Origin of the sequence: Glycomyces algeriensis (genome assembly GCF_027622855.1) — a bacterium.
GTDB classification, from domain to species: Bacteria; Actinomycetota; Actinomycetes; order Mycobacteriales; family Micromonosporaceae; genus Glycomyces; species Glycomyces algeriensis.
Genome location: NZ_JAPZVR010000001.1, coordinates 511,115 through 567,396, shown reverse-complemented (window position 1 = coordinate 567,396; position 56,282 = coordinate 511,115). Strand labels below are relative to the sequence as shown.

Genomic DNA, 56,282 nt, shown 5'->3' with positions numbered 1-56,282 from the left:
GACGACCGGCCGCATCGTGTTGAGCTCGAAGTGCCCCTGCGCGCCGGCGGCGGCGACGATCGAGTCCTCGCCGATCACCTGCAGGCACACCATCAGCGTGGCCTCCTGCTGCGTGGGGTTGACCTTGCCCGGCATGATCGAGGAGCCCGGCTCGTTCGCCGGGAGCCGCAGCTCGGCGAACCCGGCGCGCGGGCCGGAGGCGAGCCAGCGCATGTCGTTGGCCACCTTCATGAGTGCGACCGCGACGCCGCGCAGGCCGGCGCTCACGGCGACCATGCCGTCGAGGGACGCCTGCGCCGCGAACTTGTTCGGGGCGGTCACCAGCGGCAGCCCGGTGAGCTCGGCGAGTTTCGCGGCGATGGCCTCGCCGAAGCCTTCGGGGGCGTTGATGCCCGTGCCGACCGCGGTGCCGCCGGCGGCGAGGCCGCAGATGCTCGTCAGCGAGTCTTCAAGGCGCACACGGGCATCGCGCAGCTGAGCGGCCCATCCGGACCATTCCTGGCCCACCGTGAGCGGGGTGGCGTCCTGGAGGTGGGTGCGGCCGATCTTGACGACGTCGACCCACTGCTCGGCTTTGAACCGAATGGCCTCGGTGAGGGCGTCGAGCTGCGGGAGGGTGTGGTCGCGCAGCGCGAGGAGGGTCGCGACGTGCATGGCCGTGGGGAAGCTGTCGTTGGAGGACTGGCTCAGGTTGACGTGGTCGTTGGGGTGGACGGGGGTCTTGGTGCCGAGTTCGCCGCCGAGGAGCTGGTTGGCCCGGTTGGCGATGACCTCGTTGACGTTCATGTTGGTCTGGGTCCCGGATCCGGTCTGCCACACCGAGAGCGGGAACTCCGCGTCGAGGTCGCCGGCGACGACTTCGCCCGACGCGACGACGATGGCCTCGGCGAGCTGCAGGTCGAGCAGGCCTTCGGCGGCGTTCACGAGCGCGGCGGCCTGCTTGACGCGGCCGAAGGCGCGGTAGACGGCGGTGGGCATCCGGTCCTCGCCGATCGCGAAGTGGTGCAGGGAGCGCTGGGTCTGCGCGCCCCAGTAGTGCTCGGCGGGGACCTTGATCGGCCCCATCGAATCGGTCTCGGTCCGGGTTCCGGTCGCGCCGGTGTCCACCGGCAGGCTGCGCAACCGGTACTCCTCGTTCACCATCGTGGGGTCTCCGCTCTCGATGCCGTTTCGCCCCAGGATTCCACGATTCCGCCGGGACCGCTAAGACTCCGCGTTCGGTGGACGCTGCGGCCCGGGGGGACCATGCTTGGCGGGAGGCCTAAGGAGGCAGGACGTGGACGTGACCGATGCGCCGGAACGCAGCCGCTACGAGGTGCACGAGGACGGGGAGCTGCTGGGCTACGCCGAGTACGTGCGCCGCGAGGGGATCGTCACGTTCACCCACACCGTGGTGTTCCCCGAAGCCCAGGGCAAGGGCGCGGCTTCGGTGATGGTGCGGGTCTCGCTGGACGAGGTGCGCTCGCGGGGCGAGCGGGTGCGGCCGCTGTGCCCCTACTACGCGAGCTGGATCGAGCGGCACCCCGACTACCAGGACCTGGTCGTCGAGGGCCGCTCGCTCAAGCACCCTTAGTCGGTGTGCGGGAGGCGCTTCGCGGGGATCACGCCGAGGCGCCCGGCCTGGTAGTCCTCGAAGGCCTGCACCAGTTCGGCGCGGGTGTTCATGACGAACGGCCCGTAGTGCGCCACCGGTTCGCGGATGGGCTGCCCGCCGAGCACGTAGAGGTCGAGCTTGGGCGTGCGCGAGTCCTGGAGCGGCGAGGCCGCCACGCGGATCGCGTCGCCGGGACCGAACACGGCCGTCTGTCCCATCTGGAACGGGCGCCGGTCGGTGCCGACGGTGCCCGCGCCCGAGAGGGCGTAGACGATCGCGTTGTACTCCGGGTGCCACGGCAGGTCCACCTGCGCGCCGGGCTCGACGGTGATGTGCGCCAAGGTGACCGGTGTGTAGGTGGAGCCCGGGCCGCGGTGCCCGGCGATGTCCCCCGCGATGATGCGGATCAGCGATCCGCCGTCGGGCGTGGTGACGAGCGCGGATTCGCGGCCGCGGATGTCCTGGTAGCGCGGGGCGACGAACTTCTGGGCGCGCGGCAGGTTGACCCACAGCTGGGTGGCGTGCACGACGCCGCCGCTCATCACGAAGCTCTCGGGCGGCATCTCGTTGTGGAGGATGCCGGCTCCGGCGGTCATCCACTGGGTGTCGCCGTCGCTGATGCGCCCGCCGCCGCCGTTGGAGTCCTCGTGCTCGATGACGCCGTCCATGACGTAGCTGACGGTCTCGAAGCCGCGGTGCGGGTGCCAGGGCGCGCCGGTGGGCTCGCCCGGGGCGAGGTCGACCTCGCCCATGTGGTCGAAGTGGACGAACGGGTCGAGTTCGTGCATCGGGATGCCCGCGAAGCCGCGGCGGACCTGGAAGCCTTCGCCTTCCATGCCGAGCGGCGCGGTGACCAGGCGCTTGACCTCGCGAAAGCGGGTCTGGGCGGGGTCGGGGAGCGGCAGGCGGGGCAGGACGAGGACGTCTTCGACGGTGACGGCGGGCATGGCGATGCCTCTGCTTTCCTTCACGGCGCACCCGGTGCGGTGGTCCCGCAGCCGTACATGATGCGTCATGTTCTTCATGGCGAACTGTAGCTCGCGATAGATGATGTGTCAAGAACCGGGTAGGATGGTGCCATCATGAACGACGAGACCCAGTGGCTGAGCCCGCGCGAGCAGCACTCCTGGCGCGCCTTCATCCGGTTGAACCAGAAGCTCACCGCCCGCCTGGGCAGTGAGCTCCAGACGCAGTCGAAGCTGTCCGGCCCCGACTTCGCGATCCTCGTGGCCCTGACCGACGACTCGGCCGGGCGCCTGCGCTTCCAGGAGCTCGCCAAGGCCATCGACTTCGAGCAGAGCCGCCTCTCGCACCAGATCGCCCGCATGATCAAGCGCGGCCTCGTCGCCCGCGAGGAGTGCGCCGAGGACGGCCGCGGCGCCTTCGTCACCATCACCGACCAGGGCCGGGAGACGATCGAAGCCGCCGCGCCCAAGCACGTGGCCGCCGTCCGCCGCCTCGTGCTCGACGCGATCCCGCCCGAGGACCTCGACGCCCTCGGCGACATCGCCGCCCGCATCATCAGGCACCTGGACGAGACCGCGCCATAGGCGTCAGGCGGCGGCGAGTTCGAACTTCACGCCGGTCAGCTCCTCGGAGAGCGTCCACAGCCGCGCGGCCGTCTCCCTGTCCTTGGCCTCCGGGATCGTGTCGACCACGACCGGCGCGCCTTTGCGCTCGCGCTTGCCGTCCGGGCCGTAGTACTCCCCGCCCTGCGCCTTCGAGTCGGTGGCCGCGCGCAGCTGCGGCAGCGCCCCCTCCGCCTGCGATTGCGTCACGAACGGCATGATGAGGTTCGTGATCAGCCGGGCCGGCGCGTTCATGCCGTTGTCCACGAGCTTGGTCGCGGAGAACCCCGGGTGCGCGATCAGACTGCGGACCGGGCTCCCGGCCGCCCGCAGCCGCCGGTCGAGCTCGAGGCCGAACACCGCGTTGGCGAACTTCGACTGCGAGTAGAACCCGACCGCGCTGTAGCGCCGCTCGCCGGTCAGGTCCTCGAAGTGGATGCGCCCGCTCCGGTGCGCCAGCGAGGAGACGGTGACCACGCGCGGGTCCCGGCCCGCCTCGAGCAGGCCCAGCAGCCGCCCGGTGAGCGCGAAGTGGCCCAGGTGGTTGGTGGCGAACTGCCGCTCCTGGCCCTGCGGGCTCAGGCTCCGCGGCACCGCCATGACCCCGGCGTTGTTGACGAGGAGGTCGAGGCGGTTCCGGTCGGCGACCAGGCCGTCCGCGAACGCGGCCACCGAGTCAAGGTCTTCGAGGTCGAGCGTGCGCACTTCCAGGTTCGCGCGCGGGTGGTCGGCGCGGATCTCCTCGGCCGCCTTGCGGCCCTTGCCCTCCGAACGCGCGGTCATGATGACGTGGGCGCCGCGCCCGGCCAGGGCGCGGGCGGTCTCGATGCCGAGGCCGCTGTTCGCGCCGGTGACGACGACGGTGCGGCCGGTCTGGTCGGGGATGTCGGCGGCGGTCCACTGCCTGCTGCTCATCGATGTCTCCTGTCGGTTTCGCCTCGAGCATATGCCTGGAGGCGAGATAAGCTGAATTTGCGTTCATCTTCATCATGAACCATGATTCAGGTTATTGCAAGCTTCACGGTGCGCGTCGCGAAATCGCGATGCCATACGATGCGGGTCCGAACGAGAGGAGACGGGATGACCGCGGAACGCCCGCTGCGCGCCGACGCCGCCCGCAACCGCTCCAAGATCCTGGAGGCCGCCGACCGGCAGATCGTCGTCCACGGACCCGAGGTCCGCATGGAGGCCATCGCCGAGGAGGCCGGCGTCGCGGTCGGCACCCTCTACCGCCACTTCCCCACCAAGGACGCCCTGGTCGCGGCCGTCGTGGAATCCCACGTCGAGTGGATCATGACCGAGGTCGAGGCCACGGCCGACCGCATGGAAGCCGGCGCCGACGCCCTCGCGGAGTTCCGGCGGTTCCTCCTCACCACGGTCGAGCTCGCCGCCAGCGACCAGGCCGCGAAGGCCGCCGCGCGCGCCCTCGGCGCGCAGTACGACATCGCCCGGCCGATCGAGCGCGGCACCGCCGCCATGGAACGGATCATCAAGGCGGGCAAGCAATCCGGCCACCTGCGGGCCGACCTCGACATCGAGGACTTCTTCATCCTCTTCGCCACCGCCCCGGTCGACCAGCCGCCCAAGGCCCGTGAGCGCTGGATCGAGCTGTTCCTCGGCGGCGTCGCCGCGGTTCCGGCCCCGAAGCGGAGCGAGACCGGCTGACCGAGGCGCAATGCCTCGTTGTCGATATATATTCTTTCAACACCCGCGATGGCGCGGTGCAGGTCCGGTCCCCCGCTCCCGCGCTAAGGTGACCGCGTGAGCAATCTCGAGGTCCGCCCCGTGGAAGAGCCCTGCCGGCCCTCCGGCCATGCCGGGCCCGAGTCGGTCCTGCTGGAGGCGCGCGACGTGCCGCTCGGCGGCGTCCGCGCCATGCACGTCAGCCGCACCCTGCCGCAGCGCGAGATCCCCACCGTCGGCGCCTGGTGCTTCCTCGACCAGTTCGGGCCCGAACGCACGGACATGGCGGTGCTCCCCCACCCGCACTCCGGGCTCCAGACCGTGACGTGGCCCGTGGCGGGCGAGATCCGGCACCGGGACAGCCTCGGCTCCGACGTGCTGCTGCGCCCCGGGCAGCTCAACCTCATGACCAGCGGCCCGGGCATCGCCCACTCCGAGTTCTCGCTGGGCGAGGCTCCGCTCATCGAAGGCCTGCAACTGTGGGTCGCGCTGCCCGGCGGCGGACACGGGATCACCCCGGGCTTCGAGCGGCACGTCGCGCTCCCGCGATTCGAACTCGAAGGCGCGCAAGGCATCGTGGCCCTCGGCGAACTCGCCGGCGCCGCCTCGCCCGCGACCGTGTACACGCCGATCGTGGGCGCGCAGATAACGATCGAGCCCGGCGCGGCTCCGGTGGTGCCGCTGCGGCCCGACTTCGAGCACGCGGTGCTCGTCATCGCCGGTGCGCTGCAGGTGGACGGCACACGCCTCGAACGCGGCCCGCTGCTCTATCTCGGCACCGGCCGCGACGCGCTGCCGCTCGCCTCGGACGAGGGCGCCACGGTGTTCCTGCTCGGCGGCGAGCCGTTCGCCGAGGAGCTGGTGATGTGGTGGAACTTCGTCGGACGTTCCCACGAGGACATCGTCGCCGCCCGCACCGCTTGGGAGGACCCGGATCAGACCCGGTTCGGCCGCGTGGAGGGGCACGGCGACCAGCGGATCCCCGCGCCCCCGCTGCCGGGCGGGCGGCTGCGCCCGAGAGGGCGGCGCTGAACCGCGGGCACGCAAACGGGCCGGACGAAGTCCGGCCCTGATATGCGCGGTTCGCGCTTTTCACGGCTACCGGAGCGGTCTGGCGTCGAAGCCGACCGCTGCCGGAAGCGTTCGCGAAGGTCCCGGTCTACCGGAACGCGTGCCGCTGCTCGCGCTCGTTCGCGACGAAGTCCGCGACCGCGGCCGCGAACAGCTCGGCGTCATCGGCATCGAACGTCACGGCCTGCCCGGTCGACTCCGATGCGGCCGTGACCGAACCGGCATCCGTGGAGGTCAGGGCGGCGATCACGTCGCAGATGGCGGTGCGTGACCCGGTGAGCGTGTACCCGTTGCGGCGGAAGGCGTCGCGGAACACGCGCGCCCGGCTGGGAACCATGTCGGCGAGGCCGGACCAGAGGATGACGTTCGGTGTCGGTGCGAGCATAAGCAGGTCCCATCGTGTCGTGTTCGCGGATCACCAGCGGCGGAAACACTGATGACAGGCCGTTCAGCCGCGCTGCGCCGGCCGCAGCGTCACCTGCGTCCTCGGCACTTCGGAACGGCCGGTGCCTCCGATGAGGTGCCCGGTGTCGTCCCGCGGACATTCCACCAGTTCACGGCAGCACTGCGGCTCTCCCCAATTGTACCGCTGAGGCGGCGGCGGCGTTCAGGCATGGAGCGGACTCACATGCCATAATCGGATCTTTTGCCCAGATGCACGTCAGCGGCGGCGATCCGTGTCCTCGCAGGACACCTGCTAGCCGCGGCGCAGGAACGGCTTGACGACCTCTCGGACGCCGTGCGCGGCGCCCCCGTCGCGGTCGTCATCGTGGGCGATCACACTGAGGAGCTCCCTGAGGTGCAGGATCGCCAGCCGCTCCTCCCAGCCGTCGTCGAGGCCAGCGATCTCCCGGTACACGGCGAAGAACCGCTCCGAGACCGGCGGGCGGAGCGCGCACCAGAGCATGCTGAGCTCGGACTCGGGCCAGCCGTAGTGCACGGCCGGGTCGATGAGCACCGGCTCGCCCGCAGCGGTGGCGAGGATGTTCTCCTGCCAGAGGTCGCCGTGGTTCAAGCACGGCGGCTGCGGCGGGATGAGCTCCGGGAGGGCGGCGCAGAGCCGCTCGAGGCCTCGCGCTCCTCGCGGTCGAACGCCGCGTCGACCAGCGGCTCCGCGAGCCAGCGCAGGACCCGCCGCTCGGCGAAGAAGACGTGCCCGTCCTGCTCCCAGGTGTTGTCCTGGCGGAGGCGACCGAGCCAGCCGTCGCGGTGCCAGCCGAACCGGTCGCCGGTGGTGGCGTGCAGTGCGGCGACGGTGTGGGCGAGCCGCTCCCAGAACGCGGCGTCGTCGCGGCGCGGCTCCATCTTCTCGAGTACGAGCAGCCGCTGGGTCGCGAGCAGTACCTCTGGGGTGTGCGCGCCGCCGATATCGCGGAGCGCGGTGAGGCCGGCGGATTCGACGTCGAACACGTCGACGGCGTGGTCGGGATGGAGGTCGAGGAGGGTCTTGGCGAAGAGTTGGGTGCCGTCTTCGAGCGTGACCAGACCGGCGACGGCGACCGCGCCGCCGACGGCCCGCTCGACGGTCCGGGCGACGTACCCGGCCTCGCGGAGCCGTTCTGTAAGGATTCTTTCATGTTCCATGTTCTCATCCAAACATGTGTCGGACTCGGGGGCGATCGGCCCTCAGGCGAGGGTCTGGACGAACTCGACGGCGAGCCAGCCCGCGAAGACGAGCAGGATCAGGCCGGAGATCCGGTCGAACCAGACGCGGCGCTCCTTCGTCATCACGCGGCGCAAGGCGTGTGCGGCGGTGGCGAGCACCAGGAACCAGGTCCAGGACGCGAACACCGCACCGACCGCGAACGGCAGACGCGTGGCCGCGGCCTGGGCGGCGATGGCCGCGCCGAGCACGCCCACGGTGTCGAGGATGGCGTGCGGGTTGAGCAGTGAGACGGCCGCGGTGCGGCGCAGCACTTGGCCGCGCGACCAGGTGCCGGTCTCGTCGTCGAACTCGGTCGGCTTGGTGCGCAGGGACTTCACGCCGAGGTAGGTGAGGAAGAGCGCACCGGCGGCGAGCATCGCCGGGCGCAGGCCGGGCACGGAGTCGAGCAGGGCCGAGGTGCCGGCCGCGCCGAGGACGATCAGGATCGTGTCGCACACGGCCGCGGCGACGACCGCCCACAGCGCCCGCGGCATGCCGAGCGAGACGCCCTGGCCGAAGACGAACACGTTCTGCGCGCCGATCGGCACGATCAGGGCCAGTCCGAGGGCGAGCCCGGTGAAGAACGCGGCGGTCACCGCGCCATGGTAGCCGCCGGTCGCACGGCCGAGTCCCGGCGCGATGCGGTGCATTGCGGCGCAATGAGATCCGTGACCCGTATGCGGCGCAATGCGATGCAGGTGCGGGCGCAAGGCGCGCTGCCGTGAGCACCGGGGCGAACAGGACCCCTTCCGCCGCTCCTCGGCGCGCTCAGGTGCGGCGCTGCTCGTTTCGGTCGCGGCCCATCTCGTTGATGCCCCGCGTGGTGAGCCAGCCTCCGGCGATCATCACGGCGATCCCGATCGCAACGCCCAGCGCCGCGTCCTCGTTCTGCTCGCGGCGCCGCGCCTCGGCGAAGTCGGTCTCGTCGGCCACCGGACCGTCGGCGGCGATCGCGCAGACGGTGTTCCCGCCCGGTTCGCAGACTGTGGCGTTCGACCGGATCACGAGCGCGGTGACCATGATGCCGATGCCGAAGAGGACCACCGCGATCCCGACGGCCGTCAGGCTCACGCCCCAGCGCCGCTCCTCGCGCTCCACCGGCGTGGTCGCCGGCGTCTCGCTGAGCTTGACGAGCAGGTCGCCCCGCCGCTCCGGATCCTCTTTGGACGGGTAGCCGTGGCCGCGCAGCCGTACGACCGTGCCCTCGCCGCTGCCGGCCGGGATCTCGAGCTCCCGGTCGTCGTCGAGCGTCTCGACGTTGACGATGCCGCCGGTGGCGAGCACTTTCGCGGGCACGTCGAGCGAGGTCCGCAGGTGCTCGCCGGCCCGCTTGAACACCGGGTGCGGCTGCTCCCGCACGGTGACGGTGAGGGTCCCGAGCCCTTCGGCGTGCAGCTCCAGCACTTCGCCGTCGTCGAGGGCGCCGGGGATCGTGATCGCGGTGCGCCGGCGGTCGGTGATGATCCCGATCCCGTCGCAGAACGAGCAGACCGCGTCCTCGTCGCGGCCGGAGCCCTCGCAGTTGACGCAGTCGATCGGCGCGTCGAACGAGAGGGGCTGCTCGCCGCCGAATGCCATCGCCTCGAGGGCCAGGCTCAGCTCGAAGGCACGGGCGGTGACGTGGATTTCCTCCATGGTCGTCCTCTCGAGCGGGGTGAGGGGCAAGGACCCCAACGGTATTCGAAGCGCGCGGGGAGGGGAAGCGGGCGGCCTGCGGATTCCGGGCGCCTCCTATATGCTCGCCTGACTAGTATTTTCGTGACGGTCGGATGGCGCAGGTCGAGCGCAGTTCGCCGAGTGTCGCCGTTGCACGCGGCTTGGAGGAGATCGTGGACTTCATCGGTTCGCACGAGGAACTGCGCGCGGTCTACAAGACGCCGGACGCGTCGGACGTCGCCGTCCGCAAGGAGCTGGGGCGGCTCGACGGGCACTGCCGGTCCTTCATCGCGCGGAGCCCGTTCGTGCTGATCGGCTCGTCCGACCTGGAGGGCAACGCCGACGTGACGCCGAAGGGCGACCGGCCCGGCTTCGCCGAGGTGCTCGACGACCGCACCATCGCCATCCCCGACCGCCCCGGCAACAACCGCCTCGACACCCTCGAGAACGTCGTGCTGAACCCGGCCGTCGGCCTGCTGTTCGTGATCCCCGGCATGAACGAGACGCTGCGCGTGAGCGGCGACGCCCGGGTCACTGTGGATGCGGAGCTGCGCGAACGCATGGCGGTGGAGGGGAAGCCGGCGATCAGCGTCCTCGTCGTCTCCGTGAAGACCGCGTACATGCACTGCGCCAAGGCCTTCATGCGGTCCAAGCTGTGGAAGCCAGAGGCCTGGCCGGACCGCGCCTCACTGCCGACGCTCGGGCAGATCTTCCGTGACCAGCTCGCGGTCGACGGCACCGCGGAGCAGACCGACCGGCGGCTCGACCAGGCGTACAAGGAGACCCTCTGGTAGGAGCCGCGGCCCGAGGACTTATGCGGCGCCTTTGAGCGCCGCGGCGGTGTCGAACCGGTCGGGCTGGCCCGCGAGGCGCTGCACGGTGTCGAGCCAGATCGCGCCGTGGACGCGGAGCCGCCAGGCCAGCGCTTCGTCCTTGCCGACTTCGAGGCGGGCCGCCGCGAGGTCGAGGACCGAGGCGATGAGGTCGAGGCGCAGGGACTGGTCGAGGCCGAAGCTGTCGAGGTCGGCGGCGAAGAGGTACTGGAAGTGCCGGGGTTCGCTGCGCGGCGGGGCTCTGGCGCAGCGGCGCGCCGCGGGTTCCGCTCGCGTTGTACGCCGCCGCCACGTTCCCGATCGGGCTGCGCGCGCTCGTCCCCGAGATGGCGCTCCAGCTCGCGCTCGTGGTCCTCGCCGCGGCCGTCGTCTGGCTCTCGGCGACCCTGTGGCGGCGGGCGGTCGAACCCGCGACCGCCTGATCGCAGGCAGGCGTGCCCTCCGAACCGGAGGGCACGCCTTTTCGCTAGCGCGCCAACAGCTCCCGCAGCGTCTTGGCGACCATAACCGGGTCCTCCTCGGCCATGAAGTGGCCCGAGTCGGTGAGCCGGTGGTCGAGGTCGGGCGCCCAGGCCCGCCACAAGGCCGCGGCGTCGTAGCCGAGGGCCGCGCCCCAGTCCTGCTGGACCACGGTCACCGGCATCCGCAGGAGGTCGCCGTTCGCGCGGGAGGCCCGGTCGTGCTCGATGTCGACGCCCGCCGAGGCGCGGTAGTCGGCCACGATCGAGGTCACGGCCTCGCGGGAGGCCCGCAGGTATGCCGCGCGCACCGCGACCGGGATCGCCTCGGGGTCCTTGGTCCAGGCGTCGAGGAAGAACCCGAAGAACTCGTCGGCGCTCGCGGCGATCATCCGCTCGGGCAGGCCGGGCGGCTGGGCCATCAGGTAGAGGTGGAACGCGACCGCCGCGTTCGCGCCGTGCAGGACCTCCCACATGTCCAGGGTCGGGAGCACGTCGAGGATCGCCAGGTGCGAGACCGCCTCGGGGTGGTCGAGCCCGGCGCGGACCGCGACGAGCGCGCCCCGGTCGTGCCCGGCCAGCGCGAACCGCCGGTGGCCGAGCCGTTCGGCGAGGTTCACGATGTCGGCGGCCATCGTGCGCTTCGCGTACGTGTCGGGGCCGTCCTCGGCGGGCTTGTCGCTCGCACCGTAGCCGCGCAGGTCCGGGACGATGACGGTGTGGTCGGCCGCGAGGTCGGCGGCGACGTGCCGCCACATGAGGTGGGTCTGCGGGAAGCCGTGGAGCAGGACGACGGGGCTGCCCTCGCCGCCTACGGCCGCATCGAGGGAGACGCCTTGGTCGACGGGGATGCGGTGGTGTGCGAAGCCCGGTATGGAAAGGCTCATGGTCGCTCCTTCTGGTTCGGTGGGTCTCCCGAGTCTGCGAGTCGCCGATGAGCGTTCGATGAGCGCGATAGTTTGGCGGCGGACGGAGGTGCCCTTGCTCGTGCGAATCGGTGTTCTCGGCCCGGTCCTGGCCTGGGACGAGGCCGGGTCCGAGCTGGATCTGCGGGGTCCTCGGCACCGGGCGGTGCTGGCGCGGCTGGTGGCCGCGCACGGCCGGGTGGTGCCGGTGGACCGGCTCGTGGACGACCTCTGGAGCGAGCCGCCCGCGGGTGCGGTGGGCGCGGTGCGGACGTTCGTGGCGGCGCTGCGGCGCGCGCTGGAGCCGGACCGGCGCCCGCGTACGCCGGCGCGACTGCTGGTGACCGAGGGGCCGGGGTACGCGTTGCGGGCGGAGCCTGAGGCCGTGGACGCCTGGCGGTTCGAGGCGGCCGTCGCGGAGGCGCTCGATGCGCCGCCGCATCGGGCGCTCGCGCTGCTCGATGGGGCCCTTGGGGATTGGCGCGGTCCGGCGTACGCGGACTTCGACGAGGCTTGGGCCGGGACCGAGCGGGCCCGGCTCGAGCAGCTGCGGTTGGCGGCGGTCGAGCGGCGGGCCGGGGTGCTGCTGGAGCTGGGGCGGCCGGGCGAGGCGGTGCCGGAGCTGGACGCGCTGGTAGCCGAGCACCCGTGGCGCGAGGAGGCCTGGCGGCTGCTGGCGCTCGCGCTGTACCGCGCTGGGCGGCAGGCGGATGCGCTCGCGGTGCTGCGGCGGGCCAGGTCGCTGCTCGATGAGCGGCACGGTGTGGAGCCGAACGTGCGTCTGCGGCGGCTGGAGACCGACCTCCTGCGCCAAACCGATCCCGGTGGCGAAGGAGCCGAACAGGTCTGGGCCGCAACGGCTGCGGCGTACGACCAGACGGTGGGGCCGCAGTCGCCGGCACGACTGGAGTCCACTGTGGGTCTGCTGCGGAGCCTCGCCCTGACGGGCGGTGCGGGGCTCGGGACGGCGCAGGAGCAGCGGGCCGCGACGGTCGCGGCGGCCGAGCGGTTGGACGACCCGGAGCTGGCGGCGCGGGTGATCGGCGGGTACGACGTGCCCGCGATCTGGACGCGTTCGGACGACCCTGCCCGGTCCGCCCGGATCGTGGCCGCTGCCGAACATGCCTTGGCGCGGTTGGGGTCCGACGCGCACGAGGTCGACCGGGCCCGCCTGCTCTCGGTCATCGCGGTCGAGTCCCGGGGCGTGCCGGGGCCGCGCCCGGCCGAGGCCGCGAGCGAAGCCGAGCGGCTGGCCCGGGAGCTGGGCGACCCCGCGCTGCTGGCGTTCGCGCTCAACGGCGTGTTCATGCAGACCTTCCACCGCACCGGGCTGGCCCCGGAACGGGACCGGATCGGGGCCGAACTGGTCGCACTCGCAACCCGGCATCGGCTGCCCGCGTACGCGATCCTCGGGCATCTGATCCGCCTCCAGGCACTGAGCGCCTTGGCGGACTTCGACGGCGCGGACGAGCACGCCGCTGCGGTGGACGCCCTCGCCGAGCGCCACGAGCGCCCTGGTGCGGAAGTCTTCACCGAATGGTATCGGGCCATGCGGCTCGCGGCCGGGGATGCCCCGTTCGAGGCGGCCGAGGCCGCCTATCGGGCGGCGGCGGTGCGGCTCGACGGTGCGGGCATGCCGGGGGTGCAGCGGGGTCTGCTGCCGCTCGCGCTGCTGGGGCTGCGGTTGCGGCACGGGAGGCCGCTGGAGTTCGGGGACGACATTGATTGGGGCCCTTACGAACCCTGGGTGCGGCCGCTGCTGCTGATTGAGGCGGGACTGCGGGACGAGGCGGCGGCGGCGTTGCGGCGAACGCCGGTGCCGCCGGGAGACCTGCTCATGGAAGCGATGTGGGCCCTCACCGGACACGCAGCGATCGCCTTGGGCGACAAAGCGATGAAAGAGAGGGCGGCTGCCGCGCTCACCCCGGCGGCGGCCGAACTGGCCGGAGCCGGAAGCGGCATGCTGATGATCGGACCGGTTTCAGAGCTGCTCGACGCCCTCCGCTGACCGTCCTTCGCGGGTCGGCAATGGCGGCGCGGTCCTCGACGCGGACATAGGCCGCACCGCGCGAGCGGCGCTCCTTGGTCGTGAGGGCCGGCCGCAATGCGCCGCCGCACGGCCGGACAGTTTGCGGCGTTTAGGACCGGCCAAGGGCGGAAAGCCACGGAGACCGCGCCCTTTTCAGCAAACCGGACGATCGGAGACGGACATGGACACCGCACGGGCCGCGCAAACCGGCCCCTCGGCTCCGGACCGGAGCGTCCGGCACCACCGCCTCGATCTCGACGGCATCGAGATCTTCTATCGGGAGGCCGGACCGGCGTTCGGGCCGGTCGTGCTGCTGCCGCACGGCTATCCGTGCTCCTCGTACCAGTTCCGGAACCTCATGCCCGCCCTCGCCGACCAGTGGCGCACGATCGCACCCGACTTCCCCGGCTTCGGCCACAGCGGCACCCCGAAGCCCGACCAGTTCTCCTGCACCTTCGACGGCTACGCCGAGTTCCTGCGGCGGTTCACCGACCGGCTCGGCCTCGACCGGTACGCGCTCTACCTGCACGACTACGGGTCCCAGATCGGGCTGCGCCACGCCATCGCCGAGCCGCGGCGGATCGCCGCGCTCATCATCCAGAACGGCGACATCTACGAAGACGAGCTCGGCCCCAAATACAAAGGCCTGCAGGAATACTGGGCGAATCCCACACCGGAGGGCCGCGCCGCGCTCGAGGCGGCGGTGAGCAAGGAGGGCTTCCGGGAGGAGTTCCTGAACGACGTGCGCGAGGACCTCGCCGAGCTGATCCCGCCGGACCTCTGGACCCTGGCCTGGGCGCAACTGCGCACTTCCGAGCGCCGGGAGATCATGACCGGCCTCATGGAAGGGCTGCGCGAGAACCTCGAATGGTTCCCGCGCTACCAGGCCTACCTGCGCGAATACCAGCCGCCGACGCTGATCGCCTGGGGGCCCCAGGACGGCTACATGCCCGAGGTGTCCGCCCGCGCGTACCTGCGCGACCTCCCGGGAGCGGAACTGCACCTCCTCGACGGCGGGCACTGGGCACTGGAGACCAACCTGGACGAGGTCGCGGCGCTGGTCCGCGACTTCCTCACCCGTGTGCACCCCTAGTAGTCGAGCCCACTTCGCCACGTCGCATTGGTCCTCCTGGTTCAGTGGTCGCTCAGCGGCGCTCGAGGACGAGCCCCACGACGGGGTCGTAGGCCGGGTGCGGCTGCCACTCCTCGCCTCGCGACTTCGCCACCTCGAGGTCGGTGATCATGCGGAACAGCAAGGCGCGCAACAGCGTCTGCGACCATTGCGCGAGGTGGCCCCAGCGGTCGACCAGATCGTCGCCGGCGCCGTTCCAGCACATTGCGTCGACCACCGCCACCGCCGCGGCCCATGAGGTCGGACGCCAGTAGGGCGACCAGTCGATGATCGCCGGCGGCAGGCCCGGCTCGTAGAGGACGTTGCCGAGCAGGTCGCCTTGGACCATCTGCTCCACCATCGACACCGGCTCCCGGGCCTCCATCAGCCGCCGCAGGACCGGAGCCTCCGCGACCGTCCCCAGGTTCCACGAGGCCCGGTCGGCGCGGCTCCACCAGTTGTCCCGGTCGTCGAGGAAGTCCGGGCGGGGCACTGCAGCGAGCAGTTCATGGAACGCCGCACCGGCCTCAATCGCCGCGTCCCAGCGCTTCGCGTCCGTGCGGCCGGCGACGTGGTACGCGGCCTCCCAGCCCTCGTGCAGCCAGTCGCCGGAGGCCGCGCGCACCGGCCGGGCGATCCGCACTCGTTCGGTATCCGGGAGCGCGTCGAGAACCGAAGCCCGCCAACGGGACTCGGCCTCCAGGCCCACCGGCTTCAGCACCACGGCACCGACCTGCCAGGTCTCGCCCTGCCCGCCTGCGAGCAGGCGCGGTTCACCGGTGACGGCAAAGGCTTCGAGCACGCTCTGAGGCGGAACCGTTCGCATCCGCCGAACCCTGCCACGGCCCCGCCGGGTCGTCAATCGCATTCCGGCGCTTCACGGCAGACGGGAGGCGCATCGGCAGCAGGTCAGCCGCCGAGCGGTCCCATGAAGCGACGATCAGCGGCTCTCTGCGAGGGTCTCGGGGTCGGCGATGCGGATGAGCTGCTTGCCGAGGTTGCGGCCTTCGAAGAGGCCGCGGAGCACCGCGGGGGCCTGCTCGAGGCCTTCGCTGATGTCCTCGGCGTAGACGAGTCCGCCGCTGCCGAGCCACTGCCCGAGCCGGCCGAACGCCTCGGGGAACCGCTCGAGGTAGTCGAGGAAGATGAACCCCTCCATGCGGGCGCGCTTGATGCCCAGTTGCAGGTAGTTCCGCGGCCCCGGCGGCGGTTCGCCCGGGCCGTAGCCCGAGGAGATGCCGCCGACCACGACCACCCGGGCGCGTTCGGCCAGGTTCGCCAGCGCGGCGTCCAGGACTGCGCCGCCCACACCGTCGAACACGACGTCGAGACCGTCCGGGGCGAGCTCGCGCAGCCGGGACTCGACGTCTTCGGAGCGGTAGTCGACGCACGCGTCGAACCCGGCGGTCTCGACGGCCCACTTGCACTTCTCCGGCCCGCCCGCCGAGCCGATCACGCGGCACCCGAGGAGCCGGGCGATCTGGCCCGCAATCGATCCGGTCGCTCCGGCGGCGCCCGAGACGAACACGGTGTCGCCTTCCTTGGCCTGCCCGATGTCGACCATCCCGAAGTACGCGGTGAGCCCGGTCGAGCCGAAGATGCCGAGCATGGCCTTGGGATCGATGCCGTCCGGGACGCGGTTGAGGCCGAACAGGCCTCCCGCCTCCGCGATCACGTAGTCCTGCCAGCCGACCATGCCGGCCACCCAGTCCCCCACGGCCAGTTGGGCATGGTTCGACGCGACGACCTGGCCGACGCCGCCCGAGCGCATGACTTCGCCGAGGCCGACCGGGTTCATGTAGTTGGGCCCGTCGTTGAGCCAGCCGCGCTGCGTGGGTTCGGCGGCGAGCCACACGACTCGGACGAGCGCTTCGCCCGGCCCGGGTTCGGGCACGGGCGAGGTGCGCAGTTCGAAGCAGGTCTCGTCTACCAGGCCCTCGGGTCTGGCGGTCAAGATCCACTGCCGGTTGACCTGCTGGTCGGGGTCGGTCATGACTTCTCCGTCTTCTTCGCGGTGGCGGTCCAGGTGTCGATGAGCAGTTCGAAGGCGTCGACCACGACTTCGTCGCCGATGCCTTCGGCGGTGCGGCCTGAGGTGGCGTTGCCTGTGGAGGCAGGGCCGGGGGTGGCGTCGCCCTCGGTAGCGCCTTCATGCGAGACGCCTTGGGGCGCAGCACTTTCAGGGTCAATGCCCTCGGGGGCGATGAGGCGCTGGATGAGCAGGCCGTCTTCGAGGGCGTGGACGATCAGGCCGAGGAAGGCCGGGTCGGCCGGCGGCGCGACCCCGTACCGGGACAGGATCTCGGCGATGCCCCCGGCCATGGCGCGACGCGCGAGGTACTCGCGCCGGGCGAGCAGGGGGCGCGCCTCAGGGTTGCGCAGGGCGTAGAGGAGCAGCTCGATGCGCAGCGCGTACCACTGCTCGAGGTGCTCGGCGCGGCGCCGGTTGAACTCGCGCAGGCTTTCGATGACCTCGGCGAACGACGCGGCGTTCTCGCCGAGCGCCGCGACCTCGCGGAGTTCGCGCTCAGTGCGGCGCTCCAGGAGCGCCAGCACTAGTTCGTGCCTGCCATCGAAGTTGCTGTAGAACGCGCCGCGGCTGAATCCCGCGAGTTCGGCGATCTGCTCAACGGAGGTGCCGTTCACCCCGCGCGAGACGAACAGCTCCTCGGCCGCGTCGAGCAGACGTTCCTTGGTCTGCGCGCGGCTCTCCTCACGGCTCAACCGCTTCGCCACCGGGCCTCCTTCGAGTTCAGATACAGTTTCGTATCTGGATACAGAACTGTATCACGAGCTAGAGCATCGCCAGTCCTCCCGCGAAACCGGTGCTCGTCGGCTCGGACCGCGACCTTTGTCGACACCGCCTCGCGCACCGATCGATCACGCATTCGATTGCGATCCGCGCCCTCCGGGTAAACGAAGCCCGTGAAAAAGAACTCCAGCACCGCCCTGAAGATCGCGGGCCTCCTCGCAGACCTCGCCCGTCTGATCGTTCTCATCGGCACCATCGCCGCCGCGATCACCGGCAGCATCGCCGTCGCCGGTCTCTTCGCGCTGGTGTTCGCCCTCCTGATACTCCCCCGGATCGCGCGCATCCCCAGCCCCTTCGACCTGGCGGTCTGCATACTCCTGCCGCTCGCCACCCTCGCCACGACCGCCTACTGGTACCAGCGGTTCGCCTGGACCGACTGGGTGATGCACTGCCTGGCGACCGGAGCCATCGCGGCCGCCACGTATTTGATGATCGCCGGTACCAGGCTCCTGCCCCCGATAAGCGACGACCGCCGCACCACGACGGTCCTGCTCACCGCGATGATCGGACTCACCCTCGGCGTGGTCTGGGAGTTCTTCGAATGGTTCTTCCTGGTGGTCCTGAACGTTCGGGTGGGCGTCGGCTACGGCGACACGATCGCCGACCTGGCGATGGACATCCTCGGCTCGCTCATCGCCGGCACCGTGCTCGTGGCGTGGACCGCCCAGGTGGCCACCAGGCGGAACCGAGAACCCGCTCTGGCCCCGGGCATCGTGAAAGCGGGCAGTTGACGACCCGTCCCACCAGCGCGCCGATTCAGACTCGGCGCACCCGGGTATCCAAAGGCGACCAAGACGGAAGAAAGGAAGGGACGCGATGAACGACATCCCGACCACCCTCACCCGGCTCGGCGACAGCGAACTGACCGTCGCCAACGAAGCCGAGGACGTACGCGGCCGCAAGGTGATCGACAAGCACGGCGACGAGACCGGCTCGGTCGACGCCCTCCTCATCGACGAACCCGAACGCAAGGTCCGATTCCTCGAAGTCGGCTCCGGCGGCTTCCTCGGCATCGGGAAGAAGCAGGTGCTCGTTCCGGTCGACGCGGTCACGCGCATCGACGACGACCACGTGTACATCGACCGCGGCCGCGAAGAGGTCGCCGCAGGCCCCGTCTACGACCCCGAACTCACGCCCGAACCGGACCGCCCCTACTACGAGGGCGTGTACGTCCACTACGGCTACCTGCCCTACTGGGGAGCCGGATACCGGTACCCGGGTTACCCGCACTTCTAGCGGTAGTGGAGGCGGTGGGGAGCTCGCTCCGAGCTTCGAGCTTTGAGAACCGCTGACATCCAGGCATCCTGAAACACCCCCGCATCGAGACGGGCCGGCCGATCCCCCATCAAGATCGACCGGCCCTTGGTGTGTCCTCGACTGCGACCCTGGGGCTACCTAAGTAAGGCCTGCGGCAACCCCGATGCGAACCATGGCAAGCATCCTCAGTTGTGATTATTCGAGATGTCGTTCATCGATTGGACGACGGTGTTGACGTCATTACCACCCTCGACATCCTTGAGGAACTCGGAACCGAGAGCCCCGAAGGCGAACACGGAACTGAAGATGGCGGCTGCCACGGCAACAGGCACCATATCGCCCGAACCGAGGGACGAGACGTATGCGGCGATCAGCGAGATTCCGGCCAGGACCGCGAGACTCAGTCCAATCCAGCCGGCGACGCCCATCCGGTCCTCCACGCGCGCCTTCATACGCTCGATCACGACGAGGATCGCCACGAAGGCCAAGACCGCGATTCCGGCGGGCCCGGTGATCCATAGCGCCGCTTCGCCGAACTCCATCAGACCCAGACCGGCCGCGACCGCGAGTCCTGCGACGGCCACGGAGCCGCAGACTGCGGCCGCCCGAACGAGCGGCCTGCGCTGTTCGCGTTCGCGCTGCCGGGCCTCTTCCCTCCTGCGCTGCTTCTCACCTTGTTCGGAGTTCGGCCGTTCGTCGCCTTCTGGAACGGCATCTTCGTTCAGGGCCTTTGACATATCGGCAGGTTAGCAAAGACAGGTATCGCGACATCCCCGCAATCGGTCTCAGCGGTGACGGGCGAACAGGTCGTGGGCGTCCCGGCCGCCGTGCGGATCGGGGTGGACGGCGGCTCGGGTCAGGCGAGGGCGTCGCGTCGACGGTCAGGTCTGTCTCGACGTTTAGCTCATTCCCGATCCACCTGAGCCGCAACCGGATCGCATGAAACTCACTCAGCGCACCGATCACCTTGCAGAGAAAGCTCACTGAAACTCCCACGTCGAAACGGGCCGGCCGATCCCCCATCAAGATCGACCGGCCCTTCGCGTGTCCTCGGCTGCGACCCTGGGGGCTACCGCGCCAAGGACACCGGGAGGAAAGTCAGAGGAAGTTCAGAGGAAGGTCAGGTGTTCTCGGGGCTGGCCACGAGGGCGAGCGCCCGGTTGAGGATCCACTCGCACCACTCGTCGTTCCTCCAGGCGCCGAACCACTCCGGGACCATCTCCGGTTCATCCACGAACCGGCAGATCACGCGCGGACCCGCCCCGTCATTGCAGGTGATCCGGTACTCGTCCGGGATCAGCGGGTGCCGATCCGACATCTCCCGGAAGACGCTGAACACCGCTGGGCCCCTGTGGAAGTCGCCGAGCCAGCCTCCGTCGTCGGGTGCATCGAGTGTCGTCTCAGCCTTCACAGAAACACCCACGAGACCGGGGCCGAGCTGATCGGCTGGCGCTGGCTGTAGAAGACGCGGAACGCCGACTCCTCCACCCAGATCTTCCAGTTGGGTTTGAAGGACCGCCAGAACGGGCCCCACGTCGCTTTCAGCTCGCCGGAGTTCAGGCCCGACACGATCAGCACGATGTCGTCGCCCTTCCCCGTCAGCACCTGGAACGAGTCGGGCGCATCAGCGCTTGATGCGCGGACCCGATAGGTGCGGTAGTCATCGCTGAACGCACCTCGTTCAAGCAACACGTCATCCGGCATTCCGGGTTGGTTCGGAATAGTCATCGGCACTTCTCCCTTTCAGACCGTCGGGTATCCGACAGATGCAAGCCCGGGGACCACATCGGAACTTTGTGAGGCAATGGCCCCGGGCTCCCCCACCGCACCGAGAGCGGTTCGACCATCTCCCGGCACTCATGAATTTAGGCGATGTTTCCGCAGGTCACAAGAAGAGACTTGTCCACTGCGAGTCGAACGCCGAGAACTCGGACCAGGAGAAAATAGGCCGAAAAATTCAGGGTTGGCTACTCCCCCAACGACACTCCGGGCCTTCCAAAGCAGCATGGCTGTGCGATAGTGGATGACTCAAATCAACAGCAGGCACAAACCTGGGGGCAGGTATGGTGATCGAGGATTCCGCGTGGTGGTTCCTGAAGACCATGGGCAGGACTCATCGGATCAGATCGCATAGGACACAGAAGGAAGTCGGCGACGCAATCCCGCGATCAGAAGACACCGTTCGAGCCTGGGAGCTCGGCCGAGCCGACATCCCCGTCGCCCTCGCAGACCTGTACGGCAAGGCCTGCGGCATGGACGACGAGAGCGCCGGGTACATGCGGATGGTTGCGGCCGCCCGGAAGAGGGGCGAGCCGATTCAGGCCGATACAAGATTCAACGCACTGTTCATTTCCCTGGCTGAGCAGTACAGCGGCTTCATCTTTAAGTTCGACGCGTTGGTCATCCCTGGACCCCTGCAACTCCACGGGTACCACTACGACGTGGTTCGACTTGCCGAACCGTTTGCAACATCCGCGTGGCTCGACAACGGCTGGAAGTTCAAGGAGACGAGGCAGCGCGCTCTGAAGGAGCGCGTCGACAGGCCGACCATCCAGTTCCTGATCGGCGAATCGGCATTGCTCCAGCTCCGGCAGGTCTCCGAAGAGCTTTATCAGGGCCAGATGGCCCACCTACGCAATTGGGCCAAGAGACCCGGGGTATCGATCCGCATTCTGCGTGGCCCGGTGCTCGCCAAAAGAAGCAACTTCGAGATCTACGAGCCGGGTGACAACGACCTCGCTTGCCCGCCGTTCGTCTACACGGAGAGCGTCGACTCGAGCTGGTGCATCGATGATCCCTCCCGCATCCCGAGTTACGATGACCTCCGCAAGAAACTGTGGAAAATGGCGATCCGGATCGAGGTCTACCACGATGACGACAGGCGTGACCGTTTGGCGTAAGAGCACCCGCAGCGGTGGCGGCAACGACTCCAGCTGCGTCGAGGTTCGCCGGGCTTGGCGGAAGAGCAGCCTCAGTGGCGGGGGCAATAACACCGACTGTGTCGAGGTCGCCTTCTGCACCGAAGACGCTGGCTTCCACCTGCGGGACTCGAAGCTCGACAGCGACTCCCCGGTGTTCGACCTGTCCCCCAAGGACTTCGGCGCCCTGATGAGCGCCACGGGCTGACAACAAAACCGACAAGGGAGGGGTACCGCTGCGCGGCACCCCTCCCTTGCTGTTCGCCGGCTGGCTTAGGCGACGGGCAGTCCTGACAGTCCGGCGACCAGCCCGAGCGCGGCGCAGACTCCGAGAACCCGCAGGACCGACCATCGCAGGGCGAACACCAGCACCAGGGCGATCACGGTGATGGCCAAGGCCACAGGCCGAATCGAGGCGAGCTCCGGCAGAGTGAAATGGAACGGCCCGGCGTCCACCGCCCGGCTCTCAGCGAAGAGGGTGTTCACCGCAAAGTAAAGAGCAAGGTTGGCGATGACGCCGACGACCGCAGCGGTGATCCCGGTGAGGGCGGCCGAGAGCCGTTGGTTGTTCCGCAGTCGTTCGATGTAGGGCGCGCCGAGGAAGATGAACAGGAAGCAGGGCACGAAGGTCACCCAGGTGGTGAGCAGTGCGCCGAGAACACCTGCGGCCCAAGGGTTCATGTCGCCGGGGTTGTTGTAGGCGCCGAGGAAGGCCACGAACTGGACCACCATGATCAGCGGTCCGGGAGTGGTCTCGGCGAGCGCGAGGCCCTTGACCATGTCGCCCGCCGAGAGCCAGGCGTAATGCTCAACGGCCCGTTGGGCGACGTAGGCGAGCACCGCATAGGCGCCGCCGAAGGTGACCACCGCAGTGCCGGAGAAGAAGAGTCCCTGGGCGGTGAAGACCGAGTCGGTGCCGGTCAGCAGGATCACGGCGAGAACTGGTGCGGCCCAGAGGATCAGGCCGATCGTGATGATGCGGAAGGCGCGTTTCGCGCTCGGGGGCTCGTGGTGGAGGGCGTCGTCGGCGATGAGTGGGGCGGGGCCGTCGTCGGCCTTGCCGTGGCCGCCGTTCTTCAGGATGCCGGGCCTCCAATGCCCGATGGCCCAACCGGCGAGCGCCGCGATGGCGATGACGATCGGGAAGGCGATCCCGAACAGCGCCAGCGCGATGAAGGCCGCGACGGCGAGGCCGATGAGGAGCGGGTGCGAGAGGGCGCGTTTGCCTACCCGGTGGACCGCTTGGGCGACGATGGCGACGACGGCCGGGGCGAGTCCGGCGAACAGGGCGGTCACGACCGTGGTGTCGCCGAAGGCGACGTAGACGATCGAGAGCACGAGCAGGGCGACCATGCCGGGGATGACGAACAGGATGCCGGCGGCGAGGCCGCCTCTGACGCCGTTGAGCAGCCAGCCGACGTAGATCGCGAGCTGCTGGGCTTCGGGTCCGGGCAGGAGCATGCAGTAGTTGAGGGCGTGGAGGAAGCGCTGCTGTCCGATCCAGCGGCGTTCGTCGACGAGCGTGCGCTGCATGACCGCGATCTGTCCGGCGGGGCCGCCGAATGTCTGGAGCGAGATGATGAACCAGGCTTTCAGGGCGGTGCGGAAGGGCACCACGTCACTGCGGGCGCTGTGGATCTCGGCAGTCGAGGAGTCGGGCGATTGGCTCACTGCTCATTCCTTCTACGTATTGGAGCGTTGGGAGCGTTGGTGGCATTGGGCGCGTTAGGCGTTGGAGGCGTTGGAGGCGTTGGTGGCATTGGGCGCGTTAGGCGTTGGGGGCGTTGGAGGTTCAGGCGGGTTCGCGGCCGAGGAGGATGGGGCGGCGGTAGGCGGCGGTAGTACTCGTAGAGGCCGTCGAACAGCGGCTTGGCCTGGCCGATGGTCTGCTCGTCGCCGCGGGTCGCGGGTCGCGGGTCGCGGGTCGCGGGTCGCAAACCATGGGTCGCAGCCCGTGGGTCGCAAGCCGAAGGTCGCAAACCATGGGTCGAAGGCGATGGAGCGTGGGCGCATGGCGTTGTCGGTGCCGTGGGTTTCGGGCACGTCGAAGCGCTGGTCGTCCAGGTCGGCCTCGTGGGCGACCGGGCGTGTACGCCTCGTGAACGGTCTCTCGGACGGTCTCGTGGACGGTCGCGGTGAGGTGCCGGTGCACCGGGTCTGCGGTGTCGGAGCGGCGCGGGATCGTCTCGCGGGTGAGTCGGCACTCGGCATCCGGTTGGGCGGGAGCACCCGCTCGCCTGCTCACCTGCTCGCCTGCACCCGACGCCCTGATGCCGTTCACCGAGACATCGTCACATGAAACCGCGGATGCACCAAGCCTGAGAGCCCGCATTCGGCGGCTGTTTGCAGGTTACTTTGCTCCTGATCGGTTGGGGCACAATAAATCCCAAATTCCCATAGGAATTTAGGAAAATATCGGGCCGCAGCGGCGCGGCCCGACGGGAAAGGCCCGCAATTCGGGCGTTCAGGTCAGTCGGGGCGGGTTCCAGTCGTAGATGTCGGCGATCGTCTTCATGGCGATCGAGGGCGGCACGACCGAGGCGGACGCGTCCCGGATGCCGCTGGCGATCCGGCTCGGATTCATGAGCATGCGACCGATCCGGCCTGATTCGCGGGCGAGCGCCGCCGCGCGGGGGCGGCGGGCCGCGTCGTAGGCGCGCAGTGCTGCGGGCACCTCGGCCGCTGAAAGCTCTGCGGCGAGCACGACCGCATCCTCGATCGCCAGGCACGCGCCTTGGCCGATGTCGGGGGTGACGGCGTGCGCGGCGTCGCCGAGCAGCGCCACGATTCCGGCCGTGAACGATTCGAGCGGTTCGGCCAGGTAGTAGACGTCGTTGCGGAGCAGCGCCTCGGTGGGCGTGGCCGCGATCAGGGCCGGGACCGGGTGGTGCCAGTCGGCGAACCTCGAGACGAGGTCCGCGACGCGGTGTTCATGGGCCGCACCGGGTTCGGCGTTCTCGAAGGCGTACCAGTAGGCGCGGCCGTCGCCGATCGGGGCGCTGCCGAACCGGGAGCCCCTCCCCCAGGTCTCCGAGAGGCGCGTCGGGACGCCGATCCGGTCGGCCGCCTCAGCGGGAACCAGGCCGCGCCAGACGGTGTACCCGGCGTATGCCGGTCCGGGGTAGTGCGGGAAGAGCTGGGCGCGCAGCTTGCTGCGGACGCCGTCGGCGACCACGACCAGGTCGGCGTCGACCGTGACCTGGCCGTTCGGTCCGTCGAAGACGACCGAGGCGCCGGTCCCGTTCGCGGCGGCCCCTGAAGCGGTGTGTCGGGTGCGAGTTGCGGCGCCGCTGGTTTCGCCGGTTTCGCTTGAGGCGACGCCCGCAGCGGCTCCCGTGGCGGCGCGATCGGTGTGGATTGCGGAAGCGCCGGTCTCGCCCGAGGCGACTCCCCCGGTGATACCTGTTGCGGCGTGGCCGGTGTGAATCGCGGAGTCGCCAGTCTCGCCGGAGGCGACGCCCGCGGTGAGTTCCGTTGTGGCGTGACCGGTGTGAATCGCGCAGCCGTCGGCCTCGCGCGGACCGACCCCCTCGGTAACTCCTGTTGCGGTGTGGCCGGTGTGGACCGCAAAGTCGCCGGCCTCGCCCGAGGCGACCCCCTCGACAACTCCCGTAGCGGCGTGGCCGGTGTGAATCGCTGTGTCGCCCAATGCATCTCGCAGGATCTTATAGAGCGCGGCGCGGTGCACGTTGTAGAGGCCGGCGCTGTACCGGTCCTTGAGCAGGGCGGATTCCACACCGGTGATGCGCCTGCCGCCCCGGGTGCGGGATTCGAGGCCGTCGAGGGCGCAGGCCGCCGCGAGCAGGTCGGGTTCGAGGCCGAGTTCGCGGAGCGCTTTGACGGCGTTCGGCGCGATGCTGACCGCCGCGCCCACTTCGCCGAGCTCCGCGGCGCGCTCGTAGACCTCGACCTGCCAGCCGGTGCGCCGCAGCGCGACGGCTGCGGCCAACCCCCCGATTCCGGCTCCGACGACGACCGCCTTGCCGCGAGCTGCAGGAACAAATGCATTGACCATGGAAAAACTCCTCGAGTTACTGCCTCTCACTCTTGTTAGAGACTGTAACTGAATTTACATGGTCTATCCTTGGACGGTCAACAGCGGGAGGCAGCAGTGGAGCAGACGGCCATCGACCGGCGGCAACGCCAGCGCGAGGCGACGCAGGCGGAGATCCGGCAGACGGCCCGGCAGCTGCTCGTCGAGTCCGGTCCGGAGGCGATGAGCGTCAGTGCTATCGCGCGGCGCATGGGGTTGAGCGGGCCGGCGATCTACCGCTACTACGGCAGCCATGAAGCGCTGATCGGCGCCGTCATCGCCGACCTGTTCAAGGAGGTGACCGAGGCGATCGAGCGGGCTCGCGACGCGGCCGAGCCGGACTCGCCGGGCGAACGGCTGCTGGCGATGTCGAGGGGCCTGCGTACTTGGGCGACAAGCCAGACCGTCGAGTTCCGGCTCCTGTTCGCGGCGCCGATCCCCGAGGCGAACCGCCGCGCCGATTCCGAGCGGCAGCAGGCGGGCGAGGAGTTCGACCAGGTCTTCCTGCGCGAGATCGAGCGGCTCTGGGCCGAGCGGCCGTTCCCGGTGCCGGATCTTGACGGGCTCGATCCCGCGCTCCGGTCCCAGGTGCTGGCGTACACCCAGCGGAAGCGGACAACGCTGCCTCCTGAAGCGGTGCAGGTGTTCTTGACCTGCTGGACGCGGCTGTACGGGCTGCTGGTCATGGAGGCCCTCGACCAGCTCTCGTTCGCGTACAGCGACACCGAGCCCGTGTTCGAGGCCTGCCTCGCCGACATCAGCGGCCTGCTCGGCATAGATGGACGGCGGCAGCCCGGGCAGTAGGTGGAGTGGGCCCACGAAGCGAGCGTCCCGAGTCGGGGCGGTAAGCAGGCGGGCGCACCGCGAGTCGGGGCGGTGAGCAGGCGGGCGCACCGCGAGTCGGGGCGGTGAGCAGGCGGGGCGGTCAGCGGGCGGGCGCGCCGCGAGCTCGGGGCAGTGAGCAGACGGGCGCGCCGCGAGCTCGAGAAGTGGGCGAGGCGGGCCCCGAGGTCAGCGCCGCGAGCCCCAGCAGCGAGCGGGGCGGACCCCCGAAGCGCACACCGCGACCCCGGGCAGTGGGCGAGGCACGCCGCGAGACCTGGCAGTCCGCGGGACGGCAGGCCCCCGATGCGTGCGCTGCGAGCCCGGGCAGTGGGCGATGCGGACCCTGAAGCGCGCGCCGCGAGCGCGGCCAGCGAGCGGGACCGAAGCGTGCGCTGCGAGCCCGAGCAGCGAGCGGGACGAAAGGCCGCGGCCCTGCGGGGTCGCAGGGCCGCGGCTCGGTTCAGTTCGGTTCGATCGTTCCGTTTCGTCTCGATCCGACCCGATCTGGGGCTACTGGGTGAGGACACTCACGCCGATCGCCTCGTTCATATCGTCCACTCTGGAGAACACGTTCTGCCAGGAGCAGTCGCCCACGTGCGAGCCGTAGGCGCGGTTGTTCCAGGACCAGCCGCCGCCGGAGTCGCCGCCGATGGTGACGTCGCCGTCCATGCGGACCAGGCTCTCCGTGAGGAAGCCGTCGAGTGTGCAGGACCACCAGGGGTTCTGGACGTCGAGGCCGCACTCGCGGCTGTTGGTCGAGCGGCCGAACATGCAGATCGACTCGCCGACGGTGAAGCCCCACCAGGGCTCGACCGAAAGGGTGTCACGCCGGGTGTTGGGGTGGGCGTAGAACTCGGCCTCGTCGACATGGCCGGGCGTGGTGTGCCATTCCATGTCGCCCCAGTAGCCGCGGTGCTGCTGCTGCCAGGTGAGGGAGATGAACCCGTGGCCGGGCTGCCAGGCCTGGTTGATGCCGGTGCAGTGGCCTGCGGTACTCACGCCGGTGGTGCCGCTGGGGCTGACGACGGTCCAGCCGGTGGTGCAGTTGAAGGTGCCGCCGACGTAAGCGGCGAGGCCGCCGTAGCCGTGCTCGGCGGTGTTGCCGAGCTTGTCGGAGACGGTGAGCTGGACGCCCTCCTGGAACTCCTCGGGGAGCTTCTTGAGGATCTCCTCGGGGTCCGAGGGCAGCCCACGGGTGGCGCCCACTTCGACGGTGATCGTGCCTTCGGCGGTGATGTCGAAGCCGCTGGAGAGGTTGCGGAATCCGGCCTCGGTGAGCGCGCCGTTGAGTCGCGTGTTGCGTTCCTGGAGTTCGAGGAAGGAGTAGGGCTGGTTGTCGGCGATGTTCACGTCGAGGCCGCTCTCCTTGACGACCTCGTGCACGAAGGCGTCGGCCTCACCCTTGATGTAGAGGGTCGGGGCGCCGCCGGGCTTCTCGGAGAGGGCGGTGCCGACGAACACCTCCAGGCGCTCGGGGGCGATCTTGGCGGCGATCTCACCGATGGCCTCGGTGACCCGGTACTGGGCTTCAGCTTCTTCGAAGCTCCAGCCGTGGGTCTTGGCGGTGTTGCTGAGTTCGTCCTTGAGGCTTTCCTCGGGGCTCTGGTAGCCGTCGGTGGGTTCGGGGTCCTTCTCTTGGGCGGTGGCGGCGGCCGGCGGGGCCAGCAGCACGATGGGCGCCACGAGCGCGATGAGCACGCGCCTCGTGATGGGGTTCTTCATGGGGAAAATCCGATCTGCACTTCATCGAGAAGATGGGGATTGGGAGATTCGGGCCCGATGCCAGGTGTGGTGGCCTGACAAGAAGTCACGCTACCAACACGCACAGGTCCGGTGGGTCCCTTGTAGGACGATACGGTCGGATCAGACCAGCATCAGGTGGACGTTTTCCGAGGTGGCGGGTACATTTACGGTTCAACCTGTGTCGACAATGGTCGGTTAAGCGACACAAGGCGTTCTGGTCTAGCGGCGGTTCAGCGCCCTGATCCGGTCAGCCGCCCCCTCTTGCCCACGCACTCGGGCCTTCCCATGCCTCGCAGGTGTATTGATCAGATCTTTATTTGTTTATTTATCTGTTCAAACATTGACATGCATACATGAGCCATAGCAAGATGTCCGTATATGAACCAGGAAATACTCCTGGCCCGTTCCGACACGATCTGCGCACCGGCAGCGCAGGAAGGGAAACATCAGATGACCCTTGTCAAACGCAGGTCGGCCGCCCTCGGCCGGCTCGTCCTGGCGGTCCTCGTGATCGCCGGGTTCGTGAGCTTCGCGTCTCCGGCGCAGGCCCAGGCCTACCACTCGTGCGACCGGTGGGGCTCGTACCAACAGAGCGACTGGACGGTCTACAACAACATCTGGGGCGAGAACTTCGGCACCCAGTGTCTGACCGTCAACAGCGCCACCTCGTGGTACGTCGACGCCAACCACAACGGCGGCGGCATCAAGTCCTACCCGAACACCTCGGTCAGCCCCCAGACGCCCTTGTCGCAGATGGCGAACGCGGGGTTCACGTACAACACGTCGTCGGCCCCCGCCGGCAGCGGCGACTGGTGGAACTGGACGGCGGACCTCTGGTCCACCGGCAACGTCGACGAGATCATGATCTTCACCAGCTGGGAGACGGACGGCTCGCCCGCCGGCGGCTGGGGCACCCAGATCGCGTCCAACGTGACCGTTGGCGGCATCCTCTACTCGGCGGTCTGGCAGGCCGACCCGGGCTGGAACGTCCTGCAGTTCATCCCCGCCCAGCAGAGCAACGAGGGCCATGTCGACGCCCTCGCGACCTGGAAGTGGGCCGCAGACCAGGGTCTCCTGCGCAACACCGACTTCAGCACGATGCAGTTCGGCCTCGAGATCACCTCGACCAGCAACGAGTCGAAGCGGTACTCGCTGAACGAGTACCACGCCTGGTGGACCAACACCTCAGGCGGCGGCTCGGGCATCTGACCGCAAGCCGCGCAACACGAGTGAGGGCCGGGGACCGCAATGGTCCCCGGCCCTCGGCGCCTTCTCGTTTCGGCCCGTCTCGTTTCGGCCCGTCTCGTATCTAGACCGCTCGTTCCGGGACTTGTCGTTCCCGGCCCGCTCGTTCCGGTCAGCTCTCGGGACGCCACGCCGGGTCGCGGCCGATGAACGCGGCCAGCTTGTCCTGCGAGGACGCGTCGTCGGCAACGGGCACGGCAGGGCCGAACTGGCCGCTGTCGCGCAGGAGCTGCTCGATCGGCCGCATGCCCTCCAGCGCGGCGCGGCAGCGCTCCTCCCCCAACTCGGGCTCGCGGCCGAGCGCCTTGGCGAGGTCCCAGGAGTGCGCCCAGATGTCGGCCGTGTAGAACTGGTCGATCGCCTCGTCCACGGGCTTGTCGCCGGTGTTCGGGTTGCTGAGGACCCGTCCGGCGGGCTCGTCGAGGATGGCCTGCACCTCGGCGACGTGGCGCTTCCAGGCGGCGGCCGGGTCGGCGTCGACGTCCAAGGGCTCCAGTTCGATGCCGGCTCCTTTGAGGAAGTCGCGCGGCCATTCGATCAGGTGCTTCACCACGTCCAAGGCCGTCCAGGCCGGGACGGGGCTCGGGCGGGACCAGTCGTCGGCACTGGCCGCCTCGACGAGCGCGGTGAAGTAGGCGGCGTCGTAGGCGTGCCGCCCGGAGGGGTCGGCGGGCGGCTCGTGCGTTTCGTTGTGCGGCACGGTTCTACGCCTCTTCCTGTGCGGCGAGCATTTCGTCGAGCTTCTCGTAGCCCTCGTTGACGCCGACGTCCATGCCGCTGGCGAGCATGCCGTCGCGGGTCTCGAAGTCCCCGGTCACGCTCAGCACCCGCAGGCGGGTGCGGCCGCCCTCGAGCGGTTCGAAGGTCAGCGTCTCGAGGAAGACCTTGTCGGGCTCGCCCTCGTAGGTGAAGGTCCAGACGATCCGCTCGTTCTCGCGGACCTCGTGGTAGCTGCCGAAGAAGGCGTAGGTCCCGCCCCCGTCCGGCCCTTCGCCGGTGAAGGCCCACTCGCCGCCCGTGCGGACGTCCCAGCGGGTGATCTTCGTGTTCGACGCGCGGGGCCCGATCCACTCGGCGTAGAGCTCCGGGTCGACGTGAGCGTGGAACACGCGCTCGGGCGTCGCGTCGAATTCCCTGGTGATCTCGATCGTGGGGACCATGGGGTCCGCGACGATCTCGGCTTGCTTGGTCATGATGCCTGCTCCTTTTCGGTTCGCCGGTCCTCGTCGTCCTGGGCCGTGCGGGCCAGGAGGGCGTCGAGCCGGCGGTAGCGTTCCTCCGCCTCGCGGCGGTATCGCTCGATCCACTGCGTCATCAGGTCGAAGGCCTCCCTGTTCAGGTGGACGGGTCGGCGCTGGGCGTCTCTGCTGCGGGTCACCAGGCCGGCCTCTTCGAGCACTTTGACGTGCTTGGAGACGGCCTGGAAGCTCATTTCGTACGGCTCGGCCAGCTCGCCCACCGTGGCGTCGGAGACGGAGAGCCGGGCGACGAGGTCGCGCCGGGTCGGATCGGCGAGTGCCGCGAAGGCCCGGTCGAGCAGCTGCGTACTGTCACCCACGATTCGTCCTCAACTAGTTGGTTGAATACAACGATAGACCTCGGCGCCGTTGTTGTCAACTGATTGGTTGAATACGTTGCTGACCTGGAGGGATGCGCGGAGGTTCAGGCCAGCGCGCGGTCGAAGACCTCGCGGTGCGCGGCGACGAAGGCGTGCTCGCGGCGGCTCCACTCGATGCGGTCGGCCAACTGCTCCGGCGTGGTCGGGGCGGTCGCCGGCCCTGCCTTGAACTCGGCCCAGAAGCGCACATTGCGGGCCTGTCGTTCGAGGATGCAGTCGACCAGCACCTGCCGCTCCGCGACCTCCAGGCCGTACGCATCGGCGATGATGCGCACCTGGTCCGCTTGGCGCGCAAGGGAGAGGACCTGCTTCGAAGCGACGGACCAGGTCCAGGCCAGGTAGGCCACGTCCTCGAGCCGGCCGCCGGGGGCGGCCTCGGCGAAGTCGATGAACGCGACCGGGACACCGCCCTGGAAGACCGCGTTGTTCGGGCCGGGGTCGTGGTGGCACACCACGTCGCACCGTCCGGCCAAGTCGCTCCCGCGGGTCGCGTCGTGCATCTGGCGCAGCAGCGCCGCCGCGGCCTGGACCTGGGTGTCCGACCAGACCCCGAACCGGGCCGGGACCTCGCCGGGGAGGAACGAGAGGACGTCCGCGCCGCCGGTCCTGCCGAGGTGCCTCGGCGCGCCTTCGAAGCCCTGCCGTTCGAGCAGCCCGAGCAGCGCGGCCATGAAGTCGGAGGAGCCGGAGAGCGGGCGGTGCACCGTGTCGCCGACGCGGACGACCCCGGCGGCCATGCGCCCGCCCTCGAGCGGCACGGCGTCCGGTGAGGATTCGGGCAAGGTCAGGAGCCCTGCCTCGGAGCGGCGGTGCTCTCGCGCCGGACCAGTGCCGGGCGCTCGCTGGAGTAGCGGCGGGCGGCCGTGCCGTCGATCGCCAGCTTCAGGAGCTGGAAGCCCCGGGTGCCCAGGCCTGCGAAGTCCTGGTCCACTGTGGTCAACGGGGGGCTCCAGAGCTCGGCGAGCGGGTGGTCGTCGAAGCCCGCGACCGAGATGTCCTCGGGGACGCGGCGGCCCGCCTCGGTGATGCCGCGCATGACGCCCATCGCGATCTCGTCGTTGCCGCAGAAGACGGCCGTCACCTCGGGGTCCGCGGCGAGTTCGCGGCCGACCGCTATGCCGCTCTTGGGGTCCCAGGTCGCGTCGCGCACCGCGGGGACCGCGGCGCCCGCCTTCGTCAGGGCCCGCTTCCAGCCGCTCGTGCGGCCGTCGACCCGGCGCGAGGGCGGGACCCGCACGTGGTGCACGGTGCGGTGGCCCAGGCCCAGCAGGTACTCGGTGAGTTCCTCCGCCGCGGCGGCCTCGTCCAGGACCGCTTGCGGCACACCGGCTTCCCGCGTTCCGGAGAGGGCCACGACCGGCAGGTCCTCACCGAGCTTGTGCAGCGCGGCGACGCCCGGCGGATCGAACTTGAGGACCACGACCCCGGCGAGGGTCTGCATCCGGACCGCCGCCACCGCGCGGTCCACCTCCTCGGCGTCTGCGCTCTCCACGACGGTGATCATGACCGTGTAGCCCTCGGCGCGGGCCGCGATCTCGATGCCGCGGATCGTCTCCGCGTAGCCGTACCGGGAGGTGTTGCCCGCGATGACGGCGATGGTCTGCGACCTGCGCGAGACGAGGACGCGGGCGGCGGCGCTGGGCCGGAAGTCGAGCTCCGCGATGGCGGCCTCGACCAGCTCGCGCTTGGCCGGGCTCACCTTCGCGGCCCCGGTGAGCACCCGGGAGACCGTCGGGACCGAGACGCCCGCCAGTTCGGCGACGTCCGAGATCGTCGGGTTCCTGCCCGTCCTGCCCACAGCTCTCCTCACTTCCCCGCACCGCCGGCGCTCATTTCACCGCACCACTGGTACTCGGGTTCATTTCACCGCTCCGCTTGTGATCCCGGAGATGATCCTGCGCTGGGCGACCACGAAGGTGATCAGGAGCGGCAGGCTCATCAGGATGATATAGGCGAAGATGAGGTGCCAGTTCTGGAGATACAGGCCCGCGCTCGCCACCTGGTAGAGATTCAGAGGCAGCGTGTCGAGCCGGCCGCCGACCACGAACAGCGCGTAGAACACGTCGTTCCAGATGTAGAGGCAGATCAGGATGGTCGCGGTGGCCAGCACCGGCCGCAGCAGCGGCAGGATCACCCGGATGAAGGTACGAACCGGCCCGGCCCCGTCCACGCGGGCCGCCTCCTCCAGCTCGTGCGGGATGGTGCGCACGAAGCCGGTGACGAAGAAGATCACTGTGGACAGGTACATGCCCATGTAGACGCCGATCATGCCGAGCGCGGTGCCGGCCAGGCCGAGCTGGCGCAGCAGGAGCACGATCGTCACCACCGCAGGCGGCAGCACGATCCCCGAGATGCCCAGCGCGTAGATCGCGGCCGTGAGCTTTCCGCCGCGGCGGCCGAGGATCCAGGCGGCCATCGAGCCGAGGATGAGCACGCCGATCACCGCCGGGACCATCACGAGAAGGCTTCCGAAGAAGCCCGCGACCATGCGGCCGTCCGCGAACACTTGGGCGAAGTTGTCGAACAGCCGCCATTCGCTCGGCGGCGACAGGTCCGGGTTCAGCGCTTGGGCCTGGTCCTTCGCGGCGGTCGCGATGACCAGCCAGAAGGGGACGCCGAGCACGAGGACCGCGACGAGGATCGCGACGACCGGCTGGACGGGGAAGCGGCGCTTCGGCCCCCGGCGGGCGGGTGCGGTGCGGGCGGCCGTCTCCGGCCGTTCGGCGGTGAGGGTCACAGCACGTCCTCTCGCTTGCGCAGGTACCGGATCACGGGGAAGGCGAGGATCGCGACCAGGAGGAACAGGATCAGGCTCATGGTCGTGGCCTGGGCGAACAGGCCCTGCCCGAAGGTCCGGAAGATGTAGATGTTCAGCAGTTCGGTGGTGCCGCCGGGGCCGCCCTCGGTGGTGGCCTGGACGATGTCGAACCCGTTCATGGAGCCCAGGAGAGCGGTCGCGACGTTGAACGTGACGGCGGGGGCGAGCAGCGGGAACCGGATGGCGCTGAACATGGTCCAGCGCTTCGCCCCGTCGAGGCGGCCCGCTTCGAGCACGTCCTCGCTGATGGTCTTGAGCCCGGCCAGGTAGATGAGCATCGAGAGGCCCATCCACTTCCAGGCGTGGACGATTGCGACGACCACGATGGTCCAGGTGGTGCTGCCCAGCCACGGGATCGACACGTCCGAGCCGGTGAACCAGCCGATGATGCCGTTCAGGGCGCCGTCCGGCTTGAGCAGCGCCTGGAAGATGTAGCCGACCGCGAGCGCGGACATGATGACCGGGACGAAGAACGCGACGCGTACGGCGCGGTTGACGCGGGTGTCCTTTTCGAGCAGGAGGGCGAGGCCGAGGCCGAAGGCGTTCTGGAAGATCGCGACGAGGACGGCGTAGAGGAGGGTGACTTTGAGGGAGTTGAGGAGGGTGCCGTTGGTGAAGAGGGAGGTGAAGTTGTCGAACCCGGCGAAGTTGATGGCGCTCTTGAAGCTCGACCAGTCGGTGAAGGCGTAGACGAAGTTGAAGACGGTGGGGACGAGGAAGAACACGACCAGGACCGCGAGCGCGGGGATGAGGAACCATAGTGGATGGTCTTGGTGGCGGGGTCCTGCCTTGCCCTTGGCGAGCATGGTGGTCACGGGTTGGGCCTTCCTGCTTGCGTGTCGCTGGAGATGTGGGCGCCGGGTCGTGGTCCCGGCCCGGCGCCCGTCGGTGTGGCTAGAAGCCTTCGGCGCCTTGGGCCTTGGCGAGTTCGGCGAACTGGGCCTGGGTGGCCTCGGCGACCTCGGCGGGCGTCTTGGTCCCTTGGATCATGTCCGCGAGGTAGATGTACAGGTCCGGGTTGGCGATGGCCTGGGCCTGCATCGAGCCGACCGACGTGCCGACCGAGTCGCTGACACTGAGCAGGGCCTCCGGGACATCGGCGGGGGTCTCGACGCCGGCCTGGAGCGAGACGGTGGACTGGGCGTTCACGAAGTCCTGGTAGCCGTCGCCCATCCAGTAGGAGAGGAGCTGGCGGGCGGCGGCCTCGCGCTGCTCGTCGCCGGTCTTGAAGGCCACGAGGGCGTTCGACTGGTCGGGGATGAAGGTGCCGGTGTTGCCGGACGGCGAGATCGGGAAGAAGCCGATCTTCTGGTTCAGCTCCTCGGTGTCGGCGAGCGACTGGAGCTGGCCGAAGTAGGAGTTGACCTGCATGACCATCGCGGCGTCGCCCGCGAGGAGGGCGGCGCCCTGGTCCTCGAAGGTGGCGGTCTTGATGTCCTCGTTGAACAGGCCTTCGTCGATGAGCGCCTGGTAGGACTCGATGGCGCCCAGGATGGTCGGGTCGGTGAACTGCTCCTCGTTCGCGTTCACGCGGTCCCAGAGGCCGTCCGCGGCGGCGTCCGCGAGCAGCACGTGGACCCACCACTGGGTGCTCCACTTGTCCGCGGCCATCTCGTGGAAGGGGGTGACGCCGGCGGCCTTGAGGTCGCGGGCGGTCTGCACGAAGGAGTCCCAGTCGGTGGGGGTCGCGGTGATGCCGTTGGCCGCGAACACCTCTTTGTTGTAGTAGACGCCCTCGACCGCGGGGGTCGTGATGAGCGCGGCGTAGCGGGTGTCGTCGAGGATGCCGGTGATGTCGCGCAGCTCGGGCTTGTAGGCGTCGAGCCAGGGGGCGTCGTCGAGCGGCTGGAGGTTCTGGGAGGCGTTGAGGGCCGTCAGCTGGGAGCCCGTGGGCTGCCAGAACGCGAGGTCGGGCTTGTCGCCGGTGGCGACCTTGGTCTGGACGCCCTGCTCGTACGGGTCGGGGATGGTGACGACCTCGACCTCGGCGCCGGTGAGCTCCTCGAAGCCCGCGATGACGCTGTCGGGCACGGTGTTCGAGTTCTGGGCGGCCCAGATGGTGAGGGTGGTGCCGGTGAGGTCGGCGTCCTGCGCGGGCCAGGAGACCGGGCCGTCCGACCCGGTGTCGGCGCCGGGGTCGGAGCACCCGGCGAGGGTGATCGCGCCTGCGGCGGCGAGCGCCAGCGCGTTGCGGAACCTGTTCTTCATTGAATCGCTCCTTACGGTGAGGGACTAGTAGTGGAGTCGCAGGGTGCGGGCGGCGATGTCGGCGTCCCCTCCCTGCACGGTCAAGGTGCCGGCGTCGCGGTCCCAGTCGGTCTTCCACTCGGGGAGGTCGAGGGGGAACACGGTGGCGACGCGGAGGTCGCGGCCGGCGAGGTGCGGCAGGTGGAGCACGGTCGTCGCGTCGCCGCCGCGGCGCCAGACGGAGACGAGGTCTTCGCCGTCGCCGCGGAGGCCGAGGGCGACCCAGGGCGCGGTCCAGTCGGGGAGCCCGGCGGGCCAGTAGGCGTGGCCGGCGGCGATGGACTCGCGGAGTTGCTTTGCGGTCGCGACGGCGGTGGCGACGGTGGCGCGCTGCGCCTCGGTCATGCGGTTGAGGTGGCCGGAGACGTAGAAGCGGCCGAGGAGCCCGGTGACGAGGCAGAACGCGACCTCCTCGTCGTTCATCTCGGGCTGCGGGTAGGCCCAGCTGGCGGCCTGCTCGGGCAGGAGCGAGATCGGCGCGGCAGCGGCGATCGGCGGGTACTTCGTGAACTCCTGCTGGTCCGAAGTGGACTGCATGGCGAGGCGGGAGAGGACGGCGAAGTCCATGCGCATCGCCCCGGAGGAGCAGTTCTCGATGACCAGGCCGGGGTGGCGGTCCAGGACGCCGTCGAGCCAGGCGAGGTGGGCGCGGTTGTGGCCGAGGAGGCCGTCGCCCACGCTGTCCGCGTTCAGGTCCGTGCCGGGACCGGGGTTGATGTTGTAGTCGAACTTGAAGAAGCCGATGCCGAACTCGGCGACGAGGCGGTCGACGACGCCGTCGAGGTGCGTGACGGCCGCCGGGTGGCGAAGGTCCAGGTGGTAGCGGTGGTGCTCGATGAGGCGCTGGCCGTGGCGCTGGAGGAACGCCTCATCGGGGAGCCGCTGCGCCATGGGGCTGCGGACGCCGATGACCTCGGGTTCGAGCCAGAGGCCGGGGACCATGCCGGCGGCGCGGATCGCGTCGATGACCTCGCCGAGGCCGCCGGGGAAGCGGGTGGTGGAGGGCCGCCACTCCCCCACGCTGGGCCACCAGTCGCCGCCGTCGTCGTACCAGCCGGCGTCGATGCAGAAGATCTCGGCGCCCACTTCGGCGGCGGTCGTGATGAGCGGGAGCAGCTTCTCGGTGGTGGGGTCGCCGAGGAGGGTGTTCATGTAGTCGTTGAAGACCACGGGCATCGCGGCGTTGTCGGGGTGGGGGCGGCGGGCGGCGCGGCGGAAGTCGGTAAGGGCCGCAACGGCTTCGGTGAAGTCGTCTCCGGCGGTGACGGTGGCCGGGACGGTCGTGAAGGACTCGCCGGGGCGCACGACGCGGGTCCAGGCCGAGTCGGCGTCGGTGGGGCCGGAGAGGGTGAAGTAGCCGCCTTGGAGGTCTTCGCCGAGCTCCCAGCGCCAGGCGCCGTTGTGCTCGATCTGCCAGGCGAAGGCGAGGCCGGGGGTCTCCACGCCCGCGACCGGGAGGTGGCGGCCGGTGGACCAGGTGCCGTCGGAGGTGACGGAGTGGTGGCCGCGCGGGTCGTGCGTGCTGTGCGCGTATTCGGTGGAGAGGCGCGGGAAGTCGTTGCCGCGCAGCGGAGTGCGGGTCCAGCGGCCTTCGCCGAACCAGTCGCTCACACCCTGGACGCGGTGCCAGCCGGCGAGGTTGTCCTCCCCCGCGGCGCCGGGCCGGGTGAAACCGGAGGACCAGGAGGCGACGGAGCGGAGCACGAGGACCTGGTCCCCGGTCGCGCGGATCTCGACGCGGGAGCGCACGGCGGCCGGGGCGGCGTCGAAGACCTCGAGGGTGACGACGGCTTCGAACCCGGGTGCGGTCTGGCGCAGGACCAGCCTGCGGACCCCGTCAGTGTGCTCCTCGGCGTGCGAGGCGTAGCGCAGGGCCAGGCCGAGCTCGGTGTGGGAGATCCGGTCGGCGGCGGGGGTGTTGCCGGTATGAGCGGTCGTGACCTCGACGAGGGGGACGGCGTGCAACGGGACGGCGGCCCCGTCGCGGACGAGGCCCGCCAGGCGCACCGGCGAATCGTCGCCCCAGGCGAATCCGAACTCGAGACGTCCACTGCCCCAAGAGAACTGATCGGTCACGATACTCCTTTGCCCTAACGTCGGGAACGCGGTCGGGAGCCCGCCGCGATGCGTTGACAGCCCGAACCCTAACCCAAATCTGAAATCGATTTCAAGTCACGTCTTGAAATCGTTATCAAAAATCGGTACGGTCTACCTGCGATCCGACGGTCGCGATCCCCGGTTTTTCAACAGGGGTGTTCGAGCAGTCCCGGCGAGTCGGTATCCGAGTCCATTCGTTCGCTCGGAAGGCGGAGGGGCCTTTGCATACCGGGGTTGTATGCGAAGGCCCCGACAACGCGGCGAGCGGGCGAATGGGCCGGATAGCGGCCGGCGGGGCTGCTCGAACACCCCTTAGTCCCGGCTCAATGAAGAGAGGACCACCCTGATGTTGAGGAGACTCATGAGCACCGGTCTGGCCGCGGCAGTCGCCGCGACCGCCCTGACCGGTCTCACCTCCCCGGCCGCCGCCGCCGAGCCCCAAGTGCTCGCGGTGGACTTCGCCGAACGCACCGGCGACTTCCGCGGCGGCGCCTCCGGCACGCTCTACGGCTTCGGCGACGAAGGCGCCCCCACGCAGGCGCTCGTCAACGGCGCCCACATCACCAACACCTCGCAGAAGGCGCCCTACGGCACCCAGCACCCCTCCGGCGACGCCGTCAAGGTCGAAGACGGGTTCTTCGCCGAACACGGCGAGGACATGTACATCTACATGCAGGACTACTACCCCGAATGGCCGTACAACGGCGGCAGGCGCCCCGGCGACGACCGCACCTACAACCTGCAGGACGGCACCTACACCCTGGGCGGCAACGGCGTCTGGGACTTCCTCGAGGTCATCGAGTTCGTGACCGAGGCCGTCGCCACCGACTCCGCACGACCCCAGGACTACGTGCTCCTCCCCTTCAACGAGCCCGACGGCGGCAACTGGTACCCCGACTGGGCTGGCCAGAAGGACCAGTTCCTCGGTGACTGGCAGGCCGTCTACGAGAAGATCCAGGAGGTCTGGGCACGCCACGACCTCGGCCACGCCCGCATCGCCGGCCCCGGCGACACCCGCTGGCAGCCCGAGCGCAGCCGCGACATCCTCGAGTTCGCCAAGGCCAACGACTCGCTGCCCGACATCTTCGTCTGGCACGAACTCGGCATCGACAACCTCGCCACCTACCGCGGGCACTTCGCCGACTACCGCGCACTCGAAGCCGAGCTGGGCATCGACCCGCTCCCGATCAACATCACCGAGTACGGGATGCTCCGCGACATGAGCGTCCCCGGGCAGCTCATCCAGTGGTTCTCCATGTTCGAGGACACCAAGGTGGACGCCCAGACCGCGTACTGGAACTACGCGGGCAACCTCTCCGACAACACCGCCCGGCCCAACGGCGCGAACGCCGGCTGGTGGATGTTCAAGTGGTACGGCGACCTCGACGGCGGCGAGACGGTGGCCGTGACGCCCCCGACGCCGAACGGCGTCGACACCCTCCAGGGCATCGGCGCGGTCGACGAGGCGAACCGCCGCGCCACCGTCCTCTGGGGAGGCACCGACAGCGATGTGTCCCTTGACCTCTCCGGGCTCGACATGGCGATCTTCGGCAGCAGGGTCGACGTGGAGATCCGCGAGAACGCCGTCACCGGCGCCGAAGGCCTCGCCGACACCCCGCCCGTGATCGCCGCCTACGACGGCCTCGATGTGGTCAACGGCGAACTGCGGCTCGACGTGCCCACGTACGACCGGTACGCGGGCTACCAGCTCATCATCACCCCGAGCCAGAGCCGGGACGTCGAGGCCGACGCCGCCGCGCAACCGTGGCGCGACGCGATCGAGGCCGAGGACATGGCCCTCACCGGCGCCACCGTGTACACGCAGGACCCGCAGGCGAACGGCGGCTGGCAGTTCCTCGCCTCCGGCGGCCAGGACGTGGGCTCCTTCAACCAGGTCGGCTCCCGCGCCGAATGGACCGTTGACGTCCCGCGCGACGGGACCTACCGGCTCCAGGTGATCGGCGGCGCCCCGGGCGTCCCCGGCCGGCACGCCCTGTTCGTGGACGACGAATCGTCCGGCACGATCCAGTACGCGGCCGACCTGGCCCTCAACGACAACAGCCGGTGGAAGTACCGCGGCAGCGCCGAACTGCTCGTGGACCTCACCGCGGGCAGCCACACCCTCTCGATCCGCTCCAGCGCCGACGGGACCACCAGGCTCCCGAACTCGGACATCACCCTCGACAAGGTCGCACTGACCGCAGTGGAGGAAGGCGAGCCGACGCTGTACCCGGCCTCGGGCTTCCGCCTGGAGGACGGCGCGTCCCTGAAGTGGACCGGGAGCGCCAGGGGCGGCGCTGCGCTGCGCGGTGACGACCGGGCGGACCTGTACGCCACCGCGATCGAGACCGGCTACTACGACGTGCAGGTCGACTGGGCCTCCACCAAGGCCTCCTCGGTCGAGGTCGCGGTGAACGGCGCACCGGTCGCCGAAGTGACCGCGAACGGCGCCGGGAAGTGGCGCTCCACCGCCACCGTCCACCTCAACGAGGGCATCAACGAGATCGAGCTCCGCTCCACTGACGGGGCGGTCGTCCAGTCGCTCACCACGATCCGCGACCGCGCCGCCGACAGCGCGGCCGTCTCGGTCGAGGCCGAGGACATGACACTGCACGGCCAGGCATCGGTCACGCAGCTCGCGGACAGCACCGGCACCAACGCCTCCGGGAACGCCTTCGCCGGCTGGATCGGCAACGGCGCGGGCAACGCGGTCGAGATCGACCGTGACGGCTTCGCCGCCGCCGGGGACTACGACCTCACCGTCTACTACGCCAACGCCGAGACCTCCGGCCAGCACGACTACAACCCGCAGGTCGTGGACCGGCTGCTGGAGGTCCAGGAGGGCACCGAGCAGGTGGGTCACGCGTACTTCCGCTACACGTACTCGTGGAACAGCTTCTCGCAGCGCACGATCCCGGTGACACTGTCCACTGCGGATGAAGCGCTGCGCTTGGGCAACGCGAACGCCTGGGCGCCGAACATCGACCGGGTCGTCATCGCCCCGCGCCTGATCGGCGCGCCGACGACGGCCGCCCGCTAGCCGGAACAGCCCGAAGGCCCTGTGCGCGAACCGCACAGGGCCTTCGTCATTGGTGCCGTGAGGCCTAGACCCAGGACTCGTACCAGCCGCTGTGCTGCCAGCCGTTCGCCGTGTTCCAGCCGAGCTGCCACTGGATCTTGCTGCCGTCCTCGAAGTTCTTGTTGCACGCGCCCCAGCCCTTGGCCTGGCCGAGCGTGTTCAGGCAGGTGCCCGAGCGGGTGCTGCCGGTGTCGCGCCACGAGAGCGAGACCGCGTAGCCGTCCGCGGAGTTGTCCTTGATCCACAGCACGTCGCCGTAGCCCTGCACGCAGCCGTCGACCTTCGCGAAGTCGAGGCAGTCCTTGACGTACCGGTCCGACCAGTCGACGTCGACCGCGCGGTCGGACTCCGAGGCCGCGGCGGGTGAGGCGATCATCAAGGCGATGCCGACCGACGCGATGAGCGCCGACAGGATCGCTGCAATGCGATTGCGCATGCCGAGTTCCCTTCAAGGTCAGTGCCCGCCGAATGGCGGGCAGCTTCGATCAGCGGCTCACCCGTTGTGCCCCAAGGCATCCGGGTGTCCGATGTTCTCTGTTAAGGACCGCGACACGGGGTGCGGCGGTTGCTTGAACGCAGCAGGAATTTCAACCGCTTCCCGGCTTGGGGCCGAATCCGGACGGCCGCAGGGCCCGCAGAGCTGAAAGGGCGGTGGACCGGAGGACTGACCCCGGCTCCCGGCCCACCGCCCGGTCGTGCAGCGGCGCCCTGACGAGACGAGTGGCAGGGCACCGGAAATCCGTTACTTCAGGCCCGAAGTCGAGAAGCCCTGCACGAAGAACCGCTGGAAGAACAGGAACATCAGCAGGACCGGCAGGATGAACAGGGTGCTGCCCGCGGCCAGCAGGTTCTGCACCGGGAAGCCCTTCTCGTTCACGTACCCGGCGGTCATCGCGACCGCGAGCGTCGTGCGGTCGGAGCTCAGCAGCAGGCTCGGGGCGATGTAGTCGCCCCAGGCGGCGGTGAAGGTGAGCACCATGCACGCGGCCAGGACCGGCCAGGACTGCGGGATGAAGATCCGCCAGAAGATGCGCACATGGCCGCAGCCGTCGAGGATCGCGGCCTCCTCGAGCTCCTTCGGCATGCCGGAGAAGAACTGCCGGAACAGGAAGATCATGTACGCCGCGCCCGAGAGCCCCCACAGGATCCACGGCACGTACGTGTCGACCAGGCCCATCTTCGCGAACATCAGATAGGTCGGGATGAGCGTGATGATGCCGGGCATCATCATCGTCGAGATCAGCAGCCCGAACCAGAACTTCTTGCCCGGGGCCGAGAGCCGCGCGAAGCCGTACGCCATCCACGCCGAGGAGATCGTGGTCAGCACCGCCGAGAGCGTGGCGAGGATGAGGGAGTTGCGGGCGTAGCCGAGGAAGTCGATGAACGTGATCGCGTCGATGTAGTTGTGCCACTGGGGCGTCGACGGGAGCAGCTGGATCGGGAAGACCGACAGCTCGTTCGGGGCCTTCAACGAGGTGAGGATGAGCCAGCCGAGCGGCCCGGAGAAGATCACCGCGAGGACGATCAGGCAGATGTACAGGGCCGTGACGCGGGCCCGGCGCGCGATGGTCTCGGTCATTGGTCAGTCCTTGCGTTCCGAAGGGTCGACGCCGCCGTAGAAGACCGCCCTATTGCCGATCTTGAAGACCACGCCGGTGATGAGCAGCACGAACAGGAACAGCACCCACAGCAGGGCCGAGGCGTATCCGAAGTGGCTCTTGGCGAAGTACTCGGCGTAGACGTGCACCATGAAGAAGTAGTTGCCCTCGGGCACGGCCGTGACGGCGGCCGCGCCGTTGACGGGCGCGAGCAGCAGCGAGGGCACGAACACCTGGAGCGAGCCGATCACGCCGGTGACCACTTGGAAGAAGATGATCGGGCTGAGCAGCGGCAGGGTGATCCTGAAGAACGAGTAGACCGGGCCCGCACCGTCCACTTTGGCGGCCTCGAGGAGTTCCCGGGGCACGTCCTGCAGCGCGGCGAGCGAAACGATCATCGATCCGCCCACGCCCCACAGGATCATGAAGATCAGCACCATGCGCACGTAGGGGTCGGCGAGCCAGGAGATCGGCTCGCCGCCCGTGGCGCCAATCGCGGCGTTGGCGAAGCCCGCGTTCTTGTCGAAGATGATCTTGAACGTCAGGGCCGCGGCCACGCCGGGCACGACGGCCGGCAGGTAGAACAGGGCCCGGAACAGCGCGCGGCCGCGGAAGTCGCGGTTGAGCAGGACCGCCATCGCGAGCCCGGCGGCGACGCCGGTCGGCACGGTGGCGAGCATGAAGACCATGGTGCGACCCAGGGACGCGATGGTCTGCTGGTCCTGGAACACCCTGACGTAGTTGTCGAGGCCCACATAGGACCAGTTCGGGGAGAGTCCGTCGGTGTTGGTGAGGCTCATCCAGAACGCGTAGGCGAGCGGGAAGATCGTCAGCAGGACGAACCCCGCGATCCAGGGCCCCACGAACAGGTAGAACGTGCGGATGCCTTGGCCCGCCCGGCCGCGCTTCCCACTGCGCGGCCGGGCGGTTCCGGGGGGAGTGTCCCGCAGCGCTTCGAGCGTCGCGGTCACTTGACCAGCTCCTTGCCTTCGTCGATGAGGGCGTTCATGTCGTTGTTCAACGTGTCGGCGAGCGCGGCGGCGCTGGTGCCGTCGTTGATCGCGTCGGGCAGGTACTGGTTGAGCACCGCGTCGAGCGCTTCGACCTTGACGTACGGGGTGAAGGTCAGGACCTTGAAGTAGTCGGCCTCGGCGTCCTGGACGGTGAGCGCCTGGGCCTGGGCCGGGGTGCCGGTGGGCAGGTCGGCGCGGAGCGACAGGAGGCTCGGCAGGCCCCAGCCGCCGGCGGCGCGGTCCTTGGCGGGCTGGCCGCCCATGAACCACTCGAAGAGCTTCCAGGCGTCGTCGTGGTTCTTGGAGGCCTTGGGAATCCAGTAGCCGGTCGCGCCGAAGCAGGGGCTGATGCGCTCGGCGCCCATGACCGGGGCCGGGGCGAAGCGGGAGGTCTCGGCGAGCGCGGGCTCGGCCGCGATCGAGCCGCCGAACCAGTAGCCGGACCAGCTCATCGCGAGGCGGCCGGTCTGGTACGGGGGCCAGTCCCAGCCGTCGGGGTTGGGCTCGACGGGGCTGAAGCCGACCCTGGCGCGGGCGTAGTCGAGGTACCAGGAGAGGGCCTGCTGCCCTTCGGGCGAGGAGAAGTCGAGGGAGCCGAGGTCGGCGGCGAAGAGGCTGCCGCCGGCGGAGGCGGTCATGTTGACCATGGTGATGAAGAGGCCGAGGCCGCCCGCGGAGAGGCCGTAGACGGAAGTCGTGTCGCCGTCCTTCTGGGTGAGCTGCTTGCCGAGGTCGAGCCACTGGTCGTAGGTGACCGGCTCGGTGTCGGAGAGGTAGTCGACGCCGGCGGCGTCGAACAGTGCGGTGTTGTACCAGATCATGGCGTCCTGGGAGTAGTCCTTCGCCAGGCCGTAGCGCGGGCCCTTGCCCTGGGCGGAGCCGTCGTAGCGCCACACGTCGTTGATCGGGTCGATGTCGTCCTCTTTGAGCAGTTCGCTCTTCGCGAAGTAGTCGTCGAGGGGCAGGGCGAGGTCGCGGGCCACGATGTACGGCGTCTCGACGGCGCCGAGGCCGCGGACGAGGTCAGGTGCGGTGCCGCTGGCGAGCATCGCGGTGAGCTTGGTGGTGTCGACCTCGACGCGCTTGATCTTGAGGCCCAGGGCCGCTTCGGCGGCCTTGATGTCGATCTCGTTCTCCGGGGCCATGACCGTGAGGGTCGTCTTGCCGCCGTCCGAGCCGCCTGCCGAAGGGGCGCAGGCGGAGAGGGCTCCGGCGCCGGCCGCGGCGGCCGCGCCGAGGGCGGTACCGCGCATCAGCGCACGACGGGACAGCTCCGTCTTGGACAGTGCCGCCTGGGACGCCGTCGTCCCGAGGGATCCACGCATGGGTTTTCGCCTTTCAGGGAAGGGGTACGAAAGTCTGTGGACGAAGGCTAGCTCCGCTCACATAAGTACGTCAATAGTCTTGACACAGATTTATGAGCGGGTTGTATGATCGGCGCATGCCCCGGACGAAGAGCGGATCACTCCAGTCACTGCGCCGGGCGAACCAGGAACGACTGCTGACCCTCTTGCTGCGCAAGGGGCCCACGCACCGCGCCGAACTCGCCCGCCGCGCCGACCTCTCCCGTACCACCGTGTCGACGATCGTCACCGACCTGATGTCGCGCGGCCTGGTGATCGAGCGGGACGGCGACCCCGACGGGGACGGCCGCGCCAAAGAGACGCTCGCGATCAATCCGGGCGCGGCCGTCGCGCTCGGCCTCGACTTCACCTTCGACCACGTCTGGGTGCACCTCTCCGACTTGGCGCACAACGAGATCGCGGGCGCCGGGCGGGCCGTGGACCCCGATCTGGGCTGGGCGGAGCGGATCGACGTCGCCGCAGACCTCCTCGACGCCCTCATCGCCGAGCACGCGCTCGACCGGGGACGGATCGTGGGCGCCGGCATCGGCCTGCCCGGGCCCATCGAGAAGGCGACCGGGATCGTCTCCACGTCCCTCCCCGACCAGCCGTGGTCCCATGTGCACGCCGCGGACGAGTTCCAGCGGCGCCTGCGCCTGCCGGTCGCCATCGAGAACAACACCCGGCTCGAGGCCGTGGCCGAGGCCTACAGCGGCGCGGGCCGCGGGGTCCGCGACCTCATGTACGTGGGCCTGTCCAGCGGCATCGCGGCCGGGCTCATCCTCGACGGGCGGGTCTTCCGCGGCTCGGTGGGCGCCGCCGGGGAGCTCGGACACACGTCGGTCAATGTCGACGGACCGGCGTGCCCGTGCGGCAACCGCGGCTGCCTCGTCCTCCACGCCGGCATCCCGGCCGTGCTCGCCGCGCTGCGGCCCCACTTGGGCGCCAAGGCGACCGTGGAGGACGTGCTCGCCGCCGCCGCGGCGGGCGACCGCGCCTGCGAGGGCGTGCTCGCGGACGTCGGCCAGATGACCGGCCGCGTGCTCGCCAGCCTCTGCAACCTGCTCAACCCCGAGCGCATCGTCGTCGGCGGCGAGCTCTCCCGCGCAGGCGAAGTGCTCCTCGACCCGCTGCGCACTGCCATCCGCCGCTACGCGCTCACCCTCGTGCGCGAGGTCGACGTCGTCCCCGCCGCCCTCGACCTCGGCGCCCGCGCCGGAGCGGTCGGGGGCGCGGCCCTCATCCTCCGCGAACGCCCCGGCCTCGCCTCGGCCCTCGTCGACCTCACCGAATCGCAGGCGGGCAAGCCGCCCGGCGACGGGCGATAAGGTCGCCGCATGAATCGATTCGAGGGCAAAGTCGCTGTCGTCACCGGGGGCGCGAAAGGCATCGGGGCCGCCACCGCGCGGCGCCTCGCGAGCGAGGGCGCGGTCGTGTACGTCGCCGACGTCGACCGCGAGCACGGCGAGAAGACCGCGGCCGATATCGGCGGCAACGTCCACTTCGTCCACTGCGACGTCGGCAGCAGTGCCGATTGGGCGGCCCTCGCCACCGAGATCGAAGGCGGCCAGGGCAAGGTCGACGTGTTCGTCTCCAACGCCTACGCGATCCGCTTCGGCCCCGCGCACCTGCTCGATGAGGACGACTGGGACCGCACCCTCGAGGTCACCCTGAAAGCGCTCTACCTGGGCATCAAGGCCCTCACACCGCTCGCCCCCGCGACCGGCGCGGCCGTCGTCGCCGTCTCTTCCGTGCACGCCCACGCGTCGTTCCCCGGGTTCGCCGCGTACGCCGCCGCGAAGGGCGGCGTCAGCGCGCTCGCACGGCAGCTCGCCATCGAGTACGCCCCCGGTGTGCGCGTCAACACCGTCGTCCCCGGCCCCATCCTCACGCCCCAATGGGACGGCGTCCCGGCCGAGAGCATCGCCGACGAATCGGGACGCACCCTCTTGGGGCGCATGGGCGGCGCCGAAGAAGTCGCCGCCGCCGTCGCCTTCCTCGCCTCCGACGAGGCCGGTTTCATCACCGGAGCCGAACTCCCCGTCGACGGCGGCTGGCTCATCCGGCACCGCTGACCCCGCAGCTCCACAAGAGATAGAGGTTCCCTTGAACATCGCCAGAATCGAGACCTTCTTCGTCCGGCCCCGCTGGCTCTTCGTACGCGTCGAAACCGACGACGGCCTCGTCGGCTGGGGCGAGCCGATCGTCGAGGGGCGCGCCGAAGCCGTCGCCAGCGTCGTCGAAGCCCTCGCCGACCGCCTCATCGGCGCGGACGCCACCCGCATCGAGGACCACTGGCAGGTCATGACCAAGGGCGGCTTCTACCGGGGCGGACCGGTGCTCTCCAGCGCCGTCGCCGGCATCGACCAGGCCCTGTGGGACCTCAAGGGCAAGGCCCTCGGCGTGCCCGTCTACGAGCTGCTCGGCGGCGCCGTGCGCGACACCGCCCGCGTCTACACCTGGATCGGCGGCGACTCCGCCCAGGCCCTCGCCGAGGACGCCTTGCGCGCCAAGGAGAACGGCTTCGACGCCGTCAAGTGCAACGCCTCCGCGCAGATCGGGCACATCGAGACCGCCGCGCAGGTGCACCGCGTCGTCGACCAGTTCACGGAGCTCCGCGCCGCTGTGGGCGACGACTTCGACTTCGCGATCGATTTCCACGGCCGCTTCTCGACCGCCATGGCGCGCCGCGTCCTCCCCCTCCTCGAACCGCTGTTCCCGCTGTTCGTCGAGGAGGCGGTCCTCCCCGAGTTCTCCCGCGACCTGGGAGCGGTCACCGCGGGCACCTCGATCCCGCTCGCCACCGGCGAGCGGCTCTACTCGCGCTGGGACTACCGGGACGTGCTCTCCACCGGCATCGCGGTCGCGCAGCCGGACCTCTCGCACGCGGGCGGCATCTCCGAGGTGCGGCGCATCGCGGCCATGGCCGAGGCGTACGACGTCGCGCTGGCCCCGCACTGCCCGCTCGGGCCGATCGCGCTCGCCGCGAGCCTGCAGGTGGACTTCGCGTCGCCGAACTTCCTCATCCAGGAGCAGAGCCTCGGCATCCACTACAACCGGGACAACGACCTGCTCGACTACCTCGTAGACCCGGCGGTGTTCGCGTTCACGGACGGGTACGTCGAGCGGCCCACCGGGCCGGGCCTGGGCATCGAGATCGACGAGGCGGCGGTGCGCAAGGCCGCCGAAGACCCGCACCGGTGGCGCAACGAGATCTGGCGCCTGAAGGACGGCTCGTTCGCCGAGTGGTGAGGTGCAAAGAGAAGGGCTCCCGCCGCGATGCGACGGGAGCCCTTGCCGTTCAACCGGCCTGAAGCCTTTGCGGTCAGGAGTCCAGGAGGCTGCGGATCTCGTCCAGGGTCGGGATCGAGGGGCCGGCGCCCTTGCGCTGCACCGCGATCGCCGAGGCGGCGGTCGCGAACTCGGTGGCCGCCACGAGCGAGCGCTCGTCGGCCGTGCGGTCCAGGGAGGCCGCGAAGGCGCCCACGAACACGTCGCCCGCGCCCGTGGTGTCCTTGACCTCGACCGGGAACGCGGCCACCTTGACCGGCTCGGTGCCGTGGCCTCCGACGAACGCGCCGTCAGAGCCGAGGGTGATCACCACGTCGCAGCCGTGCGCGGTGAGCACGGACATGAGCGACCGCTCGCCCGTCCCGGCCGGCTCGCCCGCGAGTTCGGCGGCCTCGTGCTCGTTCACGATGAGGATGTCGACCTCGCCCAGCAGCTCCTCGGGGAAGGCCCCGCTCGGGGCGGCGTTGAGGACCACGACCGTGTCCGCGGCCCGCGCGGCGCGGATCGCGGCGGTCACGGTCTCCAGCGGCGTCTCCAACTGCACGACCATGACGTCGGCGGCGGCGATCTCGGCCAGCTCGGCCTCGGTCAGGTCCACGAGCGTGGCGTTCGCGCCCGAGTCGACCACGATCGAGTTCTCGCCCTTGCGGTCCACGAAGATCACGGCCGTGCCGGTCGGGGCGTCCACACGGCGGTCGAGCAGGATGATCCCCGCGTCCCGGGCCTGCGCGGCCAGCGCGTCGGCCGCCGCGTCGCGGCCCAGCGCGACGATGAAGCGCGTCTCGGCCCCCGCGCGGGCGGCGGCGATGGCCTGGTTGTTGCCCTTGCCGCCGGGGAAGGAGGCGAGGCCGCGCGAGAGCACCGTCTCGCCCGGCGTGGGGATGCGCTCGACCTCGTAGACGAGGTCGAGGTTCGCGCTTCCGATGACGACCACGCTCATGTTGCCTGCCTCCACAGTCCGGATCACGGGGCGGCGTTCCCCCATACGCGAAGCCTGACACAGCGGTCGCGGGCCGGTCCGCGAGTCGGCCGATCCAGTGATCCGGGACCGTCCGTCTCAACTGCTGAGCGGCATCACCCGGGCGATCCGGATCGTGTCGCCGTCTCCGGCGGCGGGGTAGGCGGCGCTGCCGTCGTCGTAGGCCTTGAACGCCTGGTAGTCGTGGTCGGGCACGTCGATGGCGAAGGACTCGCCCACGGTGTCGCCGGTTCCAGAGCCCAGGACCTGCGCCCGCATGGCGTCGCCGTCCTCCCAGGCGAGCAGCATGTGCGTCTCGCCGTAGGAGACGAGGTGCGGGTGGGACGCGTCGATCCCGGTGTCGACGCTCGCATTACTGGGTGAGAATCGCTCCAGGCGCACCTCGCCGCTCTGGCTCCACGCGGTCCAGTAGCGGGGTCCGTCGCTCGACAGGACGAGGTCGCCGCCGAACAGGGTGCCGTCGCAGACGCCCCAGGCGACGGTCTCGTAAGGGTCGGGCCGGGCGATCCGGCATTCGTTGTCGGTGGCGCAGACCATCGCGAACTCGTCGGCGCCGGGGTCCCAGACGATCCGCGTGGTCCAGCTGTGGCTGCAGCCGGTCGCGAAGGCGTCGGGGTGGTCGACGAGGTCGCCGTCCGCGTCGACGACCTGCATGCGGTCGCCCTGGTGGACGTCGACGCAGTCGCCGTTGGCGACGGTGATGGCGACGCCGAAGTAGGCCGCGAAATGCTCGCCGTCGGTCGCGAGCCGGCCGTGGTGCTGGTACCACCAGACGAACCGCGCGCCGTCGTCGTAGCCGTCGAGGCCATCGCCGAGGTTGGTGACCTCGCGCTCCCAGACCTGGTCGCCCTCGTTGTCGAAGCGCACCATGTGCATCGTGTTGCAGGGGCTGGACTCGCCGCCGCAGAGCGGGCCGTCGCCGCATGCGCCTTCGCGGGTCACCAGGACGACGACGCCGTCCTCGTCGGCGATCACGTCCTGGAGGTCGATGCCCTCGAAGGCGATCGGCTCGCCTTCGAGGCGGTCGTCGCAGTCGAGCTTGCCGAGGTGGATCCGGTCGTCCGTGCCGATCCAGGCGAGCCAGGACCCGCCGGGCCTGGCCGCGATGGCCATGGGCAGGGGTTCGGTGTCGCCTTCCTGCCCGTATCCGATGACGCCGCCCGTGTCGACCTCGGTGATGGTGACTTCCGGTGTGCTGCTGGGGGTCCGGCCGCAATCGCCGACCGTTTCAGGTCCGGCGAGTGCGGCTGCGTCGGGCGGCGGCTCAGTGGTCGGGGAGGGTTCAGTGGCGCTGCTCGCCGACTCGACGACCGCGGGCGAGGCGGCCGGGTCGGAGGGCGCGGTCGCCATGGCCGTGGCCATGGTCGTCGCCGCGAACAGGGCCGCCGCAGCGGCGACCACAATGGAGATGCGCTTCCAGTTCGCCTTGCGGGGCTGCCGCTCCTCCTCGGAGGGCGCGGGTTGCGAAGGTCTACTCATGCCGGTTTCGTCCTTCGATATGCCCACTGGCGGTCGAAGCCGCCGGTGGAATGTGGATCTTGCAGACCGAGACTACCGACGCTGCGGGAACCGCTTGCACGACGGCGAGCAGGGGCTGGGAAACCAGTTGCCTCCGTGCTGCCACTGGGGCGAGACTGGCTCGCGATGATGCCATTGAATGCGATCGACCGTCTGAAGCAGACCGTCACCGAATCCTGGACCAGCCCCGTCGCCGACGAGGTCGCCGCCGCATGGGGGTACGAGCCCGGTACGGCCCGCTGGTGGCGCTCCAGCGCCTCCCACGTGTTCGTGCTGCCCGATCCGCGCGGGAAGCGGTACCTGCGGTTCGTACCCGAGAGCCTGGTGGGCGCCGAGGCGGTGGCGGCCGTCGCGACGCTCATGGACCGCCTCGCCGACGCGGGCACACCGGTCGTCAGGCCGGTCAAGGCCGGTTCCGGGCGGCTCACCGTCACCGTGCCGACCGCGCACGGACTGATGCACGCGATGGTGGTGGAGGCCGCCGCCGGTGAGGAGGCGGACGCCGACGAGCTCACTGCCGAGCGGGCCCAGGCGTGGGGCCGCGCGCTCGCGGAGGTGCACCGCGACGCCGCGAACTTCGATGCGGTGCTGCCGCAGGCGTTCGGCGAGCTCGGCGAAGCGGCCGAGCGGTTCCCCGACGACGCCGAACTGGTGAAAGCCGTAGCGCGCCTTGGTGACCGGGTCGCCGCGCTGCCTCGCGACCGGGCCGGGTTCGGGGTCGTGCACGGCGATTTCGAGTTGGACAACCTCGCCTGGGAGGGCGACCGGGCGACAGCCTTCGACTTCGACGAGGCCGCGCGCTCCTGGTACGCCGCCGATGTCGCCTATGCCCTCCGCGACCTCACGGGCCCGGACGGCGGCGTCGCCGAGGAGCGGCGGGCGCTGGTCGACGCGTTCATCGCCGGGTACCGGAGCGTTCGCGCGTTCGAGGACGACGAGGTCGAGCGCCTGCCGTTGTTCGCGGGCGTGCACGCCGTCTGCTCGCTGGTCAGGATCGCGCGGGCGCTCGGCACGCCGGAGGCCGACGAGCCCGAATGGCTGGCCGGGCTCCGGTCGGATCTGGAGGACATGGCGAAAGCGCACCGGGAGCTGGCGATCACCGTCGCGGCGGCGGAGTAAGCGGGTGAGTCAGCGGACGGCGGCGTTCGACAAGCGCTCCGCGCACCGGGCCGCCGCCCGCTAGGAAACGGCACGGTGTCCGGCTCCCGGTCACCGCACCGCACCGCACCGCACCGCACCGCACCGCACCGCACCGCACCGCACCGCACCGCACCGCACCGCACCGCACCGCACCGCACCGCACCGCACCGCACCGCACCGCACCGCACCGCACCGCACCGACGATGCTCGCACCTCCGAACCGGGCGGCGCATGCCTATCGGCTTGCGCCCCTTAGCAGTTGTCCTCGGCGAATTCGAGGTACGTGAGCGTGATCGGGGTGTCGTAGTCGACCGGGGAGCCCGGGCCGGGGTCCTGGTAGAGGACGCTGCACTCGGTCTGGCCGTTGTCGGGGTCGGTCGACTCGGTGGCGAAGGAGACGTTGGTCCAGCCCTCCGACGCCAGGTGGTCGCGGGCCTCGGTGAACCACTCGCCCCGGACGTCGGGCAGGTTCGCCGGGCTGCCGTCGATCAGGCCACCTTCGTCCTCAGTGGATTCTTCGGTGGCCTCGTCGCCCCCACCCCCGCCTCCTCCGCCGCTGCTGCCGGTCGTCGCCTCTGCACCGGCTTCGCCCGTCTCGACGGTCTCGCGGTCGGTCGCGTCGGCGGCGGCACTGGGAGTGTCCGATGCGGAGGGTCCGGGTGCGCTGGCCCCCGTGCCCGCCGGCGCTTCCGCGGTGGTCGCCGATGACTCCTGCGCGGCGAAGGTGCCCTCCGCCCCTCCCCCGCCGCCTCCGGCTTCGCTGAGCCAGGGCGAGAGCATCAGGGCCGCGACGGCGGCCACGATGGCGACCGCGGCCGCGGGGAGGATGACCATGAGCCGCTTGCGCATCGAGGGGCGGCGGCGCGGCAGGACCGGAGCCGGGAAGGGAATCGGACTCGTTGGCGACTCCGGCCTCGGAGCCGGGGCGAAGAGCGCGGGGTCGGCATGCGGCGCTTCCGGGTTCGCGGCGGCGTGCAGGCTCGCTTCGGCGAAGGCCGCCGCGGTGGGCCAGCGGTTCTCGGCGCCCTTCGCGAGGGCCTGGAAGACCGCGGCGGCGGGTGCGGGCGGCACGGTCTCGGGGAACTGCGGCGGGGGCTGGTGCAGGTGCCCGTTGATGATCGTCCCGGCCGTCTCGCCGGTGAACGGCGGCGTCCCGGCGAGGCATTCGTACGCGACCGCGCCGAGCGAGTAGACGTCGGTGGCCGAGGTGAGCTCGTGGCCTTCGAGCTGCTCCGGAGAGGCGTAGTAGAGGGTGCCCAGGAGCAGCCCGGTCTCGGTGATGGCCGTGCGCCCGGCGGAGAGGGCGATGCCGAAGTCCACCAGGACCGCGCGGCCGCGACCGTCGATGATGATGTTGGCGGGCTTCACGTCACGGTGGATGATCCCGGCGTCGTGGGCCGATTGCAGGGCCTCGGCGACCTGCGCGCACAGGCGCATGGCCTCGGCCGGGTCCATCGGGCCGTCCAGGAGCGCCTCGGTCAGCGAGCGCCCTTCGATCAGCTCCATCACGAGGTAGGAGAGGATCGCGCCCTGCTCGCCGGTCGTCTCGCCGTAGTCGTGGAGGGCGGCGATGCCGTTGTGGCGCAAGGAGGCCACCGCGTGCGCCTCGTGCTCGAAGCGGATGCGGGCGTTCTCGTCGCGCTCGAAGCCGGACTTGAGGATCTTGACGGCCACGGCCCGCTTGAGGCGGGTGTCGAACCCGCGCCACACCGTGCCCATCCCACCGGAGGCGATCGCGGCGTCGAGTCGGTAGCGGTCGGCGATCAGCGATCCGGGTTCCACGGCTGCACCTCGGGGTCAGGTGTGGACAGAGGTCAATGCCCAACAATCCTAAGGGATCTCGGCTCCGCAGGCGGGGGCCGAGGGCGTCCGCGTCCGTCCCGGACAGCACGCGCCCCGGGCCCCGGCCCGGACCGGTCAAGCGGCACGGTCGGAGCGCCGCACCCGTTGACATCGACGAATCGCTATGGATATCCTGTGGTCGGCTTAACCGATTCAGTATTCGAAACCCCAGGTCATGGCCATATTCCGGATCCAACCCCTCCCGCGAGGGCCTTACGTTCCAAAGGAGACGCAAGTGCCTATCTCCGCATTCCGCGCGCCCCGGCGCGCCGTGATCACCCTCGGCGCCGCCGCAATCGCGGCCGCCGGCATGCCGTCGGCCGCCAGCGCCGCGCCGAGCCGGCCCCGCCGCGTCGCGATCGTCGACGACTGCGCGACCCCGCAGACGCGCGCGCTCTTCCAGTACATGCTCGACCAGCAGGGCCAGGGCATCCTGTTCGGGCACGAGCACTCGCTCACCGACGGGTTCACCTTCGACACCTTCACCGAGACGACCTCCGACGTGGAGGCCACAACGGGCGACTACCCGGCCGTGTTCGGCTGGGACACCTTGATCCTCAACGGGTTCCAGAAGCCGGGCGTGTACGGCGGCACCGTCGAGGAGAACATCGAGGCCATGAGCTGGGCCTTCGAGAAGTCGGACGCGCTCGGCGGGATCAACGTGCTGAGCGCGCACATGTACAACTTCGTCACGGGCGGGGACTTCTGGGACACGACGGGCCGCGTCGTGAGCCAGATCCTCCCGGGCGGGCCCAAGCACGCGGACTTCAACGAGTTCCTGGACCGGATCGCGGCCTCGGTGAAGGGCGCCAAGCGGGCCGACGGCACGCTGATCCCGATCGTGTTCCGGCCGTTCCACGAGAACACGGGCGGCTGGTTCTGGTGGGGCGCGGGGCACTGCACGTCTGCGGAGTTCATCGAGATCTTCCGCTACACCGTGGAGTACCTGCGGGACACCAAGAAGGTGCACAACCTCCTGTACTCGTACTCGCCGAACTCGAGCTTCGGCGGGGATCCCCAGAACTATATGAAGACGTACCCGGGCGACGAGTTCGTGGACGTCCTCGGTTACGACGCGTACGACAACTCGGCTGGCTCGGCGGAGTGGCTGGCGGGCACCATGAAGGACCTGGCGATGGTCGTGGGCCTCGCCGAGGAGCGCGGGAAGGTGCCGGCGTTCACGGAGTTCGGCGAGTCCGGGGAGGAGGGCCGGAACCTCGACTGGTTCACCGACCTGCTCGCGGCGCTGAAGGCGGACCCGGCCGCGAGCCGGGTGTCGCACATGCTGACCTGGGCGAACTTCGGCGGGACCAACCGCGCGTACGTGCCGTTCCCCGGGCATGCGCTGGAGCCGGACTTCGTGGAGTTCTACGAGGACCCGTACTCGCTGTTCGCCTCCGACCTGGACGGGGTGTACGACGCGCGCACGCACGCGGTGCCGAGCGCGCCGTTCCTGCATCTGGTCACTCCGACTGACCGCCAGCGCGTGACGACGGCCGAGACGACGATCCGGCTGCGCCTGACCTCCGCGACGACGCGGAAGGCGACGTACTCGATCAACGGGGGTTCGCCGGTGACGCTGACGCGGGACTCGGCGGGGTTCTACTCGGGGAAGTGGTCGATCGATCCGTCCTGGCTGGACAACCGGACGGTGACCGTGTCGGTGAGCGCCAAGGTGAACGGGCGCACGATGACGGACGAGGCGCTGGTGTTCCTCGGCGAGGTCGAGCCGCTGCCGGTGGGGTGGATCGACGACTTCGAGGGGTACGCCGGTGACGACCTGACGCTGAGCGAGGCGTACAGCCACGTCAACGCCAACACGACGACCCTCTCGGCGGATCACAGGGCTTCGGGCGCTTACGGTCTGGCGTACTCGTACGACTTCGCGAACACCGGGTACACGGGGATCGGGCGGTCGGTGGGGCAGGACTGGACGGCGTTCAGCGCGTTGAAGCTGTGGCTCAAGGGCGACGGCTCCACGAACGGGGCGACGATCCAGATCGTGTCGAAGGGCGCGTACTTCGAGTTCAACACGGGCCTGTCGGACACGGCAGGGGCCGAGGTGAACGCGCCGTTCGCCGACTTCCGGCCCGCGCCTTGGGACACGGGGCACGCGGACGCGCGGCTGGACGCGGAGCACCTGGCGGAGATCTCGGCGTTCAACCTGTACCTCGGGTACGGCGGGACGACGGCGGCCGGGACGATCTATGTGGACGATATTCGTGCGGAGTGAGTGAGGGCCCCGCGGCCGGAGGCGAACTCCGGCCGCGGGGCCCGAACCGTCAGATCAGGCCCGGGGGCGCGCATTCCGGG

Annotated in this window: 54 protein-coding genes (1 of these 54 cut by a window edge); 20 read left to right on the top strand and 34 right to left on the bottom strand. The window is 69.8% G+C overall.

Features of this window, described 5'->3' with window-relative positions:
- A protein-coding gene (locus O2L52_RS02340) for a class II fumarate hydratase (RefSeq protein ID WP_270113688.1) crosses the window boundary here: on the bottom strand, positions 1 to 1,143 show its 5' portion. Its footprint begins 315 nt before the window's first position; the window shows 1,143 of its 1,458 coding nt (coding positions 1-1,143); the start codon lies at positions 1,141 to 1,143; the stop codon falls past the left edge of the window.
- A 133-nt stretch (positions 1,144 to 1,276) separates the two neighbouring features.
- On the opposite strand from O2L52_RS02340, the gene O2L52_RS02335 reads away from it, so the two are divergent.
- A complete protein-coding gene (locus tag O2L52_RS02335) occupies positions 1,277 to 1,573 on the top strand; it encodes a GNAT family N-acetyltransferase (RefSeq protein WP_270113687.1) in 297 nt (98 codons plus the stop codon).
- Here O2L52_RS02335 and O2L52_RS02330 read toward each other — a convergent pair.
- Positions 1,570 to 2,541: a pirin family protein gene (locus O2L52_RS02330; RefSeq protein WP_344474440.1), complete on the bottom strand. Its 972-nt coding sequence runs from the start codon at positions 2,539 to 2,541 to the stop codon at positions 1,570 to 1,572. The two genes, O2L52_RS02335 and O2L52_RS02330, sit on opposite strands and share 4 nt — an antisense overlap.
- Positions 2,542 to 2,676: 135 nt before the next feature.
- On the opposite strand from O2L52_RS02330, the gene O2L52_RS02325 reads away from it, so the two are divergent.
- Complete coding sequence (locus O2L52_RS02325; RefSeq protein ID WP_270113685.1) at positions 2,677 to 3,144, top strand: MarR family winged helix-turn-helix transcriptional regulator; 468 nt, start codon at positions 2,677 to 2,679, stop codon at positions 3,142 to 3,144.
- 3 nt (positions 3,145 to 3,147) lie between these two features.
- On the opposite strand, the gene O2L52_RS02320 is transcribed toward O2L52_RS02325, so the two are convergent.
- Entirely contained in the window at positions 3,148 to 4,077 is a 930-nt protein-coding gene (locus O2L52_RS02320; RefSeq protein WP_270113684.1) for an oxidoreductase, read from the bottom strand.
- A gap of 165 nt (positions 4,078 to 4,242) precedes the next feature.
- On the opposite strand from O2L52_RS02320, the gene O2L52_RS02315 reads away from it, so the two are divergent.
- Entirely contained in the window at positions 4,243 to 4,827 is a 585-nt protein-coding gene (locus O2L52_RS02315; RefSeq protein WP_270113683.1) for a TetR/AcrR family transcriptional regulator, read from the top strand.
- Positions 4,828 to 4,923: 96 nt separating this feature from the next.
- The gene (locus O2L52_RS02310; protein WP_270113682.1) at positions 4,924 to 5,877 is read left to right on the top strand and encodes a pirin family protein; all 954 of its coding nucleotides are present in this window, start codon (positions 4,924 to 4,926) and stop codon (positions 5,875 to 5,877) included.
- A 127-nt stretch (positions 5,878 to 6,004) separates the two neighbouring features.
- On the opposite strand, the gene O2L52_RS02305 is transcribed toward O2L52_RS02310, so the two are convergent.
- From O2L52_RS02305 to O2L52_RS02285, 5 genes are all read right to left on the bottom strand, one after another.
- A complete protein-coding gene (locus O2L52_RS02305; RefSeq protein WP_270113681.1) occupies positions 6,005 to 6,301 on the bottom strand; it encodes a hypothetical protein in 297 nt (98 codons plus the stop codon).
- Between the two features lie 312 nt (positions 6,302 to 6,613).
- Positions 6,614 to 6,931, bottom strand: a complete 318-nt coding sequence (locus O2L52_RS02300) for a fructosamine kinase family protein (RefSeq protein WP_270113680.1) — start codon at positions 6,929 to 6,931, stop codon at positions 6,614 to 6,616.
- A complete protein-coding gene (locus tag O2L52_RS02295) occupies positions 6,928 to 7,500 on the bottom strand; it encodes a fructosamine kinase family protein (RefSeq protein ID WP_270113679.1) in 573 nt (190 codons plus the stop codon). The genes O2L52_RS02300 and O2L52_RS02295 overlap by 4 nt, the downstream gene beginning before the upstream one ends.
- A gap of 42 nt (positions 7,501 to 7,542) precedes the next feature.
- Positions 7,543 to 8,157, bottom strand: a complete 615-nt coding sequence (locus tag O2L52_RS02290) for a LysE/ArgO family amino acid transporter (protein ID WP_270113678.1) — start codon at positions 8,155 to 8,157, stop codon at positions 7,543 to 7,545.
- A gap of 172 nt (positions 8,158 to 8,329) precedes the next feature.
- Positions 8,330 to 9,196 (bottom strand): DnaJ C-terminal domain-containing protein, encoded by an 867-nt coding sequence (locus O2L52_RS02285; RefSeq protein WP_270113677.1) that lies wholly within the window; start codon positions 9,194 to 9,196, stop codon positions 8,330 to 8,332.
- Between the two features lie 194 nt (positions 9,197 to 9,390).
- Between O2L52_RS02285 and O2L52_RS02280 the strand changes: the two genes are divergently transcribed.
- Both O2L52_RS02280 and O2L52_RS02275 read left to right on the top strand, forming a co-directional pair.
- Complete coding sequence (locus tag O2L52_RS02280) at positions 9,391 to 10,011, top strand: pyridoxamine 5'-phosphate oxidase family protein (protein ID WP_270113676.1); 621 nt, start codon at positions 9,391 to 9,393, stop codon at positions 10,009 to 10,011.
- Positions 10,012 to 10,325: 314 nt separating this feature from the next.
- A complete protein-coding gene (locus O2L52_RS02275; RefSeq protein WP_270113675.1) occupies positions 10,326 to 10,472 on the top strand; it encodes a hypothetical protein in 147 nt (48 codons plus the stop codon).
- Positions 10,473 to 10,516: 44 nt separating this feature from the next.
- Here O2L52_RS02275 and O2L52_RS02270 read toward each other — a convergent pair whose 3' ends face one another.
- On the bottom strand, positions 10,517 to 11,395 hold the full coding sequence (locus O2L52_RS02270; RefSeq protein WP_270113674.1) for an alpha/beta fold hydrolase: 879 nt from the start codon (positions 11,393 to 11,395) through the stop codon (positions 10,517 to 10,519).
- Positions 11,396 to 11,489: 94 nt separating this feature from the next.
- Here O2L52_RS02270 and O2L52_RS02265 point away from each other — a divergent pair, with 94 nt between their 5' ends.
- Together O2L52_RS02265 and O2L52_RS02260 are read left to right on the top strand one after the other, a co-directional pair.
- The gene (locus O2L52_RS02265) at positions 11,490 to 13,421 is read left to right on the top strand and encodes an AfsR/SARP family transcriptional regulator (protein WP_344474101.1); all 1,932 of its coding nucleotides are present in this window, start codon (positions 11,490 to 11,492) and stop codon (positions 13,419 to 13,421) included.
- 202 nt (positions 13,422 to 13,623) lie between these two features.
- Positions 13,624 to 14,535, top strand: a complete 912-nt coding sequence (locus O2L52_RS02260; protein ID WP_270113673.1) for an alpha/beta fold hydrolase — start codon at positions 13,624 to 13,626, stop codon at positions 14,533 to 14,535.
- A gap of 52 nt (positions 14,536 to 14,587) precedes the next feature.
- Here O2L52_RS02260 and O2L52_RS02255 read toward each other — a convergent pair whose 3' ends face one another.
- From O2L52_RS02255 to O2L52_RS02245, 3 genes are all read right to left on the bottom strand, one after another.
- The gene (locus O2L52_RS02255) at positions 14,588 to 15,355 is read right to left on the bottom strand and encodes a TIGR02569 family protein (protein ID WP_270113672.1); all 768 of its coding nucleotides are present in this window, start codon (positions 15,353 to 15,355) and stop codon (positions 14,588 to 14,590) included.
- Between the two features lie 138 nt (positions 15,356 to 15,493).
- Positions 15,494 to 16,546 (bottom strand): NADP-dependent oxidoreductase, encoded by a 1,053-nt coding sequence (locus tag O2L52_RS02250; protein WP_270113671.1) that lies wholly within the window; start codon positions 16,544 to 16,546, stop codon positions 15,494 to 15,496.
- Entirely contained in the window at positions 16,543 to 17,289 is a 747-nt protein-coding gene (locus O2L52_RS02245; RefSeq protein ID WP_270113670.1) for a TetR/AcrR family transcriptional regulator, read from the bottom strand. The genes O2L52_RS02250 and O2L52_RS02245 overlap by 4 nt, the downstream gene beginning before the upstream one ends.
- Before the next feature lie 189 nt (positions 17,290 to 17,478).
- Here O2L52_RS02245 and O2L52_RS02240 point away from each other — a divergent pair, with 189 nt between their 5' ends.
- Together O2L52_RS02240 and O2L52_RS02235 are read left to right on the top strand one after the other, a co-directional pair.
- On the top strand, positions 17,479 to 18,096 hold the full coding sequence (locus O2L52_RS02240; protein ID WP_270113669.1) for a hypothetical protein: 618 nt from the start codon (positions 17,479 to 17,481) through the stop codon (positions 18,094 to 18,096).
- Positions 18,097 to 18,181: 85 nt separating this feature from the next.
- On the top strand, positions 18,182 to 18,601 hold the full coding sequence (locus O2L52_RS02235) for a PRC-barrel domain-containing protein (RefSeq protein ID WP_270113668.1): 420 nt from the start codon (positions 18,182 to 18,184) through the stop codon (positions 18,599 to 18,601).
- A gap of 206 nt (positions 18,602 to 18,807) precedes the next feature.
- Here the strand turns inward: O2L52_RS02235 and O2L52_RS02230 are convergent, their stop codons facing one another.
- From O2L52_RS02230 to O2L52_RS02220, 3 genes are all read right to left on the bottom strand, one after another.
- Positions 18,808 to 19,359 carry a hypothetical protein gene (locus O2L52_RS02230; RefSeq protein WP_270113667.1) on the bottom strand — a complete coding sequence of 184 codons (552 nt, stop codon included), beginning with the start codon at positions 19,357 to 19,359 and terminating at the stop codon, positions 18,808 to 18,810.
- A gap of 383 nt (positions 19,360 to 19,742) precedes the next feature.
- Entirely contained in the window at positions 19,743 to 20,033 is a 291-nt protein-coding gene (locus O2L52_RS02225) for a hypothetical protein (protein ID WP_270113666.1), read from the bottom strand.
- Entirely contained in the window at positions 20,030 to 20,350 is a 321-nt protein-coding gene (locus tag O2L52_RS02220; protein ID WP_270113665.1) for a hypothetical protein, read from the bottom strand. Before O2L52_RS02220 ends, O2L52_RS02225 begins: the two co-directional genes overlap by 4 nt.
- Positions 20,351 to 20,685: 335 nt before the next feature.
- Here O2L52_RS02220 and O2L52_RS02215 point away from each other — a divergent pair, with 335 nt between their 5' ends.
- Together O2L52_RS02215 and O2L52_RS02210 are read left to right on the top strand one after the other, a co-directional pair.
- On the top strand, positions 20,686 to 21,522 hold the full coding sequence (locus tag O2L52_RS02215; RefSeq protein ID WP_270113664.1) for a Scr1 family TA system antitoxin-like transcriptional regulator: 837 nt from the start codon (positions 20,686 to 20,688) through the stop codon (positions 21,520 to 21,522).
- Positions 21,506 to 21,748, top strand: coding sequence for a DUF397 domain-containing protein (locus tag O2L52_RS02210; RefSeq protein WP_270113663.1), 243 nt, complete (start codon positions 21,506 to 21,508; stop codon positions 21,746 to 21,748). The genes O2L52_RS02215 and O2L52_RS02210 overlap by 17 nt, the downstream gene beginning before the upstream one ends.
- Positions 21,749 to 21,813: 65 nt before the next feature.
- On the opposite strand, the gene chrA is transcribed toward O2L52_RS02210, so the two are convergent.
- Together chrA and O2L52_RS02200 are read right to left on the bottom strand one after the other, a co-directional pair.
- The gene (chrA, locus tag O2L52_RS02205) at positions 21,814 to 23,211 is read right to left on the bottom strand and encodes a chromate efflux transporter (RefSeq protein WP_270113662.1); all 1,398 of its coding nucleotides are present in this window, start codon (positions 23,209 to 23,211) and stop codon (positions 21,814 to 21,816) included.
- Positions 23,212 to 24,004: 793 nt separating this feature from the next.
- Positions 24,005 to 25,555, bottom strand: a complete 1,551-nt coding sequence (locus O2L52_RS02200; RefSeq protein WP_270113661.1) for an FAD-dependent monooxygenase — start codon at positions 25,553 to 25,555, stop codon at positions 24,005 to 24,007.
- A gap of 96 nt (positions 25,556 to 25,651) precedes the next feature.
- Between O2L52_RS02200 and O2L52_RS02195 the strand changes: the two genes are divergently transcribed.
- Positions 25,652 to 26,377 carry a TetR/AcrR family transcriptional regulator gene (locus tag O2L52_RS02195; protein ID WP_270113660.1) on the top strand — a complete coding sequence of 242 codons (726 nt, stop codon included), beginning with the start codon at positions 25,652 to 25,654 and terminating at the stop codon, positions 26,375 to 26,377.
- A gap of 531 nt (positions 26,378 to 26,908) precedes the next feature.
- Here O2L52_RS02195 and O2L52_RS02190 read toward each other — a convergent pair.
- Positions 26,909 to 28,120, bottom strand: a complete 1,212-nt coding sequence (locus tag O2L52_RS02190; RefSeq protein ID WP_270113659.1) for a chymotrypsin family serine protease — start codon at positions 28,118 to 28,120, stop codon at positions 26,909 to 26,911.
- 471 nt (positions 28,121 to 28,591) lie between these two features.
- Between O2L52_RS02190 and O2L52_RS02185 the strand changes: the two genes are divergently transcribed.
- Positions 28,592 to 29,350, top strand: coding sequence for a glycoside hydrolase family 12 protein (locus O2L52_RS02185; RefSeq protein WP_270113658.1), 759 nt, complete (start codon positions 28,592 to 28,594; stop codon positions 29,348 to 29,350).
- 148 nt (positions 29,351 to 29,498) lie between these two features.
- On the opposite strand, the gene O2L52_RS02180 is transcribed toward O2L52_RS02185, so the two are convergent.
- The 9 genes from O2L52_RS02180 to O2L52_RS02140 all read right to left on the bottom strand — a co-directional run bounded on the left by O2L52_RS02180 (position 29,499) and on the right by O2L52_RS02140 (position 38,145).
- Positions 29,499 to 30,086 (bottom strand): TIGR03086 family metal-binding protein, encoded by a 588-nt coding sequence (locus O2L52_RS02180; protein ID WP_270113657.1) that lies wholly within the window; start codon positions 30,084 to 30,086, stop codon positions 29,499 to 29,501.
- Between the two features lie 4 nt (positions 30,087 to 30,090).
- Positions 30,091 to 30,579, bottom strand: coding sequence for an SRPBCC family protein (locus O2L52_RS02175; RefSeq protein WP_270113656.1), 489 nt, complete (start codon positions 30,577 to 30,579; stop codon positions 30,091 to 30,093).
- Complete coding sequence (locus tag O2L52_RS02170; protein WP_270113655.1) at positions 30,576 to 30,944, bottom strand: ArsR/SmtB family transcription factor; 369 nt, start codon at positions 30,942 to 30,944, stop codon at positions 30,576 to 30,578. Before O2L52_RS02170 ends, O2L52_RS02175 begins: the two co-directional genes overlap by 4 nt.
- A 104-nt stretch (positions 30,945 to 31,048) precedes the next feature.
- Complete coding sequence (locus O2L52_RS02165; RefSeq protein WP_270113654.1) at positions 31,049 to 31,786, bottom strand: phosphotransferase; 738 nt, start codon at positions 31,784 to 31,786, stop codon at positions 31,049 to 31,051.
- A 2-nt stretch (positions 31,787 to 31,788) separates the two neighbouring features.
- Positions 31,789 to 32,802, bottom strand: coding sequence for a LacI family DNA-binding transcriptional regulator (locus tag O2L52_RS02160; RefSeq protein ID WP_270113653.1), 1,014 nt, complete (start codon positions 32,800 to 32,802; stop codon positions 31,789 to 31,791).
- Between the two features lie 60 nt (positions 32,803 to 32,862).
- Positions 32,863 to 33,741 carry a carbohydrate ABC transporter permease gene (locus O2L52_RS02155; protein WP_270113652.1) on the bottom strand — a complete coding sequence of 293 codons (879 nt, stop codon included), beginning with the start codon at positions 33,739 to 33,741 and terminating at the stop codon, positions 32,863 to 32,865.
- The gene (locus O2L52_RS02150; protein WP_270113873.1) at positions 33,738 to 34,628 is read right to left on the bottom strand and encodes a carbohydrate ABC transporter permease; all 891 of its coding nucleotides are present in this window, start codon (positions 34,626 to 34,628) and stop codon (positions 33,738 to 33,740) included. The genes O2L52_RS02155 and O2L52_RS02150 overlap by 4 nt, the downstream gene beginning before the upstream one ends.
- Before the next feature lie 88 nt (positions 34,629 to 34,716).
- Complete coding sequence (locus tag O2L52_RS02145) at positions 34,717 to 36,030, bottom strand: ABC transporter substrate-binding protein (protein ID WP_270113651.1); 1,314 nt, start codon at positions 36,028 to 36,030, stop codon at positions 34,717 to 34,719.
- A 24-nt stretch (positions 36,031 to 36,054) separates the two neighbouring features.
- Positions 36,055 to 38,145, bottom strand: coding sequence for a glycoside hydrolase family 36 protein (locus tag O2L52_RS02140; protein ID WP_270113650.1), 2,091 nt, complete (start codon positions 38,143 to 38,145; stop codon positions 36,055 to 36,057).
- A 382-nt stretch (positions 38,146 to 38,527) separates the two neighbouring features.
- Here O2L52_RS02140 and O2L52_RS02135 point away from each other — a divergent pair, with 382 nt between their 5' ends.
- Positions 38,528 to 41,206, top strand: coding sequence for a carbohydrate-binding protein (locus O2L52_RS02135; RefSeq protein ID WP_270113649.1), 2,679 nt, complete (start codon positions 38,528 to 38,530; stop codon positions 41,204 to 41,206).
- Positions 41,207 to 41,270: 64 nt separating this feature from the next.
- On the opposite strand, the gene O2L52_RS02130 is transcribed toward O2L52_RS02135, so the two are convergent.
- The 4 genes from O2L52_RS02130 to O2L52_RS02115 all read right to left on the bottom strand — a co-directional run bounded on the left by O2L52_RS02130 (position 41,271) and on the right by O2L52_RS02115 (position 45,181).
- On the bottom strand, positions 41,271 to 41,681 hold the full coding sequence (locus O2L52_RS02130) for a hypothetical protein (RefSeq protein ID WP_270113648.1): 411 nt from the start codon (positions 41,679 to 41,681) through the stop codon (positions 41,271 to 41,273).
- Positions 41,682 to 41,987: 306 nt separating this feature from the next.
- Positions 41,988 to 42,824, bottom strand: a complete 837-nt coding sequence (locus tag O2L52_RS02125; protein ID WP_270113647.1) for a carbohydrate ABC transporter permease — start codon at positions 42,822 to 42,824, stop codon at positions 41,988 to 41,990.
- Positions 42,825 to 42,827: 3 nt separating this feature from the next.
- Positions 42,828 to 43,814, bottom strand: coding sequence for a carbohydrate ABC transporter permease (locus tag O2L52_RS02120; protein ID WP_270113646.1), 987 nt, complete (start codon positions 43,812 to 43,814; stop codon positions 42,828 to 42,830).
- Entirely contained in the window at positions 43,811 to 45,181 is a 1,371-nt protein-coding gene (locus O2L52_RS02115; RefSeq protein WP_270113645.1) for an extracellular solute-binding protein, read from the bottom strand. The genes O2L52_RS02120 and O2L52_RS02115 overlap by 4 nt, the downstream gene beginning before the upstream one ends.
- A gap of 116 nt (positions 45,182 to 45,297) precedes the next feature.
- Here O2L52_RS02115 and O2L52_RS02110 point away from each other — a divergent pair, with 116 nt between their 5' ends.
- From O2L52_RS02110 to dgoD, 3 genes are read left to right on the top strand one after another with little or no spacing between them, the layout of a single operon-like run.
- Positions 45,298 to 46,527: an ROK family transcriptional regulator gene (locus O2L52_RS02110; protein ID WP_270113644.1), complete on the top strand. Its 1,230-nt coding sequence runs from the start codon at positions 45,298 to 45,300 to the stop codon at positions 46,525 to 46,527.
- Between the two features lie 9 nt (positions 46,528 to 46,536).
- The gene (locus O2L52_RS02105) at positions 46,537 to 47,274 is read left to right on the top strand and encodes an SDR family NAD(P)-dependent oxidoreductase (RefSeq protein ID WP_270113643.1); all 738 of its coding nucleotides are present in this window, start codon (positions 46,537 to 46,539) and stop codon (positions 47,272 to 47,274) included.
- 31 nt (positions 47,275 to 47,305) lie between these two features.
- Positions 47,306 to 48,451 (top strand): galactonate dehydratase, encoded by a 1,146-nt coding sequence (gene dgoD, locus O2L52_RS02100; RefSeq protein WP_270113642.1) that lies wholly within the window; start codon positions 47,306 to 47,308, stop codon positions 48,449 to 48,451.
- A 73-nt stretch (positions 48,452 to 48,524) separates the two neighbouring features.
- Here dgoD and O2L52_RS02095 read toward each other — a convergent pair whose 3' ends face one another.
- Together O2L52_RS02095 and O2L52_RS02090 are read right to left on the bottom strand one after the other, a co-directional pair.
- Positions 48,525 to 49,430, bottom strand: a complete 906-nt coding sequence (locus O2L52_RS02095) for a ribokinase (RefSeq protein ID WP_270113641.1) — start codon at positions 49,428 to 49,430, stop codon at positions 48,525 to 48,527.
- A 117-nt stretch (positions 49,431 to 49,547) separates the two neighbouring features.
- A complete protein-coding gene (locus tag O2L52_RS02090) occupies positions 49,548 to 50,948 on the bottom strand; it encodes a hypothetical protein (RefSeq protein ID WP_270113640.1) in 1,401 nt (466 codons plus the stop codon).
- A gap of 165 nt (positions 50,949 to 51,113) precedes the next feature.
- On the opposite strand from O2L52_RS02090, the gene O2L52_RS02085 reads away from it, so the two are divergent.
- Complete coding sequence (locus O2L52_RS02085; RefSeq protein ID WP_270113639.1) at positions 51,114 to 52,106, top strand: phosphotransferase enzyme family protein; 993 nt, start codon at positions 51,114 to 51,116, stop codon at positions 52,104 to 52,106.
- Positions 52,107 to 52,379: 273 nt separating this feature from the next.
- Here the strand turns inward: O2L52_RS02085 and O2L52_RS02080 are convergent, their stop codons facing one another.
- A complete protein-coding gene (locus tag O2L52_RS02080) occupies positions 52,380 to 53,909 on the bottom strand; it encodes a serine/threonine protein kinase (RefSeq protein WP_270113638.1) in 1,530 nt (509 codons plus the stop codon).
- 295 nt (positions 53,910 to 54,204) lie between these two features.
- On the opposite strand from O2L52_RS02080, the gene O2L52_RS02075 reads away from it, so the two are divergent.
- Positions 54,205 to 56,202: a glycosyl hydrolase gene (locus tag O2L52_RS02075; RefSeq protein ID WP_270113637.1), complete on the top strand. Its 1,998-nt coding sequence runs from the start codon at positions 54,205 to 54,207 to the stop codon at positions 56,200 to 56,202.
- Positions 56,203 to 56,282: the final 80 nt, after the last annotated feature.

Excerpts from the sequence above, each read along its gene's own strand:
- O2L52_RS02330 (WP_344474440.1), bottom strand. The coding sequence starts at position 2,541 with ATGCCCGCCGTCACCGTCGAAGACGTCCTCGTCCTGCCCCGCCTGCCG.
- O2L52_RS02325 (WP_270113685.1), top strand. The coding sequence starts at position 2,677 with ATGAACGACGAGACCCAGTGGCTGAGCCCGCGCGAGCAGCACTCCTGG.
- O2L52_RS02320 (WP_270113684.1), bottom strand. The coding sequence starts at position 4,077 with ATGAGCAGCAGGCAGTGGACCGCCGCCGACATCCCCGACCAGACCGGC.
- O2L52_RS02315 (WP_270113683.1), top strand. The coding sequence starts at position 4,243 with ATGACCGCGGAACGCCCGCTGCGCGCCGACGCCGCCCGCAACCGCTCC.
- O2L52_RS02305 (WP_270113681.1), bottom strand. The coding sequence starts at position 6,301 with ATGCTCGCACCGACACCGAACGTCATCCTCTGGTCCGGCCTCGCCGAC.
- O2L52_RS02295 (WP_270113679.1), bottom strand. The coding sequence starts at position 7,500 with ATGGAACATGAAAGAATCCTTACAGAACGGCTCCGCGAGGCCGGGTAC.
- O2L52_RS02285 (WP_270113677.1), bottom strand. The coding sequence starts at position 9,196 with ATGGAGGAAATCCACGTCACCGCCCGTGCCTTCGAGCTGAGCCTGGCC.
- O2L52_RS02270 (WP_270113674.1), bottom strand. The coding sequence starts at position 11,395 with ATGAGCCTTTCCATACCGGGCTTCGCACACCACCGCATCCCCGTCGAC.
- O2L52_RS02260 (WP_270113673.1), top strand. The coding sequence starts at position 13,624 with ATGGACACCGCACGGGCCGCGCAAACCGGCCCCTCGGCTCCGGACCGG.
- O2L52_RS02250 (WP_270113671.1), bottom strand. The coding sequence starts at position 16,546 with ATGACCGACCCCGACCAGCAGGTCAACCGGCAGTGGATCTTGACCGCC.
- O2L52_RS02235 (WP_270113668.1), top strand. The coding sequence starts at position 18,182 with ATGAACGACATCCCGACCACCCTCACCCGGCTCGGCGACAGCGAACTG.
- O2L52_RS02230 (WP_270113667.1), bottom strand. The coding sequence starts at position 19,359 with ATGTCAAAGGCCCTGAACGAAGATGCCGTTCCAGAAGGCGACGAACGG.
- O2L52_RS02220 (WP_270113665.1), bottom strand. The coding sequence starts at position 20,350 with ATGACTATTCCGAACCAACCCGGAATGCCGGATGACGTGTTGCTTGAA.
- O2L52_RS02215 (WP_270113664.1), top strand. The coding sequence starts at position 20,686 with ATGGTGATCGAGGATTCCGCGTGGTGGTTCCTGAAGACCATGGGCAGG.
- O2L52_RS02200 (WP_270113661.1), bottom strand. The coding sequence starts at position 25,555 with ATGGTCAATGCATTTGTTCCTGCAGCTCGCGGCAAGGCGGTCGTCGTC.
- O2L52_RS02190 (WP_270113659.1), bottom strand. The coding sequence starts at position 28,120 with ATGAAGAACCCCATCACGAGGCGCGTGCTCATCGCGCTCGTGGCGCCC.
- O2L52_RS02185 (WP_270113658.1), top strand. The coding sequence starts at position 28,592 with ATGACCCTTGTCAAACGCAGGTCGGCCGCCCTCGGCCGGCTCGTCCTG.
- O2L52_RS02175 (WP_270113656.1), bottom strand. The coding sequence starts at position 30,579 with ATGACCAAGCAAGCCGAGATCGTCGCGGACCCCATGGTCCCCACGATC.
- O2L52_RS02150 (WP_270113873.1), bottom strand. The coding sequence starts at position 34,628 with ATGCTCGCCAAGGGCAAGGCAGGACCCCGCCACCAAGACCATCCACTA.
- O2L52_RS02145 (WP_270113651.1), bottom strand. The coding sequence starts at position 36,030 with ATGAAGAACAGGTTCCGCAACGCGCTGGCGCTCGCCGCCGCAGGCGCG.
- O2L52_RS02135 (WP_270113649.1), top strand. The coding sequence starts at position 38,528 with ATGAGCACCGGTCTGGCCGCGGCAGTCGCCGCGACCGCCCTGACCGGT.
- O2L52_RS02130 (WP_270113648.1), bottom strand. The coding sequence starts at position 41,681 with ATGCGCAATCGCATTGCAGCGATCCTGTCGGCGCTCATCGCGTCGGTC.
- O2L52_RS02125 (WP_270113647.1), bottom strand. The coding sequence starts at position 42,824 with ATGACCGAGACCATCGCGCGCCGGGCCCGCGTCACGGCCCTGTACATC.
- O2L52_RS02115 (WP_270113645.1), bottom strand. The coding sequence starts at position 45,181 with ATGCGTGGATCCCTCGGGACGACGGCGTCCCAGGCGGCACTGTCCAAG.
- O2L52_RS02110 (WP_270113644.1), top strand. The coding sequence starts at position 45,298 with ATGCCCCGGACGAAGAGCGGATCACTCCAGTCACTGCGCCGGGCGAAC.
- O2L52_RS02105 (WP_270113643.1), top strand. The coding sequence starts at position 46,537 with ATGAATCGATTCGAGGGCAAAGTCGCTGTCGTCACCGGGGGCGCGAAA.
- O2L52_RS02095 (WP_270113641.1), bottom strand. The coding sequence starts at position 49,430 with ATGAGCGTGGTCGTCATCGGAAGCGCGAACCTCGACCTCGTCTACGAG.
- O2L52_RS02090 (WP_270113640.1), bottom strand. The coding sequence starts at position 50,948 with ATGAGTAGACCTTCGCAACCCGCGCCCTCCGAGGAGGAGCGGCAGCCC.
- O2L52_RS02085 (WP_270113639.1), top strand. The coding sequence starts at position 51,114 with ATGATGCCATTGAATGCGATCGACCGTCTGAAGCAGACCGTCACCGAA.